The sequence below is a fragment of the Limnohabitans sp. 2KL-51 genome (assembly GCF_003063645.1).
In the GTDB taxonomy this organism is placed as follows: domain Bacteria; phylum Pseudomonadota; class Gammaproteobacteria; order Burkholderiales; family Burkholderiaceae_C; genus Limnohabitans_A.
Window position 1 is genome coordinate 1 of the sequence record NZ_NESJ01000023.1, and the last position, 55556, is coordinate 55556.

Below are 55556 nucleotides of genomic sequence, written 5' to 3' on the forward strand. Positions count from 1 at the left end.
GAGTGCTAGACCTGAATATGTTTGAAACCACACCAATATCAACCCTGCTGGGCAAACTGCAGGATGGGCCTGAAATCGGCCAACACCCTATTCAACAAAACCTCTTCCCAACGTTGGGACACTAGTGGTGCGACATGCCAAATCAGGCTTTTGCCTGCTCTGAAATGAAGTGAACTGGATCTCATGGCGTTGCCTTTTCCAAACCGATCACCTGCACCGGACCTTGCGCAGCGCGCAAATGCACCTCCCGGGCATGAATGCTCTGAACCACATGGCCTTGAGTGCCGATGCGCTGCCCCACTTGGGCACGCACCCAATGCGGTCCAGCCATCAAAATGAGCTGCGCGTCATGCGCATGCTGCCAAATGCCCGCCAGACGAACTTGTTCCAAGGGCCAATCGGCAGGGTCAGGCAAAAGCAGCGCTGTTTGCAGAACCGAAGCCAAGTTCTCTTGCGGTGAGGTCCGCGACTGCACGCGAGCCACGGTTTGCGAGGACACCGGGTCCTTGTCCTTGAAGTTCGGGGCCGCCACCGAAGAGGCCTCCACCGGCGAGGGTGTCGTCACAAAAACAGGGCCACCTGCCCTGGTGCGCAATGCAACAGGGGCATGACTGGGAAACAACGCACCAGGCGCTGGCACTGCGCCCCCAACGGGTGTGCTCGTTGCCGCCGGAGAAAGCCACAGGCGCAACACGGCTTCGATGGCCACCTCGCCGCCCTGGGGGGTGATGCGCAAACGCTCAATGCCCCAAACTGGGCCGCGCGCGTTCATGGCGGCCCAAACGGCCACCCAATCGTCAAAACGAGCCTGCAACCGCAACGCCACGGCCTGGCTGGGCCAAGCGCTCATGGGGCTGACGGGCTCAGGTCGCAAAGACAACAAACGCACGCCGTGTTGCGCGAACAAACGCTCCAGTGGTGGCCAAACTGCGGACTGCGTGCCTTGGACTGGCCACCACGCCATGACCTGTGGCGGGCCCGTTGGCGCGTTCAAGTCTGATTGGGCTCCTGGCCCAATGCTGGCCTGCTTTTGCTGCGCCAGAAGTTGGGCCCGCAGGTCTTTCACCAGAGCCTCACTTTCCCACAAAGCCTCCAAGGCCTGGAGTTGCCCGCTGCCTACCCCAAGCAAACCCAACCCCAATCCGGCCAGTGCAAATGCCCAGCGGCGTGCAAGCCAACGCCAGCGGTCGCGCCAAAGTCTGGGCCAACCCAGTTGCCAAGCAGGGGCCAAGGCACGCCAGGACAATACTCGGGATCGCATCATGGCCGCTCCCTAACGGGCTCGGCCTGTTGCCGGTCTTTGCCAGAGGCCGCGGCAACGCGACTCGCCCCCAACTGCGGCCAATGGGCCTGCCAGACGAACTCCTGCGTCGCCGAGGGGGCTGCGTTGTCAGCACCCGCCGCATTCAGCAGGCTGACCAGCGTCCAGGCTTTATCTCGCGCAGGGTCAGCCAGTGGCACAGACAAGCGCGCTTGTGCCTGCGCCATTCGCTGCAAATTGATCGCCTGGCCGTGCAACTCCAGGGTTTGTGAATCGAACTGAAAGCGCAACAACTGCACCGAATCTGGGCCTACTTCCTGCAACAAGGCCTGATGCAAATCCTCCCAGGCCTGTAACTCCAACTTCAGCGCTTGAACATGTGCGGCTTGCTGCTGCCATGTGGTGTGCTTTGCATGCCGGGCCTTGTCTGTCGCCAACTGGGTTTGCAACTGCTTCATGCGGGACTGCAGCAAGGCAAGTTCTTGCTCAAGGTGCAGCCGTTGTTCGTGTACCCCCGCCATCCACCACAAGGCCATCAGGCCCCCCACCACTAAACCGGCCAAAGAGGTCCACCGGCGGTGAAAACTTCGGCGCTGGCTCACCAAAGCCGGGTATTGCAAAAGATTGAAGGCCATCATCACAACCAGGCTTTGAGCGCCAGACCCGAGGCCACCAGGCGCGGTCCGGCGGCCGATTGCAGGGCCTGTTTTAACAACACATCCCACTCCACAGGGGCCCTGCCCAACCCTTGCCGTTGACCCAGATCCTCATCCACCGTCAAATCGAATTGCCAGTCTTGCGGGGATTGCGTGAGCAGACTGTCCACCCCCCCTTTGAGGTGGCAAACCGCTCGATGAGCTGCGTACCAAGCGGGCTCGACGCTGTCGAGCTGCCAACCGGCCGTGCGCACCTCGTCCCTGAGCGCCAGAATGTGGAGCTGATCGCAACCCACCCAATGCACGCGGGTCAGCAAGCCCTGGCTCACCGGGTCGGCTTCAAAGTCAAAATTAACCTCATCGGGCGCCAAGCCCAGCACCTGCGCCACTTCCAGTTGCACCTCGCTGGCCCAGTCATCGCGAGACAATTCTGCTGGCAACTCCAAGACCCCCGCGATTACCTTGTCTTCAGCCAAAGCCACCGAAACCTGCTGGCGCGCCCGCACGCCCACCCGCCTCAAGCCTTCGCTGAATCCAAAAGCAGCGTGATCCGAGCCCGTGGGTGTGATTTTTTCCATCGCTTGCACCCGAACACCCACCACTTTGTGGAATGACAAGCCCATCAAGGCCCAGTCCTGCCCATCCGAGGCCAAGCCCCAAGCCCGCCGCACCCGACGACTGGCCAGTTGCTGCCAAAACCGCGACCAAGATGGCATGATCCTCCCTGTCCAAGCCTAAGATGGCTTGTGTTGAGAAGTTTTGTAACATGATTTTGCTGGAAGAACAATCCATTTTTATACTTAAAGCATTCATATTCATAGAACTGCTGCTGTGCGGACGCGCAGGATTTTTATAATGAAAGGCGTCCGGTAACCCGCTGGCCGCACCCACCCCAAGCTCTATGCCCCAACAAGACACTGCACCGTACGCCCCTAAAAGAGCCTCAAAAACCAATCCGCCCGCTTCCAGCGCATGGGGCTGGTTGGTCAAGTTGGCCTTGTGGGCCATGGGCTTGCTTGCAGCAGGCTTGTTTTGTTTGCTGATGGTCGTGGGCGTGGCCATGGTGACGGCCTACCCCCACTTGCCGGACATCTCGGACCTGGCCAACTACAAGCCCAAACTGCCCCTGCGCGTGTTCACTGCCGATGGTCAGTTGATGGGTGAATTTGGCGAAGAGCGCCGCAACCTCACGCCCATCAAGGAGATCCCACAAATCATGAAAGATGCGGTACTGTCCATTGAGGACAACCGCTTTTACGACCATGGCGGCGTGGACTACCTGGGCATTTTGCGTGCGGGTATCGCCAACATCGGGCGTTTGAAAAGTCAAGGCGCTTCCACCATCACCATGCAGGTGGCGCGCAATGTCTATTTGTCCTCCGAAAAAACCTACACCCGCAAGATCTACGAAATTTTGCTGACCTACAAACTGGAACACCTGTTGACCAAGGATCAGATTCTTGAGATCTACATGAACCAGATCTTCTTGGGCAACCGGGCCTATGGTTTTGCCTCGGCAGCAGAAACTTACTTCGGCAAATCGCTCAAAAACATCTCCATTGCCGAAGCGGCCATGCTGGCCGGTCTTCCCAAGGCACCCTCGGCCTACAACCCCATTGCCAACCCCAAACGCGCCCGCTCACGCCAGCTTTACATCATTGAGCGCATGGAAGAAAACGGCTACATCACCGCCCGGCAAGCTACTCAAGCCAAAGCCGAGCCATTGGCTTTGAAAACATCGGGCAACAAGAAAACCCTGCACGCCGAATTTGTCGCTGAAACCGTCCGGCAAATGGTCTTCGCTCAATATGGCCAGGACACTTACACCCGTGGGTTGAACGTTTACACCACCATCCAGTCACAGGACCAAATGGCAGCCTACCAGGCGTTGCGCCAGGGCCTGATGGATTTTGAGCGCCGCCAGGTGTACCGAGGGCCTGAAAAATTCATCAACCTGCCCAATGACCCCAAACTGGCCGAAGACCTGATTGACGAGACCCTGGAAGACCACCCGGACAACGGCGATGTGGTGTCAGCGGTCGTGCTGGAGGCATCCCCTAAAAAAGTCGTGGTGGTCCGACAAAACAGCGAACAAATCACCATCACTGGCGACGGCCTATTGCCAGTCCAATCAGGCCTGTCAGACAAAGCCACAGAGGCCAAACGCATTCGCAAAGGTGCTGTGGTTCGCATTGTTCAACTGCCCAAGGGCCAGTGGGAGCTCACCCAATTGCCGGAAGTCGAGGGCGCTTTTGTGGCCTTGACGCCGCAAACAGGCGCCATCCGAGCCCTGGTCGGTGGCTTTGACTTTGCAAAGAACAAATTCAACCATGTCACTCAGGCATGGCGACAGCCAGGCTCCAGTTTCAAACCCTTCATCTATTCCGCCGCCCTGGAAAAAGGCATGTCCCCTGCGACCATGGTCAACGATGCACCCTTGTTTTTTGATGGCGGCGTGACGGGCGGCCAGCCTTGGGAGCCCAAAAACTACGACGGCAAATTTGATGGCCCCATGAGTTTGCGCACTGGCTTGGCCAAGTCCAAGAACATGGTCTCCATTCGGGTGCTGCAATCGGTAGGCACCCGCCCGGCACAAGAGTGGGTCACCCGCTTTGGCTTTGATGCGGACAAACACCCGGCCTACCTGACCATGGCCTTGGGTGCAGGCTCGGTCACGGTCATGCAAATGGCCACGGGCTATTCGGTTTTTGCCAACGGGGGCTACCGGGTCAGCCCTCATTTGATCAACCGCATCACCGACTACAAGGACCGCTTGTTGGTCGACAGCCCTGCCCCTGAAATCGATGAAACATCAAAACGCGCGATTCCCCAGCGCAACGCTTTCATCATGACCAACCTGATGCAGGAAGTGACCCGCTCCGGCACGGCCGCCCGCGCACAAGCGACACTCAAACGGCCAGACATTTACGGCAAAACCGGCACCACCAACGATGCCATGGACGCTTGGTTTGCGGGCTACCACTCGCAACTAGCCGCTGTGGTCTGGATCGGTTACGACACCCCCCGCAAACTCGGAGACCGTGAGACGGGGGGCGGCCTGAGCTTGCCTGTTTGGATCAAGTACATGGAAACCGCATTGCGGACCTTGCCCATCACTGAGCCCAAGCCTGCAGAGGGCTTAGTCCAAATCGGGGGCGAATGGTTTTATTCAGAGTTTTCGGGCAACAACGGTATTTCTTCTCTGGGCGGCAACAACGACACCAGTGGCCAGTCAGACGCAGTGCAACCGCAAGAAGAACGCAAGCGGATCCTGGATCTGTTCAGAAATTGAAGCCCTTAAAGCCCTGACGCACCATGTCACTGGCCCAAGCGCTCATGGACTGAACGTCAAGCTTTGTCCTGATTGCTCCGAGGCATAGCGCGACAGGCTCTGCCAAAATTCACCCTGGCCCTTGGTGTCTTGCCAGTGCGCACCGTCAAATTTGTAATGAAACCCGCCGCAGCGCGCCGCCAGCCACACTTCGTGCAGGGGCTTTTGCAGATTGATCACGATCTGGCTGCGGTTGGGGAAAGTCAAAGTGACCATGCCGCCCACCCGTTGGTTGTCCACGTCGGCATCGGTGTCGTCGTTCAGGCGATCACAGATGATCTCTACGCCCGTCAGCAGGCGTTCAGCTTGGTCCAGAAATTCAAGGTCGGTCATTACAATCGCAGCATGTTGAAGGTGATGAAGATTCTAGTCATGCTGCATGCCCTTGTTGGCGGTGCGGCCGTATTGAGCGCTTGCGGTCAACGGGGCCCGCTGGTCCTGCCCACCTCACCGGCTTCGGCTGAGCGCGCTACGCTGCCCCAAACGCTGGACCCGTTTCGCACACCCCCCAAGGCCTCCAACAGCGCGCCTGCGCCGTCTGCCCCCGCCGCCAACCCCCAAACGCCTCGTGTTGCTGCACCTTGAGATCGCACACAGACCGAGCCCCAAGCCTTGTTGACACCCGCCCATTTGCTGTTCCTGTTTACCCCAAGCCCTCTTAATCCATGACCGCCAACACCGCACTCCCAGGACAACCCCAAATCGCCTATGCAGGCGACCAGCTGCATGTGGAGGGCGTGGCGCTGTCCCAACTGGCCCGCGAACAAGGCACGCCCTTGTTTGTGTACTCCAAAGCAGCCATGCTCTCGGCCCTGGCCGCTTACCAACGCGGCTTTGCTGGCCGCCAGGCGCATATTTGCTACGCCATGAAGGCCAACTCCAGCCTGGCCATCCTGCAGGTGTTTGCCGAGGCCGGTTGCGGCTTTGACATCGTCTCGGGCGGCGAACTGGCCCGCGTGTTGGCTGCCGGCGGTGACCCGGCCAAAGTGATTTTTTCAGGCGTGGGCAAAACCCGCCATGAGATGAAACAAGCCTTGCAAGTGGGCATTGGCTGCTTCAACGTCGAAAGCGAAGCTGAACTCGATGTGCTGAGCGAGGTGGCAGTGAGCATGAGCAAACAAGCCCCGGTCAGCCTGCGCGTCAACCCCAATGTGGACCCCAAAACCCACCCCTACATTTCGACCGGCCTCAAGGGCAACAAATTCGGCATCGCCCATGAAGAAGCCCTGCGCGCCTACCGCCATGCGGCCAGCCTGCCGGGCCTGAAGGTGGTGGGCATCGACTGCCACATCGGCTCGCAAATCACCGACAGCACGCCCTATCTGGACGCCATGGACCGCGTGCTGGACTTGGTGGCCGAGGTCGAGTCAGCGGGCATCCCCATCCACCACATCGACTTTGGGGGCGGTCTGGGCATCAATTACAACGGCGACACACCGCCCGAAGCCGATGCGCTGTGGGCACAACTGCTGGCCAAACTCGATGCCCGTGGCTACGGCCAGCGCCAGCTCATGATTGAACCGGGTCGCTCGCTCGTGGGCAATGCCGGCGTGTGCCTGACCGAAGTGCTGTACCTCAAGCCCGGCGAGCAAAAGAATTTTTGCATCGTTGACGCCGCTATGAACGATCTGCCCCGCCCGGCCATGTACCAGGCCTTTCACCAAATCGTGCCCTTGCAACCCCGCTCAGGCGATGGTGTGGTGTACGACGTGGTCGGTCCGGTGTGCGAAAGCGGCGACTGGATCGGCCGCGACCGCCAGATGCTGGTTCAAGCGGGTGACGTGCTCGCCGTGTTGTCAGCGGGTGCCTACTGCATGAGCATGGCCAGCAACTACAACACCCGGGGTCGCGCCGCCGAAATTCTGGTGGACGGCACAAAGGCCCACCTGATTCGCCAACGCGAATCGGCGTTTGACACCTTTGCGTTGGAACAGCTCGTCTAGAAAGCGCCTGCACCCTGAAGACGCTGCAAAGCGTGTGAGTGGGCGCTCAGTGGCGTCGCGCCGACCGCAGCAAGCGCCAGCCCAGCAAACCCGCCAAGATGCCCGCATACACCAGCACCTCGTCAAAGTCCTGCTTGCCCGCGCGCATCCACCAAAAGTGCAACACGGCCAATACGGCCACCGCATAAACACCCCGGTGCAGCAGTTGCCAGCGCTTGCCGCCCAGCCAGCGCACGGCGCGGTTGAACGAGGTGCCGGCCAATGCCAGCAAAATCACAAAAGCACTGAAACCCAACCAGATGAAGGGGCGCTTGAGGATGTCTTGCAGCGTGTCGGCCAGGTCAAAGCCCATGTCAAACCAGGCGTAGCACAGCAGATGCAGGCTGGCGTAACCAAACACCAGCAAACCGAGCATGCGCCGAAAACGCAACAGTTCGGGCCAACCCAACCAGGTGCGCAACGGGCTCACGGCCAGCACCACGCACAGGCTGCGCAGCGTCCAGTCGCCCGTGGCGCGGATCAGGGCTTCGGCAGGGTTGGGGCCAAGCTGGTCCTGCAGGGTTTGCGCCAGCAACCAGGCCCAGGGCATGCAGCCCAGCACCAAAAGGGCCCACCAAGCGGCGGGATGACGCAGCGCCGCCCTCATGCCCTCAAGACTTTGACCCGCAGCGGCATCAGAAGAACTTTTTCAGATCCATGCCGGCATAAAGCTGGCCGACCTGAGTCTCGTAGCCATTGAACATGAGCGTCTTGCGCTTCTTGGCCAGCAAACCATCTTCGCCGATGCGCCGCTCGGTAGCCTGGCTCCAACGCGGGTGGTCCACATTCGGGTTCACGTTGGAATAAAAACCATACTCCTGAGGGGCAGATTTCTCCCAGGATATGACCGGCTGCTTGTCCGTGAAGCGGATCTTGACCAGGCTCTTGCTGCTCTTAAAGCCATACTTCCAGGGCACCACCAGACGCAGGGGTGCACCGTTTTGCTTGGGCATGACCTCGCCGTACATGCCAAAGGCCAGCAAGGTCAGTGGGTGCATGGCCTCGTCCATGCGCAAGCCTTCGAGATAGGGCCAATCGAGCACACTCGAGCGCAGACCTGGCATGGTCTTGGGGTCAGCCTGGGTCACGAACTCAACAAACTTGGCACCCGGCAGTGGCTCCACGCGCCGGATCAGATCGGCCAGCGAATAACCGATCCAGGGGATCACCATCGACCAGCCTTCCACGCAGCGCAAGCGGTAAATGCGCTCTTCCATGGCACCCCACTTCAGCAGGTCTTCCAAGTTCACGCGGGCGGGCTTGTTCACCAAGCCCTCGATCTCCACGCTCCAGGGATCGGTCACGAGTGTGTGGGCCCGCTTGGCCGGGTCGGACTTGTCGGTGCCGAACTCATAAAAGTTGTTGTAAGTGGCGGCATCTTTGTAGGGCGTGAGTTTGTCCAGGACCATGGCACCCGCCATCTTGGTGGGCATCGAGGCCAGGGGTGGCAGCTGACCGGGCCGAGTCATTTGAGCCTGGGCGTCGCGCAGCCCCCAGCCCGCTAAAGCCACGCCCGCGGAACCCGCGGCGAGCTGTCGCATGAGGTCGCGGCGGGATTGGTACGCCGCCTGAGGGGTGATGTCGCTGGGCACAGGGTGCAAAAAACCCGATGAAGAAGAGCGGATGATCATGTGATTGGCCTGGTTGAAAATTGCCTAAGATTCATTGTGAACGCTCCCAATCACTTTTGCACAAAGGGGGCAAAAGTCCCGCAACAAGAGGTAAGCCATGCCCAACTGTCGACCGACAGGCATCGGCGTTTGACGTCACATGCGGCCAGTTCTAGGCTTTGGCCACACGCCAAGGCCTTTGAGCTGTCGTTAAAATAAACTAAATCGTGTTTTTTAAAACCCCATGTCCAATCCAGCCCTGATCGAAGTGGTCGATGACGATCCAGACATCCGGCGCATGCTGCAGCTGGTGTTGGAGGCACGTGGCTTCAAAGTCCGCATCCACGATGGCGCCCATGCTTATCTGGCTGCCGAGCCTGTGACCGAGCGGCGTGTCATGTTGCTCGATGTGCGCATGCCCAAAATGACGGGCGTGGAACTCCAAGCCCAAATGGTCAAAGCAGGCAACCGCATTCCCGTGATTTTCATGAGCGGCGAGAGCCTGCCCCATGAAACACTGGCAGCGCAGCAATCGAACGCGGTTACCTTTTTATGGAAGCCCTTCAGAACCGAGGCCCTGCTCAATGCGGTGACCCATGGTCTGACGCTTTACGACCAGTTGTGAAAGGGATGCCCCCAGGCTATTTCTGACTTCAGGGATATCGCCCCTGAAATCACAGGGTGCCGTAGCTGTGCAAGCCGCTCAGAAACATGTTGACCCCGAGGAAGGCAAAAGTCGTGATGCCCAGACCCGCCAAAGCCCACCAAGCGGCTACGGTGCCGCGCAGGCCCTTCATTAGGCGCATGTGCAGCCAGGCGGCGTAGTTCAACCAGACAATCAGGGCCCAGGTTTCTTTCGGGTCCCAGCTCCAGTAACCGCCCCAGGCCTCTGCCGCCCACAAAGCGCCCAACACGGTGGCGATGGTGAAGAAGGCAAAGCCCACGGCGATGGATTTGTACATCACATCGTCGAGTATTTCAAAAGACGGCAGACGCTCGGCAATGCGTCGGCGGCCCAACAAAATGCCGGCCACGATGAAGGCGGACACCCCGAAGTAAACCATCCAGTAGCTGCTGGTCTGGTCGTTGGCAGATTGGCGGAACACCACAGGCTCAAAACACAACACGATGCCCAACAACCACAGGGGGGCGAGTTTGTACCAGCGTGTCTCGCCCGCAGTTTGCTTGATCAAGTAGGCAAAGGCCACCATCGCGGCCAGGGCAAAAGTGCCATACCCAATGAAATTGGCGGGCACATGGATCTTCATCCACCAGCTCTTGAGAGCAGGCACCAAGGGTTGAATGGCATGCGCCTCGCGCACCAGCGTGTACCACAGCAAAAAGCCCACCGCCGCGCTCACCACCAGCATGACAAACGCACCCAAAGCACGGGTCTTGTACTGCGCTTCATAGTACAGATAGAACGCCGCCGTCATCCAGCAAAACATGATGAAAACTTCATACAAGTTGCTGACCGGGATGTGCCCGATATCGGGGCCTAACTGGTGACTTTCGTACCAGCGCACCAGCGTGCCGATCAGGGCCAAACCCACCGCCACCCAAGCCATGCGCGAGCCCAAAGATTCCATCGCATCGCCTTGCCCGCGGATGAACATGCCCGCCCAGTAAAAAATAGTGCTGATGAAAAACAGCAGGCTCATCCACAAAATGGCGGACTGGCTGGACAGGAAATACTTGAGCAAAAACACCTGCTCAGACCGCGCCAAATCGCCTTGGTAAAGGTAGATGGCCAAAAGGGACAAGCCCGTGACCACCAGCACCAGGGTGCGCAGCGGCCGCCAGAACCAGGCCAGCCAGATCACCGCGGGCAAGGTGCCGATCAAAATACCTTGTTCGTACACATCCATGGCGTGCTGGTAGCGGGTGAAGGCGAACACCGTGCCCAACAGCGCCAACAGGGCAAAGCCCCAATCCAGGGCGGAGCGGCTCGAAAAATAGCCCGGGTTCAAAGTCACAGTCGTCATGGTGTTTTCTCGGAGCGGCCCAACAAACGGGCGGTCAATTGTTCAAATTCACGGTCTACGTCCATGGTCTTGCGGTTGGACGACAAGGCCAAGCTTGCTTGAGCACCCGCGCCCTGAGGCGACAGCCAGACCCACAAGCGACGGTCACGAACGTACAGCATTGCAAAAATACCCATGATCAAAAAGGCACAGCCCAGGTAAACGATGGACTGGCCCGGCGCTCTGGCCACCTGGAACACGCTGGCTTGCACCTGCTTGAAATCCTTGAGCAAAAACGTCATGGGCGCGGGGTAAAACGACGCGTCAGACAGGGCCAGCACCGCTTGTGACATGAAGCCCTGCACTTTATCGGCGGGCAAAGGCTTGACTGCGGCTTGCTCACGCGCCACGGCGTCCAACTCGAGCAAGGTACCGTTCAGGATGCGCACAAACATCTCTCCAGCGCGGGCGCGTTCGGCCTCGGGCACATTGGCCTCCAGAAAATCTGCCAAGGCCTGGAGGCCCGCCACTTTTTGGCCCTTGACCTCTTCTCTGCCTGCAAACAAGCCCAAAGCACGCTCAGCCGAATCGGCCAGTTGCTTTGTCAATTCGGGGCGTTGGGGGTCGACCGCCTTGCGGGCATAACGCTGCACCGCACGCGCACGCAGCTCAGGCGTTTCCAGGGCGGCACGCAATCGGATGAAACCGGTCAACTCGCTGTTTTCGTCTGCGGGGGGGCGCAGGTAGCGATAAGGCTCGCTGGGCGTCTCGCGCATGCCCAGCAAGAACACCGGCACGCCGTCCCCTGCATCCACCGGCAACATGTAGTTGTTGTACTCACGCGCCTGCCCCGCCGCATCGCGCAGCTTGTAGCTGACGCTGGGGCCCACATTGCGCAGGTCTTTGGTTTGCGTGGTTTTGTTGCCCGCGCCCAAGCGCTCATCGATGGCGCTGCGCAAATCCACTTTGCGCACATCCACTGCCGTGCCTTGGGGGCCTTCGCCACCCGACATGTTCTCGACATTGATGACGCGCAGCCCGGTGAACTCCAGACTCAATTTTTCATTGCCATTGGTCAGGTCGGTGCTGCCGCCGATGGTGCCTTCCACCTCAAAGGACTTGGTGGCTGCCGCCATGGGCACGGCTTGCAAAGTGACCTGAGAGCCGCCGTCGTCAAAGCTAGACTGGTAAATATTGATGCCCTTGAAGCTGGCCGGGTGGTTGACCTCGACACGCGCTTCCTTTTTCTCACCCGTGGCCTTATCGTGGATGACGATGTCGCTGGCAAACAGCTTGGGCATGCCAGTCGAGTAGTACTCAACGATGAACTTTTTCAGCTCAATGACAAACGGCAGTTCCTGCAGCAAGATGCCGTTGGACTGGTTCAGGATGGCAGTGCCTGAAGCGGTGTCTTCAGCCACCAGCAAATTGGCGCGAAACGCTGGGTTGCGCTCGGACAGGCGGTGCTGCGCGGGCACATCGGCGATCAGACCACCGCCGTTGTAAATTTCCTTACCGCCAAACCACATCTGGGCGCGCACCGCCAGGTCGCCATCGAGCAAGCCCCCCACACAGACCAACACGATGGCCGAATGCGCCGCGATGTAACCGATCTTGTTGGCCGAACCCGCCTTGGCCGCCAACATCCAGCCCTTGCCCGCTGGGGTGTCGCGCTCTTGCAGCTTGACCTTCCAGCCACCCGTGGCCAGCAGGGCCCCCAGTCGCTTGGCCGCCGCCCCGGGTGTCTCGTTCAAATGGCCTTCGGCCTTGTGATGAAAAGCCTTGAGGCTTTGCTCGCGGATGTTTTCCTTGTAGTTCTTCAGGTCCACCAGGATCTTGGGCGCGTTGCGGGCAATGCACAGGCTGGTGCTGAGCACCAGGAAAGCCAAAATCAACAAAAACCACCAGGCGCTGTAAACACTGTTGAGCTTGAGCGTGGCAAACAACTCGGCCCAAAACGGCCCGAACTGGTTGATGTAATTGACGCTGGGTTCGTTTTGCTTGAGCACCGTGCCGATCACCGAGGCGATGCAAATGATCGTCAACAAGGAAATGGCAAACCGCATGGACGACAGCACTTCGATCACAGCTTGCCCTCGGGGCGAGCTGCGCTCGGATTCAGGGCTGGATACGACAGTCGTCATGGGGCGTTCAAAAAAGAAGCAAGCAAAGAAATGGCGGGACAGGGCCCGCCAGAAACGTTCAAGGCAGGGAAACCGGCCTTGGTGTGTGTCATATCAGCCGATTTTTAATTGTGCCCCGGAGCCGTGCCCTTGGTCTTGAAACCCCCTGAGTTTCACAGGGCAAAACGGACACGCACCCGGGTCATCACCCGGCCAAACAATCAGCGCAGACCCGCGATGTAGTCCGACACCGCCTTGATTTCGCGGTCGTTCATTTTGGCGGCGACCTGCGTCATTTGCAGGTTGTTCTTGCGCACGCCCTCACGGAACATCACCAATTGGCCAGAGGTGTAGTCAGCGTGCTGACCCGACAACCGAGGGTACTGCGAAGGCATGCCCGCCCCGTTGGGCGAATGGCAGCTCGCGCAAGCGGCGATTTGGCGGTCAGGGATGCCACCGCGGTAAATGCGCTCACCCCAGGCCACCGTCTCTTTGGCGTTGGCAAAACCGGGTTTGGCTTGCTTGGAGGCCAACCAGAAAGCGATGTTGCGCATGTCTTCAGGGCTCAGAGCAGCGACCATGCCGCTCATGACGGCGTTGGCACGTTTGCCCGATTTGTACTCTTGCAGTTGCTTGAGCAAATACTCTGGGTGTTGCTGGGCCAACTTGGGGTTGGCTGGTGTGCTGGAGTTGCCGTCTGCGGCATGGCAAGCCACACAAGCTTGGCTGAAAATGGCTTCGCCTTTGGCCAGGTCGGGTTTGGCGGCTTGCGGCGCAGGGCCGGCAGCCAAGGCAGAACCAGCCACCAAAGCGGCTGACAGAGCAGTGATCAAGAGAGAGGAAATCGACTTCATGGCGTGATCCAAGAGTTGGCGCAAAACCCAAGGATTCTACAATGAGGTCTGCGTCAGTTTCCTGACGACCCAAGGTATCCCTGATTTATGAGCTCCCGCCCCCATGTTCGCGTTCCTGCAAGCACCCCCAAAGCCGCCAAAGCCAGTCCGGCCTTGGTTTCGGCGGCGCGCAATAACCCCGCAGCTGTCACGCCCATGGGCTGGATGCACACAGCCCGTTTTTTGACCACCGCCGCACAACTGCACCACCTGCCCGCGATGGACACGCCCGAAATCGCCTTTGTGGGCCGCTCCAACGCGGGCAAGTCCACCTGCATCAATACCCTGACGCAAAAAAAGCAGCTCGCCTTTGCCTCCAAAAAACCGGGACGCACCCAGCACATCAACCTGTTTGCTTTAGGCAAACAAGGCATCACCGACACCGTTCTGGCCGATTTGCCCGGTTACGGTTACGCCGCTGTGGCCAAGATGGACAAGCTGCGTTGGCAGCAAGTCATGGCCAACTATTTGGTCAGCCGCGAAAACCTCAAAGGCATCGTCATGATGTGCGACCCGCGCCATGGCCTGACGGAACTCGACGACATTCTGCTGGAAGTGATCCGTCCGCGGGTCGAGGAAGGCCTGAAGTTCCTGATCATTTTGACCAAGGCCGACAAGCTCACCCGCGCCGAACAAGCGAAGGCCTTGTCGATTGCGCGACTGCAGGCTGGTGGCGGTGAAGTCAAACTTTTTTCAGCCCTGAAAAAACAAGGCGTGGACGAAGTGGCTCAACTGCTTTGGGACTGGACCCACTCGGCCGAAGGCGCAGCCCCGGCACTGGTGTCCGACCAGCCGCCTGAAGAAGAACCCGAAGCCCTGGACGAGTGAACCGCAGCCTTTGACAGATCAGGATCGCCGCCACGCAAGGAGCGCCCCCGTGTTCACATCCCCTACCGATATTCAGACCTGGCAGCAGGACCTGCCCCACGGCATCACCCTGAGCTGCCGAGCCTGCGGCGAACGGGGCCGTCCCGTGCTGATGTTCCTGCATGGCTTTCCGGAAGCCGCCTGGGTTTGGGACCCTTTGCTGGTCCACTTTTCAAAAGTCGAAAACGGCGGCTACCGCTGCGTGGCGCCAAACCTGCGCGGCTATGAACGCTCCAGTGCCCCGGACGATGTCAAGGCCTACCGGGCAAAGCACCTGGTGCAGGACATCGTGGCCTTGATCGGCCTGGAATCGGGCCTTGCCCCTTTGGCCGCTTTGGTGGCCCATGACTGGGGCGGCGCTGTGGCCTGGAGTTTGGCCAACCAGCATCCCGACCGCCTGCGGCAGTTGGTCATCGTCAACTCGCCCCACCCCGGTCCTTTCCTCAAAGCACTGCAAAGCCACTCGGCGCAACAAGCGGCCAGCGCTTACATGAACTTTCTGGTTCAGCCCGATGCGGCTGTGCAACTTGCGGCCAACGACTTTGAACGCTTGCTGGGTTTTCTGGACGGAAACGACCGTTCATTGCCCTCGCTCACGCACCCCCCAAGCGACCACGCCAGCGCTGCCGCCAGTTGGCTCACCCCTGAAGTCAAAGAACGCTACCGACAGACTTGGCGACATGGCCTGCAAGGCGGGCTCAACTATTACCGAGCCTCACCCCTGCGCCCCGCCACTGAGCAAGAACCGGGCGCATCGGCGGTACAGATCCCGCCCGAAGCCCTGCACATCGGTGTGCCCACGTTGGTGCTGTGGGCACAAGACGACGTGGCCTTGTTGCCCTGCCTGAGCGAAGGCCTGGCGCAGCATGTGCCCGATCTGAAACTGGTGCCCATCGCCAAAGCCACCCACTGGGTGGTGCATGAAAAACCCGAGCGTGTGATCCAGGAAATCACCAGTTTCCTCACGCCTTCGTCTCAATAAAAGCCTGGCTCGCCCTCGGGCCGCGTTTTAAATCGCTTGTGCACCCAGTAATACTGCTCGGGCATGGTGCGCACCCAGTCGGCCAGCGAGCCGTTCATGCGAAGGGTGTCTTGCGCCAGATCGGCGGTCGGGAAGTCGGACAGCGGCGCATGGACTTCAATGTCATACCCCTGCGGCGTCATGCGCGTAACCACCGGTACCACGCGCGCACCAACCACCTTGGACAAACGCGACAGCGAAGGCACAGTGGCGGCTTGCTCGACCCCCATGAAGGGCACAAAAATCGACTCACTGCGGCCAAAATCCATATCAGGGGACAAGTGCAAGGGTTCGCCTTTTTTGATGCGCACCAAAATCTGCCGCATGCCCTCGTGCCGATAGTACGGCCGCACATTGCCCGAGCGCTCGCGCCCTTGGCGCACCAAGGCCTCGACCGCCGGATTGGACTGCCCGACAAAAATGAACGCGACAGGCCCGGGGACATCCAAGGAAACCGCTATGCCACCGGCTTCCAGCCCCACAAAATGCGGGGCAAACATCACCAAAGGCCCCGGCTGCTTTAAGGCCTGCAGATCCCCCACCCAGCGCAGGCGTTGCCGCACCAGCGCCTCAGGCGCATGCCAGAGCCAAGCGCGGTCCAGCACCGATTGGCCAAACACCACAAAGTGGCGGTAAGCCAGCGCCTCACGCTCAGATTCGGACAACTCGGGCATGCACTTTTTCAAGTTAACGGTCACAACGCGGCGGCGCTTGCGGGCCAGGTGCCACAACGACCAACCCAAACCATGGCCCACCGCACGCAACCACGGCAACGGCATGCGCGCCAACAAGCGCATAACAAAGATCAACAAATTCAGCATGGTGGATGGGGTCTGCTCAGGCCTGCCTGGGTTTTTTGTAGCGGGCATAACCCCAGGCGTATTGCGATGGGCACTGCAGGATCAGCGACTCCATGGCCTGGTTGATCTGCACCACGGCGGTGTCCAGGTCAACCGACAATTCGTGGCTCAGCGCCTGAGTGTGCAAGCGGTAACCACGCCCCCAAGACAAGCGCTCGCCCCAGATGAGCACCACACGGGCGCTGGTTTGCAAGGCCAAACGCGCCGCCAAAGTCATGGTGTAAGCCGGTTGGCCAAAAAACGGCGCCCACTGGCCCATGCCCTCGGGCGGCACCTGATCGGGCAATAAACCCACGGCACGGCCTGAGCGCAAGGCCTTGATCATCTGGCGCACCCCCGCCAAGGTGGTGGGCACCGCCTCCAGACCGGGTCTTTGACGGGCCAAGGTCATGACCTCTCCCAAACCTGCATGGCGCGCAGGACGGTAGAGCACCGTCAAAGGGCCGTGCCGCTCAGAAAAGCGCAACGCCAGTGCCTGCGCCGTGATTTCAAAACATCCCATGTGCGGGGTCAAAAAAAGCACCCCTTTTCCGCTGGCGTAGGCGTCTACTGCGGCGCGGTCATCGGACCAAACCAGCGGCGGCGTGCGGCCCAACCACAAGCGCGGCAACTCGGCAGACATGCGCCCAGCCTGCCCCACGGCCCGCCACACCGTGCCCCACTCCAGGCCCGCTTGGCGGGCATTGTCCAGAAAACGGCTTCTGTAACGCCCCGAAAAGCACCAAGCCAGCCAACCCCCCAAGCTGCCCAGCAGATGCAGGGTCCACAAAGGCCATTGGGAAAAGAAACGAAACCAAGCAAGCATAGGAAGTGATTTTGCCTTGAACCGGAGACGGTGCGGCCGGTGCGCCGTGTGGGCCGTTCAGTCGGCATTGCCTGCACCCCAGCGGCTGCGGCTCGCCATTGCCTGTTTTTGATGATGCGTCCACCCCGTTCACGCCCTCCCCGCAGCAGCCGAAGGGCCCTTACTTGAGCACAACGCCTGAAACCAGACCCAACCGTCCATTTCATTGTTTTCAGCGTGAACAAAGCATTGGTCATGAAAAGCGACAAAAATTGCCCTGGGCTTGAAATGCTCGCAAAAGCCCTTATCATTAGCACTCGAAGGAGTTGAGTGCTAACAACACCCCTCCTCAGATTTCAACAGCACCCTTTTTCAGGTGTTTTTGTTTTTTTAACCCTTGTTTCAAATCTAGGAGATTCCATGAAACTGCGTCCTTTGGGCGATCGCGTGATCGTCAAGCGTATCGAAAGCGAAACCAAAACAGCTTCGGGCATCGTGATCCCCGATTCCGCTGCAGAAAAGCCCGATCAAGGTGAAGTCTTGGCCGTCGGCCCTGGCAAAGCCAACGACAAAGGCGACATCAAAGCCCTGAGCGTGAAAGTCGGCGACCGCGTGTTGTTCGGCAAGTACAGCGGCCAGACCGTCAAGGTAGACGGCGACGAGCTGCTGGTCATGAAAGAAGAAGACCTGTTTGCGGTGGTGGAATAACTTGCGGGACAGACCGAACGACGCGCGAAGCGCCCGTTCGCTCTGTCCTCAACCGATTAAATCAATTTTGGAGTTAGAAAAATGGCAGCAAAAGACGTAATTTTCGGCGGCGAAGCCCGCGCACGCATGGTTGAAGGCGTGAACATTTTGGCCAACGCGGTCAAAGTGACTCTGGGCCCTAAGGGTCGTAACGTGGTTCTGGAGCGCTCGTTCGGCGCCCCCACCGTGACCAAGGACGGTGTGTCCGTGGCCAAGGAAATCGAACTCAAAGACAAGCTGCAAAACATGGGCGCGCAGATGGTCAAGGAAGTCGCTTCCAAGACTTCTGACAACGCTGGCGACGGCACAACGACCGCCACCGTGTTGGCCCAAGCCATCGTGCACGAAGGCATGAAGTACGTGGCCGCCGGCATGAACCCGATGGATCTGAAGCGCGGCATCGACAAAGCAGTGACTGCTTTGATCGAAGAGTTGAAGAAAGCCACCAAGGCCACCACAACGACCAAAGAAATCGCCCAAGTCGGTTCGATCTCTGCCAACAGCGACCACAGCATCGGCGAGATCATCGCCAAGGCCATGGACAAAGTGGGCAAAGAAGGCGTGATCACCGTGGAAGACGGCAAGTCTTTGGACAACGAACTCGACATCGTCGAAGGCATGCAGTTTGACCGCGGCTACTTGTCGCCTTACTTCATCAACAACCCCGAAAAGCAAGCCGCTTTGCTGGACAACCCTTTTGTGTTGTTGTTCGACAAGAAGATCAGCAACATCCGCGATCTGCTGCCTACCCTGGAAGCCGTTGCAAAAGCTGGTCGTCCTTTGTTGATCGTGGCTGAAGAAGTTGAAGGCGAAGCCTTGGCGACTCTGGTGGTGAACACCATCCGTGGCATTTTGAAGGTTGTCGCCGTGAAAGCCCCTGGCTTTGGTGACCGTCGCAAAGCCATGTTGGAAGACATCGCCATCTTGACCGGCGGCAAAGTGATCGCTGAAGAAGTTGGCCTGACCCTCGAAAAAGTGACTTTGGCTGACCTCGGCCAAGCCAAGCGCATCGAAGTGGGCAAGGAAAACACCATCATCATCGACGGCGCTGGCGCTGCGATCGACATCGAAGCCCGCGTCAAACAAGTGCGCATGCAAATCGAAGAAGCTACTTCTGACTACGACCGCGAAAAGCTGCAAGAGCGCGTGGCCAAGTTGGCTGGCGGTGTGGCCGTGATCAAGGTCGGCGCTGCCACCGAAGTCGAGATGAAAGAAAAGAAAGCCCGCGTCGAAGACGCTCTGCACGCTACCCGCGCTGCAGTGGAAGAAGGCATCGTGGCTGGTGGTGGCGTGGCTTTGCTGCGCGCACGTCAAGCCGCTGGCACCATCAAAGGTGACAACGCTGACCAAGACGCCGGTATCAAGCTGGTATTGAAAGCTATCGAAGCGCCTCTGCGCGAGATCGTGTACAACGCAGGCGGCGAGCCTTCGGTGGTGGTGAACGCTGTGTTGGCCGGCAAAGGCAACTACGGCTTCAACGCTGCGAACGACACCTACGGCGACATGATCGAAATGGGCATCTTGGACCCCACCAAAGTGACACGCACTGCCTTGCAAAACGCAGCGTCTGTGGCCTCTTTGATGTTGACCACCGAGTGCATGATCTCCGAAGCCCCGAAGGACGAGTCCGGCGCTGGCGGCGGCATGCCTGACATGGGCGGCATGGGTGGTATGGGCGGCATGGGCATGTAATGGCCAAGCTGGTCAACTGACCAAGGTCTGTCACCCCGGGCTTGACCCGGGGTCCATGACCTCAAAGCCCCGCAAGGTTCACGCCTTGCGGGGCTTTTTTTCGATGTTCATCAAATGCTCCACAATCCTTGTATGAATTTTCAAGCACTTGTTGGCCTGCTGCAAAAGCGGCTCCCCAAGCTGATGGCGGTGTACGCCTTTGGCAGCCGCGTGCGCGAACAAGGCCGCCATGCCAACGCAGACAGCGATCTGGATCTGGCCGTGCTGGTCGAAGGCTACGCCGATCCCGTTGCGCTTTTTGAACTCTCCGGGGAAATGGCCGATTTGGTCACTTGTCCAGTCGATCTGCTTGACCTGCGTGCAGCCTCCACCGTCATGCAAAACGAAATACTGATGGAAGGCGAACGGCTTTGGGCCAGGGATGTGGCCGCAGGCTTGTTTGAAGCCGCCATGCTGACTGAAAAACTGCATTTGGACGCAGCCAGGCAGCCATTGATCCAAGACGTGATGCTAAGAGGTGCTGTGTATGGCCGATGATGTGCTGATCAACATAGCAGCCACCATTGAGCGCCGCGTGGCGCGTGCCCGTGAGGAATACGCAGCAGACCCCGATGGTTTTGCGAAGAACTTCAGCCGTCAGGACGCGGCCATCCTCAATATTCAACGCGCCTGCGAAGCTGCCCTGGACATGGGCCTGCACATCATCCGACGCGAACGACTGGGCGTCACACAAAGCGCCAGAGACTGCTTCACTTTGTTGGCGCAAGCTCACTGGCTCACGCCTGCCGTAGCGGAGCAAATGAAACGCATGGTGGGCTTTCGCAATGTGGCAGTCCACGACTATCAAACCCTGCAACTGCCCATCACCCTCAACATCTTGACCCACCATTTGGACGACTTTCTGGTGTTCAGCCCTCAGATGTTGTTGCACGACGACGGTGGTTTTTGAGGCCTCTTCCCTTGCAGGTGAGCGCCGCTGTGAATCACCCCAAAGCCCCGCAGGCGCAAGCCTTGCGGGGCTTTTTTCATGGCGTCAGTTCAAGGCCTGCGCTGGACGGGAGCGCTAAAACACTGTGCCGATCGCTCTCGCCTGAACAGGCTCACAGGGCCGCTGCCTCGATCTTCAGCACCCAGTAAGCGCCTTTGTCCTGCACCGCCTGAAAACGCACTTTTTGCCCGACTTGCAGGGCGTCGAGTTGGGCGGGCTCCCGGACCTGGAACACCATGCTCATGGGCGGCATGTCCAGATTCTTGATCTCGCCGTGCTTGAGCGCCACTTTGCCTGCGGCCTTGTCGATGCGCCGCACCTCGGCCGTGGCCCAAGGCAGCGCGGCGGTGTCACCGCTCACGCGTTGCAGGCCATCACGCTGGGCCATGCGGCGCAGCCCGGGGTAGTTCTGAAAGCTTTTGCTGCTGCCGTCTTTTTGCACCAGCAGCACGTCATAGGCGTCTTTGCGGCCTTTGTACTCAGGGCCGTCCATGCCGGGGCTGCCAATGGGCATACCGGGCACCGACAGGCCCAAAGCCACAGGCCGCTCCTTGAGCAGGCGGCGGATGTCTGCAGCGGGCACATGACCCTCGATCACGTAGCCGCCCACGGTAGCGGTGTGGCAAGAGCCGAGTGACTCGGGCATGCCCAGACGCTTGCGGGCGGCGGTGTTGCCCACGTCGCGCACCTCGACCTTGAAACCGCTGGCCTGCAGGTGTTCCACCCACAAGTGGCAGCAGCCGCAGTTGGGGTCTTTCCAGACCTGAACGTTGGTGACTTGCGCCAGCGCGGTGCGCTCAAAACCGGTGAGGGCCAACACGGCGGCCGCGGCCAGCCAATGCCGTCGATGCAGGGTGGGGGATTGGGCATTTTTCATGGCATGGCTCTCTTACTTGACAGTGATGCGGCCGATCATGCCCGCTTCAAAATGGCCGGGGATCAGGCAGGCAAATTCAAAGCTGCCTGCGCGGTTGAAGGTCCAGACGATGGTGCCTTTTTGACCGGATTCCACATGCGCCATGTAGGGCTCATCGTGTTCCATGCCAGGGTGTTTTTTCATCATCTCGGCATGGGCCTTGAGCTCTTGCGGCGTGCCGATCACGATCTCGTGCAGCACCTTGCCCGCATTCAGGGCCACCAAGCGCACGGTCTCGCCCAGCTTGACTGAAATCGCCTTGGGCGCAAAGCGCATGTCGTCGGTCATGCGGATTTCGATGGTGCGTGTGGCTTTTTTCGGTTCGCCTGCAATGCCCCAGTCTTTTTGTTCAGCGGGTGCAGTGGATTGGGCGTGGTGGTTTTTGTGTGCAGCCGGCGAATGGGCCTGCACATCAGGCAGGGTCAGCAGGCCAATGGTCAGCAGAGTGGCTTGAATTGCGATGTTCATAAAAAGTCCTTGAGCGTGATTTAAAACGGTAGCAGCCCCGCATGCAATGAGGGCTGCGCAGCGCCGTCAATGGTGTTTGTGGTTCTCCGGCTTGCGCACGTTGCCAGCAGGTGCAACAGCATTCTTGGGCGCAACGTCCTGTGCCTGCGGCGCACGCGGCGTGGTCACCACTGGGTCGGTGTATTCATAGGACTGCGTGCCGGGTGGTTGCTTGTAATCGCCCGGGTCGCTGTAGTCGTCGGGCTTTTGCTCGGCCCGCACCTTGAGCGTGGTGAACATACCCCCCATCTCGATGGGGCCGTAAGGCCCGGTACCGGTCATCATCGGGAAGGTGTTCTCGGGCAGTTCCATTTCCATCTCACCCATGTCGGCCATGCCGCGTTCACCCATGACCATGTAGTCGGGGATGAGTTTCTGGATTTTTTGCACCAGACCCCGATGGTCCACCCCGATCATGGTGGGCACGTCGTGGCCCATGGCGCCCATGGTGTGGTGACTTTTGTGGCAGTGCATGGCCCAGTCGCCGGGCTCATCGGCCATGAACTCCAACTGCCGCATCTGGCCCACGGCCACGTCGGTGGTGACCTCGGGCCAGCGCGCTGTGGGGGGCACGGGGCCACCGTCGGTGCCAGTCACCTCGAATTCGATGCCGTGGATGTGGATCGGGTGGTTGGTCATGGTCAAGTTGCCCACACGCACCCGCACCCGGTCGTTCAGGCGCGCCACCAGCGGGCTGATGCCCGGAAACACCCGGCTGTTCCAACTCCAGATGTTCTGGTCCAGCATGGTGTTCACATTGGGGGTTTTGGCCCCCGGGGTGACGTCGTACGCACTCAACAAAAAGGCGTAGTCGCGGTCCACCTCGGCAATCATCGGGTGCTGGCCCTTAGGGTGGGTGATCCACAGGCCCATCATGCCCATGGCCATTTGTGTCATCTCGTCGGCGTGTGGGTGGTACATGAAGGTGCCGGGGCGACGGGCCACAAACTCGTACACAAAGGTCTTGCCCACCGGGATCTGTTTTTGGTTCAGGCCACCCACGCCGTCCATGCCATTGGGCAGGCGCTGGCCGTGCCAGTGGATGGTGGTGTGCTCGGGCAGTTGGTTGGTCACAAAAATGCGCACCTTGTCGCCCTCGACCACCTCGATGGTCGGGCCGGGGCTTTGGCCGTTGTAGCCCCACATGTTGACGACAAAGCCCGGCGCCATCTCGCGCACCACCGGCTCGGCCAGCAAGTGGAACTCTTTCACACCTTCCTTCATGCGAAAGGGCAAAGTCCAGCCGTTCAAGGTGACCACCGGCTTGTAGGGCCTGCCAGCGCCGGTCACGCCCGGAGGTGTCCAGGGCGGGGCGGTGTCAGGGCGGTTCTGGAAGACGGGCTCGGGCAAGCCGGCCAACGCGCTGCGGCTGACGGCGGAGGTGGCCACAGCGGCCCCCGCCACGGTGCTTGCGACTGTGCCCACAGCGGCAACAGCTCTTTGGAAAAAATCTCGGCGTTGCATGGTCAGTGTCCTGCGGTGCGGGTGTTGGAGGGGTTGGTGGTGTCGGAGGCGCTGGCGCTGTCCGCATAGGGCAAGCCTGCCAGCACAGCCATCAGGTCGGCATGGGCCAACCAGTGCTGGCGCTGCGCCTGCAAAGCGGCGTCCACGCTGTCGATCCGCGTGCGCACGCTGGCCAGCAGATCCCAAGTGCTTTTGAGCATGCCGTTGTATCGCAGCAGGGTCTCTTGCGCGAGTTCGGTGTGCAGGCGCAGCACCTGGGCCTGCGTGTGCCGCGCCGTCTGGCTTGCCAGCCGAAATGCGGCCAGGGCGTTCTGCACATCGGCACGCACCTGCCGAGCCAGCCGGTCCGCTCGCAGCCGTGCTTGCAAGGCGTTTTCAAAGGCATGACCCCATCGCATGGTGCGGGGGTCCCACATGGGCAGCTCCTGCCCAGCCAACGCTTGCAGGGCTTGTTGTGCCGCCTGCAGCTCTTGTGCAGTCAAGCCCTGGCCTGCCGACAGGCGACGGGCCTGCAGCTCATCCACTGGCCAACGCAAATGGGCCTGCAAAGCCTGCGTTTGCAGAGAAGCCACCGCCTCCAGACTCAGCTCGGCCTGCACGTCGACTGGCGAATGCGCGGGCAAATCCACAGGCAGGTGCGGGGGCAACTGCTGCGCCAGCGCTTGGGGGGTCATGCCCGCACCGATGCGTTGCCACAAAGCCTGCAGTGCGCGATCGGCCTGCAGCTGCGCTTTGTCAGCGCGTGCGCGCGCATCCCAGAGCGTCAGCTCTTGCTCCATTTGACGGGCACGGCTCCAATTGCCCACTTGTGCCATGCGCTGACCCAGCTCGGCTCCGGCTTGGGCCACGGCCAGAACATCCCCACTGTGCGCCACAGACTGACGTGCCACCACCGCGTTGACCCAAAGCCTTTGCACATCCAGGCGCGCAGCCGTCACTTGCTGACCCACGGCCGCCGATTCTGCTGCACTCATGCCAGGCATGAGCCACAGGGCCTCGTCTTGCAGGGCCAGACGCATGGCCAAGGCCAGCGTCAGTTTCCCTCCATCCGGGTGCGCCGGTGTGTCCGGGATAGGCGGCATGTTATTTTGCTCCCAGCGCAGCAGGTCCACATGGCCACGCGGAAACTGACCGACAGCCCGGTTGGCGTCCTGCCAAGTGGGGCTTGACGGGACCGGCTTTGCCGATGGTGCAGCGTTGGACGGAGTGCCTGGCCGAAGGCCGTGCACATGCGCCGATGAGGGTGCGTTTGCACCTTGGGTTTGCGACCAGGCAGCAGGCCAAGTGCAGGCCAGCAGCACAATGCCAACGGCACCCAGCCGGCCAGCGCGATTCAAAAGAGGGATCATGTCAATTTCCTGAAACAGACGAACATGGCATCAGCCCGCCTTGGCAGCGAGCAGACGCACCTGTGGCGTGTGGTTCAGAAAATGGGCGGCTTGGTCAGTGGCGCAGACATGCGGGCCACATGCGCCCAAGTCGCGCTGACAGGCAGCGGATGGGCCTGAAAAACAGGCATCACCAAGGGCCACGCTGTCAGGCTCAAGCCTTGGTGACACGCGCCGCACAACTGGCAATGTTCATCGTGGCAATCGGCTGCTTGAACAGCAACATCGTGCAGAGCAAGCTGGGCGTGGGTTTCCGGCACGGGCTCTGACATGGCCTCATGGCAGTCATGCGCAGCAAGCACTTCGGTGTGCTGAGCCGGGCTGGCCGTCGTCATGACGGCAAGGTGGGGCGAACCGCTTTCCGAGATAGGCATCCATGCGCCCGCCCACAGCCGCAAGGGCATCAAGCACAACAGGAAGCAAAGGAACAATCGGCGCATCTTCAAATCATAAGCGAAGGCCCGTCACGCAAGGCCCCACCGATAGATGAAAACCTCATCGAATCCGGTCAAGCAAGGCCGCCGTTGATGAATCTAGGCTCGCCCTATCGCCCGAAGCCATGCGCGCATGAATGTCTTTGGCCAACACCTTGCCCAGCTCCACGCCCCATTGGTCAAAGCTGTTGATGCCCCAAACCGAACCACTCACGAATACACGGTGTTCTTGCAGCGCGATCAGTGCGCCCAAACTGGCCGGCGTGAGTTCATCGAGCAGCAAGAAGGTGCTGGGTCGGTTGCCGGGGAAGTGTTGGTGACCGCCCTCGTCAGCTTGGCCCTGCATCAGCGCCTGCGCCTGTGCGATCGCATTGGCCAGCAGCAATTCGTGGTGGTCGGCCAAGTTGTGAGTGGGCTTTTTCACAGCGATGAATTCCACGGGCACCACATCCGTGCCTTGGTGCAGCATCTGGAAGTAGGCGTGCTGCCCATTGGTGCCCGGCTCGCCCCAGAGCACGGGTGAGGTGCCATAGGACAGCGCATGCCCGTTGCGGTCCACGCGTTTGCCGTTGCTCTCCATCTCCAGCTGCTGCAGATAGGCAGGCAAGCGGCGCAAGGCGCTGTGGTACGGCGCAATGCTTCGGCTGGTGTAGTTCAAAAAATTGCGGTACCAAACGTCCAGCAAACCCAGACGCACAGGCAAGTTGGCCTCCAGCGGCGCGGTCTGGAAATGCTGGTCCATCGCGTGCGCTCCGGCCAGCAGATCCCGAAAACCCTGAGCACCAACGGCGATGGCCAGCGGTAAGCCAATGGCCGACCACAACGAATAGCGTCCGCCCACCCAGTCCCAAAAACCGAAGGTGGTGGTGATGCCCATCTGGGCCGCAGCCGCCACATTGGTGGTCAACGCCGCAAAGTGGCGCGACACGTCTTGACAACCGTCCGCCTGAAACCAAGCCAGCGCCGAGCGGGCGTTGGTCATGGTCTCAAGGGTGGTGAAGGTTTTGGAGGCGATCAGAAACAGCGTGTTCTGAGCCTTCAGGCCCTTGAGCACGGCAGCCAATTCATGCCCGTCCACATTCGACACAAAGTGAAATCGCTTGCCCGGTGTCACGAAGTCTTGCAGCGCCAGCACGGCCATTTGCGGTCCCAGGTCCGAGCCGCCAATGCCGATGTTCACCACGTCGGTGATCTGCGCATCGGCGCGGATCTGCTCGGCATAGGCCAGCATGGGCTTGAGAGTGTTGTGCACCAACTTCAGAGGCGCGGCCAAATCACCGCCCAAGGAGCCTTCGGGCTGGCGCAGCAGCCAATGCATCACGGCGCGGCCCTCGGTGTTGTTGATCGGCTCGCCCCGGAACATGGCATCGCGGTGCGAGGCCAAGCCAGTTTGGCGGGCCAATTCGATCAACAAGGCTTCAGTGGCGACGTCGGTATGGTTTTTGGACAGGTCGGCAAACACATGGGGGGCGGTCTGGCTCAGGGCCGATGCCCGCTCGGCATCCTGCGCAAACGCGGTGCGCAAATCAAAACCCGAGGCCTGTGCCGCATGGGTCGTCAAAGCCTTCCAGGCCGGTGTTTGGTCACAACGCATGAGGACTTTCAAGCAGACAAGCGGTTATCGAAATCGAGGTCATTTTTTGTCGGAGCCCGCCCCTGTGGGCGATTCAGGTGAACGTTGTTCACGGGTCATCGCGCACGGGGTGCGCTCCTACGTGGAGAGATGTCAGGCTTTCTTCATCAATTCTTCAAGTTTTACGGCGTCGGCGCAAAAGGCGCGAATGCCTTCGGCCAGCTTTTCGGTGGCCATGGCGTCTTCGTTCAGGGCCAGTCGGAATGAGGCTTCGTCATAGCGCAGGGCAGGCAAGTCCAAGGCATGCGCGGCAGCGGCGTTGAGCACCTGACCCAACGGCGCTTCGGTCGCGGCCAACTGCGCCAGCAACTCGGGGCTGATGGTCAACAAATCACAACCGGCCAAGGCCACGATCTGACCGACATTGCGAAACGATGCGCCCATGACTTCGGTTTTGATGCCGTGCTTTTTGTAGTGGTTATAAATGGCCCGCACCGACTGCACACCGGGGTCGTTCGCGCCCGACATGGCCGTTTCGTCCCAAGTAGCACCTGCGCTTTTTTTATACCAATCGTAAATACGGCCTACAAAAGGCGAGATGAGTTGCACTTTGGCCTGGCCACACGCCACGGCTTGGCAAAACGCAAACAGCAGCGTCAGGTTGCAGCGGATGCCTTCGCGCTGCAGCTCGGCTGCGGCCTGGATGCCTTCCCAGGTTGAGGCAATCTTAATCAGCACGCGCTCACGCGGAATGCCTTGCGCCTCATACAGCGCCATGATGCGGCGTGCCCGCGCCACGGTGGCAGCTGTGTCAAAGCTCAGGCGGGCATCGACTTCGGTCGACACGCGGCCGGGAATGGTCTTCAAAATCTCGCAGCCAAAACGCACCAACAGGTGGTCCATCACCACGTCCAGTGGCTGGCCCCGGTGCGCGGCCACGGCCTCGGCCAGCAGGGGCGCGTATTCGGGCTTTTGCACGGACTTCAAGATCAAGGACGGGTTGGTCGTCGCATCTTGTGGCTGGAACTGGGCCAATTGTTTGAAGTCGCCGGTATCGGCCACCACGGTGGTGAATTGTTTGAGGGCGTCGAGTTGGTTCATGGGGGCTTTGTCAAAACAGACTTGAATTATCGATGAAACAAAGTTACATTACAAATCAATTTTTCATGTAACTCAAGAACAATATGGCTTTTGATCTGGTTTTCTTCGGCGGCACAGGCGATCTGGTGTGGCGCAAACTCATGCCCGCACTGTTTCAAGCCTTTCGCCACGACACCTTGCCTGAGGGTGGGCGCATCATCGGCGTGGGCCGCGACGACCTGAGCGACGAGCAATACCGGCAGCGAATCCAGTCACGCTTTGAGCAAGTCGAAGGCGACAAACGGCCCAACCCTGAAGAATTTGCACGCTTTGCCAGCCTGCTGTGCTACGTGCGCGTGGACCTGTCCAAGCCTGAGTCCTACGCGGCCTTGGCCAGTCGCCTTGCCGAGCGCGACACCGATCATGTGGTGATGTACCTGTCCACCGCACCCAGCCTGTTCACCACCGTTTGTGAACAACTCGCCGCCAATGGTCTGAACACGCCCAAGACCCGCATCGTGCTGGAAAAACCGCTGGGCCACGACCTGGCCTCCAACCGCGCCATCAACGAAGCCGTGGGCAAGGTCTTCAAAGAGCAACAAATCTTCCGCATCGACCACTACTTGGGCAAACCTGCGGTGCAAAACCTGTTTGCCATGCGCTTTGGCAACGCCTTGTTCGAACCCCTGTGGCGGCGCGAACACATCGCCAACATCCAGATCACCATGGCCGAAGAGCTGGGCGTGGAAAAGCGCGGCGGCTTTTATGAGACCACAGGCGCCCTGCGCGACATGGTGCAAAACCATGCGCTGCAACTGCTGTGCGCCATTGCGATGGAGCCGCCCATCAACGCGCATGCCGATGCCATTCGCGACGAAAAACTCAAGGTGCTTCGCGCACTAAAGCGCTGGACACCCGAGACCCTGAGCCAGCACGTCATTCGCGGCCAGTACAGCGGGGGCAACACCGAAGGCAAAGCCGCACCCGGTTACCGCGACGAACCTGGCGTCAGCCCCACGAGCAACACCGAAACTTTCGTCGCACTGCGCACCGAAATCGCCAACTGGCGCTGGGCGGGCGTGCCGTTCTACATCCGCACCGGCAAACGCATGGCCTCGCGTGAGGCGCACATCGAAATCAACTTTCGCCCCACACCGCACGAAATTTTCAAAAGCCCGGTGGGCCAGGTCAACAAACTCGTCATTCACCTGCAACCCAAAGACGGGCTGGAGCTGCACCTGTTTGCCCAAGGCCAAAGCAAACGCGGCCAAGGCAGCGGCGGCGCAACCTTGAGCCCGGTGCACCTGGACCTGGACTTTGACAAACGCTTTGGCAGCCAACGCGTGGGCGCTTACGAGCGCTTGCTGCTGGATGTGCTCGATGGTCGCCTGAACCTGTTTGTGCGCAGCGACGAACAAGAAGAAGCCTGGCGCTGGGTTGAGCCCATCTTGCAACACTGGCAGGGTGACAACAACGGTCCGCGCCCGTATGCCGCAGGCACCTGGGGGCCCAGCGCATCGAGTGCCATGATCGCGCGCGACGGCTTTTGCTGGTCTGAAGAAAGCTAAAAGGAATTTCGCCATGCTCGACCGAATCAAAGCCTCCCTGCCCTCGCTGGCGCCAGCCGAGCAACGCGTGGGCAAACTGGTGCTGGCCGACCCGCGCGCCTTTGCCAAGCTGCCCGTCACCGAGCTGGCCGACCGCGCCCATGTGAGCAAACCCACCGTGGTGCGCTTTTGCCGCAGCGTGGGTTACGACGGCCTGTCCGACTTCAAGCTCAAGCTGGCCGGCAGCGTCAGCGAAGGCGTGCCCTTCATCCACCGCAGCGTGGACGCCGACGACAAAACCAGCGACATCGCCGTCAAGGTCATCGACAACACCGTCGCCGCGTTTTTGAAGTACCGCAACGACGCCAGTTTCTTTGCGCTGGAGCACGCCGCGCAAGCCCTGGCATCCACCCAGAAAACCAACCGCCGCATCGAGTTTTATGGTGTGGGCAACTCCGGCATCGTGGCGCAAGACGCACAGCACAAATTTTTTCGCCTCGGTGTCAACGCCATCGCGTACAGCGACGGCCACATGCAAGTGATGAGCGCCTCCATGCTCAAACCCGGTGACTGCGCCGTCATCATCTCCAACTCGGGTCGCACCCGCGACCTGATGGACGCCTGCGACATCGCCAAAAAACAAGGGGCCACGACCATCGTCATCACCGCCAGCGGCTCACCGCTGGCCAGCGCTGGGCACATCCACCTCACGGCCGACCACCCTGAGGGCTACGACAAATACAGCCCCATGGTGTCACGCCTGCTGCACCTGCTCATCATCGACATCCTTGCCACCACCGTGGCCCTGAGGATTGGTGAAGCCCTGCAACCTGCGCTGCGCGACATGAAGAAAAACCTGAGCAGCAAGCGTTACACCTGAAGCGGTTGGCCTGCAAGGGTTCATCGCGCCGAATCTAAAAAAAGTCAATCAACACAAATGGGCCGACTCAGGCACCAGGCCAACTCAGGCGAATGGCGGTGCCGCGCCCAACGGCCAAGGGGCTGCGCACACCGACTTGCACCCCGTGCTGGCTCGCAATTTCTTTCACAATGGCCAGGCCCAAACCACTGCCCGCAACACCCGAGGGCGCGGCGCGGTAAAAGCGCTCGAACACATGGGCCTGGTGCTCAGGTGTGATGCCCGGGCCATCGTCCTCCACTTCCAGCCAACGGTCCCCGACCCGCACCGTGATGTGCGTGCCCGCTGGGCCGTGGTGAATGGCGTTGTCGATCAGGTTGCTCAAGGCCTCGTGCAGCAACAGGTCCACGCCTTGCACCTCGCAATGCACCACTTGCACCTCCAGGCCCAGGTCATCGCCCAGCTGGTGGGCACGCATCAGGTGCTCTTGCGTCACGCGCCTGGCCAGCGCCACCAGGTCGACCGTCTGTGGGCTGTGCATTTCGCGGGCATGCTCGACCCGCGTCATGGCCAGCAGTTGCTCGGTCAGGCGCACGGCGTCGTCAGTGGTTTGCCGGGCCGCAGACAGCAAGGCCTGCGCCTGATTGGGTTCGGCATTGCGCTGGGCCAGCGCCAGCTGCGTTTTCAAGGCGGTCAAGGGCGTTCGCAACTGGTGCGCGGCGTTGTCCAAAAAGCGTTTGCGGATGTCGATCAATCGGCCCAATCGGTCCAGATAGCTGTTCAGCGTCTCGATCAGGGGCCGCAACTCGCGTGGCAAATCCGGCGGCTGAATGGGTGAAAAGTCGTCGTCGGCCTTGCTCGCCAGCTGTTGGCGAAAGGCCTCCAGCGGCCGAATACCGCGCTGCACGCCCCAGATCACCAAAATTGCAGCCGCCAAAAGCAACAAGCCCTGGCTGCCCAAGGTGTCCCACAAAATGTTCTGAATCAATTGCTGACGCGCCTCCATGGTTTCGGCCACGGTGATCTTGATCAGCGGCTCGCTCAGGCCCGCGTCCTCCATGACGTGTGTGAGCTGCGCCAGACGCACGGGCTGGTTCAGGTACACCCCATCGTCAAACTGCACCAAGGCAAAGTACTTCACGGCCGACTGCGTGCGCACAGGCGCATCGGGCAAAGCCGCCACACCGGCCAAGTACTGACCCGCAGAGGTGGAGACTTTGTAAAACAAACGCGAGCCGGTGTGGTTTTCAAACAAGTAGCCTGCGGCCTTCATCACGTCAAGCTGCAGGCGACCATCGCGCCATGCCAACTCTTCGGCCAAAGTGCGTGCAGCCAAGTACAAGGACCGGTCATACGCCTCGTTGGCCGCCTGCACCGCATTGCCATAGCCCACCCAGGCGTTGACGCCGATCAACGCGGCCAGCGGCAGCAAGATCCAACTGAGCAAGCGCCTGCGCAGCGACGCAACGGCGCGGATCGGATGCGCTGGCGTTGTGGTCATGCGCTGCCCGAAGGTGAAGTCAGCATGTAACCCATGCCGCGAAAGGTGGTGATCACCACTTCGACAGGTCCCCCGTAGGATGCCGCAGAAGATTCGAGCTTTTTGCGCAAACGGTAAATCAGCACCTCCACCGCGTCCAGCCCGGCGGCTTCGTCGGCAAACACCTCGCTGTGCAGTTGCTCTTTGCTCACGGTGCGCTGCGGCGAAGACAACAACACGCGCAGCGCAGCGGCCTCGCGTTGCGTCAAAGCCAACACCTGGCCGTGCAATTGCACGGAGCCGTTTTCCGGCTGCATCTCCAGCGGTCCAAAGCGTAACGCGTTGGTTTTGACACGGCCGTGGCGGCGCAGCAAAACCTGCAGGCGCGCCTCAAGCTCACTCAAATCAAAGGGCTTGGGCAAGTAGTCGTCGGCGCCCATGTTCAGGCCCAGCACCCGGTCGGGCACAGTGGCGCGCGCCGTCAAAATCAGCACTGGCACTGCATCGCCCCGCGCACGCAAGGCCTGCAGCACGCTCAGGCCGTCTGGCCCCGGCAACTGCAAATCGAGCAGCACCGCATCAAAGCCGTGCCCCGGCTGCAGGCAGCGCTCGGCTGCATGGCCATCTGCGGCAAATTCAACCGCCATGCCCCCTTGGCGCAAAGCCGTGCCCAGCCAAAGGGCAATGTCGGGCGTGTCTTCCACCAACAAAATTCGGGGGGTCATCGGGTGATTGAGGGTATTCACTGAATGGTTTTGACAGGTGCTTGACAGCTTGACGCCCGGCTTGGCACCAAAATCGTGCCATCTGCCCATGGCATGTGCTTGGCAGTGACTTTTGATTTTCACACAGGAGACCTGCATGTCCATTTCCAAACGCGACTTCCTGGCCCTCGGCGCTGCCGCTGGTGCTTCCCTGGCCCTGCCCGCTTGGGCACAAGGCAAACCCATGTTTGACACGCTCAACATGTTCGTGCCCGCTGCCCCCGGCGGCGGCTGGGATGGCACCGCCCGCTCGATCGAACGCGCGGCCAAGGCCGCTGGTCTGGTGGGCAACATGCAGTTTGAAAACGTCGGCGGCGCCGGTGGCATGGTGGGCTTGCCCCGCTTTGTGAACCAGCGCAAAGGTCAGGGCAACATCCTGATGGTGGGCGGCTCGGTCATGATCGGTGCGGGCATCGCCAACAAGAGCCCCGTGACCATCAAAAACGTGATCCCCATTGCCCGCCTGACCGAAGAGGCTGGTGTCATCGTCGTGCCTTCAGCGGGCAAGATCAAAACCTGGAAAGAACTGGAAGCCGCCATCAAAGCCAACCCCAAGGCCGTCTCGGTGGCCGGTGGCAGCGCTGGCGGCACAGACCACCTGATCTTGGGCATGTTGATCAAAGCGCTGGGCAAAAACCCGCGTGAAGCCGCTTACGTGGCCTTTGCGGGTGGTGGTCCCGCCAACGCGGCCATTTTGGGCAACCAAGTGGTGGCGGGCATTTCCGGCTACTCCGAGTTTGAAGAGCAAATCAAGGCCGGCAAGATGATTCCTTTGGCCGTCTCGGGCAAAAGCCGCATTCCCGGCGTCAACGTACCGACTTTGACCGAACTGGGCATCAACGTGTCTGAATCCAACTGGCGCGGCGTGTTTGCCGCTCCCGGCATCAGCGACGTACAGTACAACGTCTTGATTGACTTTGTCACCCGCCTGAGCCAATCGGCCGCTTGGAAGCAAGAGCTCGAAACCCGCAAATGGACCAACGCATTCATGACCGAGCGCCCCTTTGAGCGCGATCTGGCCAAAGACATTGCCGACAAGGAAGTGCTGATGAAAGAACTGGGTCTGGCATGACGCCTGTGCGCCTGGCTCTTTTGCTGTTGGCCGTGTGCGGCGTGGCCGCCTGGCAGCTCACGGTCATTCCGCCATCGCTGATGCAGATGACCGTGGGCCCGGTGCTGGCCCCGGTCGCCATCGTGGCAGCGCTCACCGTGGTGGCGCTGCTCTACGGCTTAAGCGCCTGGCGCGGTCGCCAGGTGGACCTGAGCCAGGAGGCAGGACAAGAAGCCCTGCCCGGCGCGACCACCCGGATGCTCAGCTTGCTGGGCGGTGGGGTGGCCTTCATTGTGCTGGTTATTCCCTTGGGCTTTGTGCTGCCGGGCACGCTGTGCGGCATGTGCATTGCGCGCGCGTTTGACGCGCCCTTCAACGGCAAGTCGCTGCTCATTTGCGGCCTGATCGCCGGCGTGTTCTGGTTTGTCTTTGCCCGTTTGCTGGGCGTGGGCCTGGGCCCAGCTTTGCCCTGGTTAGATTGAATCGGATACCCCATGGAAGCTTTTGACGCCCTGATGGGCGGCTTTGCCGTTGCCCTTCAACCCACCACCTTGCTCTGGGGTTTCGTGGGTTGCTTTATCGGCACGCTCGTGGGCGTGTTGCCGGGCATTGGCCCTGCGCTGACCATCGCTTTGCTGTTACCCCTGACCTACCATGTGCCCGCCACCAGCATGTTCGTCATGTTCGCGGGCATTTATTACGGCGCGGCCTATGGCGGCTCCACCACCTCCATCTTGCTCAACACCCCGGGCGAGTCTGCGGCCGTGGTCACCGCGCTCGAGGGCAACAAAATGGCCAGAAACGGCCGAGCCGGACAGGCCCTGGCCACGGCAGCCATTGGCAGTTTCGTGGCGGGCACCATCGGCACTTTGGCGCTCACCTTTTTTGCCCCCCTGGTGGTCGACGCGGCGCTGGCCTTCGGCCCCGCCGAATACTTCAGCCTCATGGTGCTGTCGCTGGTGGCGGTGTCGGCGGTGCTGGGCAACTCCATGCTGCGCGGCTTGGTGGCCCTCAGCCTGGGCTTGCTGTTGGGCATGGTCGGCATCGACTTGCAAACGGGCCAACCCCGCTTCACCTTTGGCCGCCCCGAACTGCTCGACGGCATCGAAGTCACCGTGGCAGCGGTGGGCCTGTTTGCCGTGGGCGAGGCGCTTTACCTGGCTTGGCAAGGCCGAGAAACCAAGACAGGCGAAGTCATGAAACTGTCGGGCAGCCTGTGGATGAGCAAACAAGACTGGGCCCGCTCGTGGAAAGCCTGGATCCGTGGCGCTTTTTATGGCTTCCCCATTGGCGCCATGCCCGCTGGCGGGGCCGAGTTACCCACGCTGCTGTCTTACTACACCGAGAAAAAACTCTCCAAGCACCCGGAAGAATTCGGCCATGGCGCCATTGAAGGCGTGGCCGGGCCTGAAGCCGCCAACAACGCCGCCGCTGCGGGCGTGCTGATGCCACTGCTGACCTTGGGCATCCCCACTTCGGCCACGGCGGCCATCATGCTCTCGGCCTTTGAGGGCTACGGCATCCAGACCGGCCCGCAGCTGTTCAGCCAACAAGGCGGCCTGGTCTGGACCCTGATCGCCAGCCTCTACATTGGCAACGTGATCTTGCTGATCCTGAACCTGCCGCTGGTCAGCCTCTGGGTCAAGTTGCTCAAGATTCCACCGCCTTGGCTTTACGCGGGCATCATCGTCATCTCGACTGCTGGCGTGTACGGCGCAGGCAACTCGGTGTTCAACGTCGGCTTGCTGTTTGTCTTTGGCCTGCTGGGCTACTTGATGCGGCGCTTTGACTTTCCAGCCGCACCCCTGATCGTGGGCCTGATCCTGGCCCCTATGGCCGAACAATCGATGCGCCAGGCCCTGACCATCAGCCAAGGCGAATGGTCGACCTTTTTCACCCGTCCTCTGTCGGGCAGCTTGATGGCCGTGTCGGTTTTGTTGGTGGTAGCACCTGCTCTTTGGAAACACTTTCGACGCCAAACCCAAGCCTGATAGGTAATTGCCCTCTTTTGAATCGCCATTTTTTTTGGTGTCATTGGGGGTCTGCTTTTTAACTCTAGACCTGAAACATGAACCACAACGACGATTCCCTCATCCAAAGACGCGACTACCTCAAGTGGATGGGGGCCGCCGGTTTGGCTGCTACCGGTGTTTCAGGCCATGCCCAATCTGCCTGGCCCAACAAGCCCATCCGCTGGATCATCCCCTTCGCACCCGGCGGCACCTCCAGCATCGTGGCGCGCAGCATTGCGACCCAGCTGACCAAGCAAATGGGGGTGTCTTTTGTCATTGACAACAAAGGCGGCGGGGGCGGCGTTCCCGCGATGCAAGAGATGATGCGTACCCCGGCCGACGGCTACACCATCGTCATGAGCCACATTGGCCTGATGGCGGTCAACCCCCTGATCTACCCCGACAGCGGCTATGACGTGAACAAGGACTTTGTGCCCGTCACTTTGCTGTCGCGCGTGCCCAGCCTGTTTGTGGTGCACAAAGACGTGCCCGTCACCGACATGAAATCCCTGGTCGCTTTTGTTCGCTCTCGCCCCGGCCAGCTCAACTACGCCTCTGCAGGCAATGCCAGCGCCGGCCACTTGGCCATGGAAGCGCTCAAACTGGCTACCGGCATGTTCATCACGCACATACCCTACCGCGGCACAGGCCCCGCCCTGAACGACGTGCTGGCAGGTCGCATCCAATTGATGTCCGCAGGCACCCCGGCGCTCTTGCCGCACATCAAAAGCGGCGTCCTGCGCTGCATCGCCACCGGCACCACCGAGCGCATTGCGGTGCTGCCCGACGTCCCCACGGTCATCGAGAACGGCTACAAAGACTTTGAAACCGTGCAGTGGTACGGCATACACGCTCGCGCAGGCACCCCGCCAGAGATCATCAACAGGCTGCAACAAGAGTGCGCCAAAGCGGTCAAGTCACCTGAAGTCGTTGCTCAAAACGCGTCGGAAAGCGCCATTGCCGGTGGCGGCACATCTGCCGAATACGCTGCGTATGTGGCAAGAGAACAAGCCCGCTGGAAAGAGGTTGTCATCAAAGGCCAGATCAAGCCCGGCTAAGCCAAGTTGCGCAGTTCTGACGCGCAAGCGCTAAAAAACTGGCGCAGGCGCGGTCAAGCCAATCGTGACTGTTGCTTTTGTACCGACTGCAGGATGGCTTGAGCAGTTCGCTGTCGAATGTCGAATCCACTGACCAGTTCGCGCCACTGATCCACCACGTCCAACATGCCATCGAGCCGCTGTAGGGCCCAACGCTGATCCAATCCGCCGTTCTGCGCCAATTGCATCAAGTGGCTGCGTTGGATGTTCAAACCCTCACCACAAACATCCATCTGGTGCTCACCCCCCGGACCCTGGCTGTAGGTCAAGTCAAAACACGGTGCCAGTTTCCAATGGCGTTGCGCGTCCATGCGGAAAGCCAAATTTTTGGGGTGGTCATCCCGGTTGTGGAACAACACATTGAAGACAGCGCGCTCAAACGCCTTTTGTACCTCGCGCTCATCGCGTGTCAGCATGCGCGTGGCGCGTAAAAAGGTCGTGTAGTCCACCGCCGAGGGGATTCTGAAATCGGCGTGCAAGAAACCAGCCAACGAATGAATCGGGACGCGTTGGCCTTGCACCAGATCGAAGCGTTCAATGCCCAATGCTGCCTGTTTGGCACTCAAATCAAACACATGGGTGTCGGGTACATCCAAACCGCAAGCTCTGGACAGTTGGGCATAAAACGCCTCAATGGCACAGACCTCTTTGTGCTCGCCCATGGCCTGAAACTTGACCAACCAGCCTGACCCTGCGTGCATGGGTGTTGTGCTGATGCGTGCTGAAGCCGGATCGTAAAACACGAGTACTTTGGGCCGGGCTCCCTGTGGTGAGCCCCCCAACAAGGCCAGGCGTTGCAGGGTTTCGGTGTCTGCGCCTTGCAAGACCAAAACAGTTTCCTGGGCCAGCGCCACCAGATCCACCGTGTCGGCCAGGACATCACCCTGTGTGTCGGGCTCGTAGGTTAGCGCGCCCATGCCACGATGGCCAATGAAGCTCAATCGGTCGAGTGGTGAAAATTGTTCTAACCGAATCCCTTGCTTTCTGAAGAGCTTGTCCATTAGCAGCATGCCCCAACCATCGGGCAATGAGTCTGCAAACAGGCCCGGCAAGCGCCACTGATGCGGGGGAAAATGCCCTATGGCCTGCTTTTGCAAAGGCAAATACCTCGGGGACAAGGACAAGCCTTCTGCCAAGGCTTGGGGTGAATATTCAAACAGCAGTTGCTGACCATCGTCGGCCAAGGTGCCCAATGGCCAGTTTTCACCCCAACCTTGGTAGAGAACGTGCACTATTTTCACAACTTGGCCTCGGCACCACGGCGCTTTCGGGTAACGCGCTGACGAGCGGGTTGTTGCTGTTTCGCCATATCGGCGATGGACGCGATCACAGGTTTGAACAGCGGCTGCAATTGCGCCTCTTGACCGAGGCACTGAACCAGTTTGATCCAAGAAGTCACTGAACCTTTGCCGGTGTTTTCAAGGGTGTTGAGCGTGCTGCGCGACACGCCCATGCGATGCGCCATGTCGGCTTGGGCGATTTCTTTTTGAACCCTCAGGTTTTTCAAGCGCTGCGCCAAGACCAGCGAAATCTCATCCACTGAGGAAAAATTAAAGTCCAAAAATTCAGTCATTATTGAATTTAATCAAGTTAATGAATGATATTTTAATCTTTAAAGACCTTGTGTCTATCTCTCAATCATCACACCACCGCGTGACAAGCGATCTTGATGCCTTTGAAGTCGCGCAGAGCGGGGCGCTCTGCACGGCAAATGTCGGTGGCCTGCGGGCAGCGGGGGTGGAAGGTGCAACCTGTAGGCGGGTTCAACGGGTTGGGTACTTCGCCTTGCACCGGGGTGCGGGCGCGGCCGGTGTCGTGCATCTTCGGAATCGCGTCCAGCAGCATCTGGGTGTAGGGGTGCTGAGGGTTGCCAAACAGCGTGTGTTTGTCGGCCAGCTCAACCAAACGGCCCAAATACATCACGCCCACCTGGTCGCTCACATGGCGCACCACGGCCAGGTTGTGGCTGATGAACAAATACGTCAAACCGCGCTCGCGCTGCAGGTCTTTCATGATGTTGAGCACCTGCGCCTGCACGCTCACGTCGAGCGCGGAGGTCGGCTCGTCGCACACCAAAAACTCGGGCGCGGTGGCCAGAGCGCGTGCGATTGAAATGCGCTGACGCTGACCGCCCGAAAACTGGTGCGGGTACTTGACCATGTCCAGCGGCGACAAGCCCACCGACTTGAGCAACTCGGCCACGCGGGCTTTGAGCTCTTCGGCGTCGCTGATCAAGCCATGCTCTTTGAGCGGTTCGCCAATGATGTCGTCCACCGTCCAGCGCGGGTTCAGGCTGGCGTAGGGGTCTTGGAAAATCATCTGGATGCGCTGGCGCATCTTTTGCGCATCGCTCGACTTGAAAGCCGCGTGCGCGTCTTGCCCGTCAAAGGTCAGGCCACCGCGTGTGGGCTCGTACAGGCCCACCAGCAAGCGCGCCACCGTGCTTTTGCCGCAACCGGACTCGCCCACCAGGGCCAGGGTTTTACCGCGTTCGATTTCAAAACTCACGCCGTCCACGGCATTGAGCAGTTGGCGCGGTTTGCCCTCGATCACGCGGTTGAGCCAGGGGGCCGACACGTCAAAAGTTTTGGCCAGATCGTGCGCCACGACCAGTGGCTGGGGTTTGGCGTTGGTCATGTTGTCGCTCATGCGGCGCTCCCGTCATGCAACCAGCAAGCGGCCATATTGGCGCCCGCCTGGACCAAATCGGGCCGCTCTTGGCGGCAGCGGTCAAAGGCTTTGGGGCAGCGCGGATTAAAGGCGCAGCCTTGCGGGATGGCGTTCAGGCGCGGCATGGCACCGTCAATTTGGTTCAGGCGTTCGCGGTCACTGTCCATGTCGGGAATCGAGGCCATCAGGCCTGCGGTGTACGGGTGTGCCGGGTGGTTGATGACCTGGTGCACCGGGCCGATTTCGGCCACACGCCCGGCGTACAGCACCGCCACACGGTCGCAGGTTTCGGCGATCACGCCCATGTCGTGCGTGATCAACATCACGGCAGCGCCCCGGTCTTTGCAGACCTTTTTGAGCAGGCTGATGATCTGCGCCTGGATGGACACGTCAAGCGCGGTGGTCGGCTCGTCGGCCACGATGAGTTGCGGCTCGGCCGCCAAGGCCAGGGCAATCACCACGCGTTGGCGCATGCCGCCCGAGAACTGGTGCGGGTAATGGTCGATGCGCTCTTCGGCGGCCGAAATGCCGGTGTCCTTGAGCAGCTGGATGGCGCGCTGGCGTGCCTCCTGGGGCGTTACCGGCAGGTGGGCCAAGATGGTTTCGGTCAGCTGTCTGCCGATGGAGTACAGCGGGTTGAGCGAGGTCAGCGGGTCCTGAAAAATCGCACCGATCTTGCGGCCCCGAATGTGGCGCATCTCGTCGTTGTTCAGGTGATCGATGCGCTGGCCTTCGAGCAGGATTTGCCCCCCGGCCACACGGCCCGGTGGCTCCAACAGGCCAATGATGGCCGCGCCCGTGAGCGATTTGCCCGCACCCGATTCGCCCACCACGCCCAAAATTTCACCGGGGGCGATGTCGAAAGAAATATCGTCGAGCGCACGCAACGTACCGTGGCGGCTGGGGAATTCCACCACCAGGTTTTTAACTTGTAAAAGACTCATCGCAATCTCGGATTCAGCGCATCGCGCAACCAGTCACCCAGCAAGTTGACCGACAAGGCGATCACCACCAGCATCAGGCCCGGGAAAATCGTGATCCACCACTCGCCCGAGAACAGATAGTCGTTGCCCACGCGAATCAGTGTGCCCAGCGAGGGCGAGGTGGGCGGTGCGCCCACGCCCAAAAATGACAGCGTGGCTTCGGTGATGATGGCTGTCGCCACCTGAATGGTCGCCAGCACCATGACGGGGCCCATCACATTGGGCAACACATGCTTGAACATGATGCGCAGCGGCGCCACGCCCGTCACGCGGGCGGCTTGCACGTATTCTTTGTTGCGCTCCACCAAAGTGGTGCCGCGCACCGTGCGGGCGTATTGCACCCAGCCCGTGAGCGAGATCGAGATGATCAGCACACCAAAGGCCAGCGATTCGTGCGCATTGGGAAACAGGGCACGCCCCACGCCCGCGATCAAGAGCGCCACCAAAATGGCCGGAAAGGACAGCATCACATCGCACAGGCGCATGAGCAAAGCGTCGAGCCAGCCGCCCTTGAAACCTGCCAACAAGCCCAGACCCACACCGACCACCACCGACAAGAGGACCGAAGCCAAGCCGACGATCAAAGAAATGCGCGAACCATAGATCAGGGCCGACAAAATGTCGCGCCCCTGATCGTCGGTGCCCAACAAAAACTTGGAAGTGCCGCCTTCCATCCAGGCGGGCGGCAAGCGGGCGTCGCTCAACTCCAGCGTGGCCAGGTCAAACGGGTTGGTGGGCGACACCCAGCCGGCAAAGACTGAACAAAAAAGACAAATGAAGGCGATGGCAGCCGCCACCATCGCCATGGGCGATTGGCGGAAGCTGTAACCGACGTCGCTGTTCAGCCAACGTTTCAAAGCGTTCATGGATTACTTCACCGTGATGAATTTCCAAGCCATGCCGTTGTCAGGAAACTGCACCAACTCGATGTTTTTCTTGGCCGCCCAGTTCAGCGCTTGCTGGTGCAAAGGCAGATGACCCACGTCGTCCTGGTGGATCTTCATGGCTTCGCGGATCATCTCGTTGCGCTTTTTCTGGTCGGTTTCAGACGCCACTTTGTCGGTCAACTCATCCACCTTGGGGTTGCTGTAAGCGCCCAAGTTGAACTGGCCGCGGCCACCGTCACCGGGGGTGGACAAGATGGGGTACATCACGTTGTGCGCGTCCACGGTGCTGGCGGTCCAGCCCAGCATGTAAAAGCTGGTGTTTCGGCTCAAGATCTTCGGAAAGTAAGTGCCCTTGGTCTCGGCTTCCAGGTTGATCTTGACGCCCACCTTGGCCAGATTAGCGGCAACGGCCTGGCAGATTTCTGCGTCGTTGACGTAGCGGTCGTTCGGGCAGTTCATCTTGACTTCAAAACCATTGGGGTAGCCCGCTTCGGCCAGCAATTTCTTGGAGGCTTCAACGTCGAAAGGCAAACGCTTGGCCAAGTCGGCCGGGAAGCCATTGACTTGTGGGGGGTACATCAGCGCCAAAGGCGTGGCGGCACCGCGCATCACGCGACTCTTGATGGTGTCGATATCAATGGCTTGGTAGAAAGCCTTGCGCACACGGACGTCCTTGAAGGGGTTTTTGCCCTTCACGTTGGAGTACAGCAGCTCGTCACGCTTTTGGTCCATGCCCAGAAAAATGGCACGCAACTCGGGGCCTTGCAGCACCTTGAGTTTGTCGTTGGCCTTCAGGCGCTCCACGTCTTGCACGGGCACAGGCTCCATCACATCGAGTTCACCCGACATCATGGCCGCCACGCGGGTGGCGTCGTTGCCAATCACGCTGAAAATGACCTCGTCCACATTGCCAGGAATCGTGCCCCAGTAGTTGCCGCTGCGCGTGAACGTGGTCCGAATGCTGGGCTGACGCTCACGGACACGGAAAGGACCCGTGCCGTTGGCACGGAAAGATGCTGCGTTTTCAATGCCTTTGCGGCGGTCCACCGGCTTGGTGGCCTGGTTGTCTTCACACCACTTCTTGCTCATGATGGCCCAGTGGGTGATCAGCTCGGGCACGATCGGGAAGGGCGCGTTGGTGATGATGTCAATCGTGTGGTCGTTGATCTTTTTGATCTCTTTGAACTGGCCCACATAGCTCTTCATGTCGGAGCCATCGCCCTTGGCGCGCTCGTAGCTGAAGATCACGTCGTCAGCCGTAAAGGGTGTGCCGTCATGGAACTTGACGCCTTTGCGCAACTCAAATCGCCAGACAGTGGGAGAGGTCTGCTTCCAGCTGGTGGCCAGCAGGGGGGTGAGCTTGTAGTTAGCGTCGCGAGAGACCAAAGTCTCATAAACGTTTTCGACCACCGAAATTTGCAATGACTCGTTAAGCGAGTGCGGGTCCATGGACAAAGCGTCGCCTTGGTTGCCCACGCGCAAGGTCACGGCTGAGGCCGATGCCGCCGTCAAGGCCAGCACAGTGGCCAAAGTAGCCACGAGAGGATTGAGTTTGAAAGCCATGGATATCTCCTTGTTGAATGAACTCACTGAACCAAATCAAAAAACATCATGTGTTGAGCAAGGGCAGCGCCTGCTCTACCAAACTGGCGTGCAATGCTGCTCCGAGTGGCAAGATTTCGTCGTTGAAATCGTAGCGGCTGTTGTGCAGCGGGTGCGGCCCCGGGCCGTGCGGCAGGCCTTGGCCAATGCGTATGTAAGCGCCGGGCTTGGCTTGCAGCATGAATGAAAAATCTTCGCCGCCCATGCTGGGCAGCATGTCGCGCCAGACCTTGTCTTCGCCCACCAAAGCCGCAGCCACATCGCAGGCAAACTGCGCTTCGGGCACGGTGTTCACGGTGGCGGGGTAGACGCGTTCGTAAGTCAATTCGGCCGAGGCCCCAAAGCCCTGTGCCACACCATTGCACAAGGCGCGCAAACGGTCTTCGATCTGGTCTTGCACGCGCTCGCTGTAAGTTCGCACCGTGCCCACCAATGTGGCTTCGCCCGGAATCACGCTCATGGCACCGGGGTGGCCTGCTTGCATGGAGCAAATGCTGATGACCGCTTGGTCAAACGCCGACAGGTTGCGCGAGACCACGCTTTGCGCGGCCGTGATGATGTGCCCGGCCACCAGCACCGGGTCAACACTCTGCTGCGGGCGGGCACCGTGCCCGCCTTTGCCGATGATGCGGATCTCGATGCGGTCCACCGCCGCCTGCATGGGACCGGGGGTGATGCCGATCACGCCGAAGGGCATATCGGGGGAGTTGTGTTGGGCATAGACCTGCTCACAGGGAAAGCGCTCAAACAGGCCGTCTTGCATCATGGCGCGGGCACCCGCATAGCCTTCTTCTCCGGGCTGAAAAATCAGCACGGCCGTGCCGTCAAAGCGCCGTGTTTCTGCCAGGTAGCGGGCTGCGCCCATCAGCATGGCGGTGTGGCCGTCGTGGCCGCAACCGTGCATGAGGCCGGGAGTTCCAGATTTCCAGGTGCATTCGTTGTGCTCGGTCAGCGGCAGCGCGTCCATGTCGGCGCGCAGGCCCAACATGCGGCCGGGGTTGCTGGCCGAGCGGCCCTGGCCGTGCACCAAGGCGACCACGCCGGTTTTGCCAATGCCGGTGTGGATGCTGTCCACGCCGCACACCTGCAGCATTTCGGCAACTCGGCGTGCGGTGTACACCTCTTCAAAGCCCAACTCGGGGTGGGCATGCAGGTCGCGCCGAAAGGCCGTGAGCTCGGGATGGAACTGGGCGATGCGCGCAAACGCAGCGCCCCGCGCCAACACCGATTGCAGTGAAGCGCCCACGTTCAATGGCCTCCGGGCTTGCCCACGCGCAGGCGCGGGTCCACCACAAAATACAGCAGGTCAACAATCAGGTTGATGACCACAAAGATCAACGCGATCAGGCACAAATAAGCGGCCATGACCGGGATGTCGGCAAAGGTCACCGCCTGGATGAACAGCAAGCCCATGCCGGGCCATTGGAACACCGTCTCGGTGATGATGGCAAAGGCAATCAGGCCGCCCAACTGCAAGCCGGTGATGGTCATCACCGGCACCAGCGTGTTTTTGAGGGCATGGCCAAAGTGGATGGCGCGGTTGGACAGGCCGCGGGCACGGGCAAACTTGATGTAGTCGGTGCGCAGCACCTCCAGCATCTCGGCGCGCACCAGACGCATGATGAGCGTGAGCTGAAAAATAGCCAGTGTGACGGCCGGCAACACGATGTGGTGCCAGCCCTTGGCCGTCATCAGCCCGCTCGACCACCAACCCATCTGGATCACTTCACCCCGGCCAAAGCTGGGGAACCAGCCCAAGATCACGGCGAACACCAGAATCAACAAAATGCCGATCAAGAAGGTGGGCAGGGACACGCCCAGCAGCGACACCGTCATGATGAACTGGCTGGCCCAAGTGCCCCGGCGCAGCGCCGCATACACCCCCATGGGGATACCGATCACCAGCGCCATGGTGGCGGCCACCAAAGCCAGCTCCAGCGTGGCGGGCAAGCGCTCAGCGATCAGGCGCGAGACCTTGGCGCCTTGCCGCAGGCTGAGACCAAACTCGCCTTGCACCGCGTTGACCAAAAAGTGGCCAAACTGCACAAAGAAAGGCTGGTCCAAACCCAAGTCCGATCGCAGCAAGTCAATCTGCTCTTTGGTGGCGTCTTGCCCCAGCAAAAACACAACCGGATCGCCCACATACTGGAACAGCAAAAACGCGATGAACGCGACCGTGACCATGACGATCACGGCCTGGATCAACCGCTGCAAGATGAAAGCGAGCATCAGTTGACCTTGATCAGTGTCCAGTCAAGGCGGTTGTCAGGGCGGTGCACCACATCAACGTTTTTCTTCATCGCCCAGGGGATCACCTGGTTGTGCAGCGGGATGTGAGAGACCGTGTCGTTGGACAACTGCAGGCCTTCGGTCAGCAGTCGGTTGCGCACAGGCAAATCGGTCTCGGTCTTCACGCGGTCAACGATGTAGTCCATGCGGGTATTGGTGTAGCGGCCCACGTTGTAGTTGCCGTCACCACCAGTGCCCACGCTGCGCGTGAGCGACTGCAAGCTGTAGAGCGCGTCAAAGGTGGGCACGCCCCAGCCCAGCATGTAGATGCTGGCTTCGTAGCGCTGAATCATCGGGAAATAAGTCACCAGGGGCTGCGTGCGCAGCTTGGCTTTGATGCCCACCTTGGCCCACATGGCGGTGATGGCCTGGCAAATTTCTTCGTCGTTGATGTAACGGTTGTTGGGGCAGGCAAAGTCCACCTCAAAGCCTTGTGGGTAACCGGCTTCGGTCAGCAGCTTTTTGGAAGCGTCCAGCGAATACGGGAAACGGGTGTCCACGGCTTTGGTCCAGCCGTTGACTTGCGGCGCCACCAAAGCGCCCGTGTTTTGCGACAGGCCGCGCATGGTCACGCGGTGGATGGTGTCCATGTCGATGGCCTGGTACAGCGCCTTGCGAACCTTCACATCCTTCAGGGGGTTCTTGCCCTTCACGCTGGAGCCGGGCAATTCGTCACGGTGCTGGTCCATGCCCAAGAAAATCGTGCGGTTTTCAATGCCGTCGATCACCTTCAGGTTGGCATTGCTGCGCATGCGGCCCAAGTCTTGCGGGCTGGGGTCGAGCACAAAGTCGATCTCGCCCGACAACAAGGCGGCAGCGCGTGTGGCTTCGTTCTTGATGGGGGTGTAGATGATTTCGGTCACGTTGGTGGCGGCGTCCGACCAGCCCCACCAGCTGGGGTTTTTCACCAGCGTCAACTTTTGGTCAGGCTGCCATTCCTTGACCATGTAGGGGCCGCTGCCCATGGCGTTGCGGTGCGCAAAGTTTTCTTCTTTGGTCTTGGCGTCCTTGGGCTCCATGGACTTGTTCTTTTCGGCCCAGGCTTTGCTCATGATGCGCAGCTCGGTCATCTGGTTCAACACCACCGGATTGGGGCCGCTCATGATGATGTCCACCGTGTTGGCATCGACCTTGACGATGCGGCTCATGCCCTGGGTGTAGACGTTGAAGTTGGAGGTTTTGGCACGGGCGCGGTCCAGTGAAAACACCACGTCGTCGGCCGTCAGGGGCGAGCCATCGCTGAACTTGACGCCCTTGCGCAGGTTGAATCGGTACTGTGTGGGCGACATCTCGCGCCAAGAGGTGGCCAGACGGGGTTCGATTTTGAAGGTCTTGCTGTTGTAGTAGACCAGCGAATCAAAGATGGCGGCGTGCACCCCGTTGCCCAAAGCGTTGTTTTGCGAGTGGATGTCGAGTGTGGGAATGTCGCTGGCGCTGGTCCATTTGAAAGGCTTGGCTTGTACCAAACCAGCGGTCATCACACCCGCCAAAACCAAAGAAGCGGTCAAGAAGCTGGGCAGCACTGCAGTGGGGGTCATCTTGCTCATCAAAACACCTCTGTGACAAAAAAGTTAGTTAGCCGTCGAGTATGCAACATTTGGGCCCGCTGAAAGGGCAGGGAATTCCCCCAAATGTGCTGTCGCACACCGGACTGGGGCGCTCACTGCAGCCGGATCGCGCCATACCAAGCGCGTGTGGTGCTGCGGGTGTTGTCGGTGTCGGTCATGATGGCCAGCCCCAGCAAGGCCCCGGGCGGCTCGCCAAAGGCCTTTTCAAAGTCAGCCCGAATGTCGCGGCGGTAACTCAACCATTGCCCCACTCGCCCCGCACCCGACTCCACCGCCAGCTTGCGGATGCGGTCGGTTCTTGGGTTCACGATCACCGAGCCGGCCGGACAGTCGTTGCACCAAACGTACATCAGCGTCGCGTAGGGCAGTGGCTCGCCGGTCAGGCTGAGGGTCAACTCGCTGAGCAGGTTGTTTTGCGCCGAAAAACGCTGCCGATCGCCCTCGAACACCAGTATCAGGCGCACCGGGGAGTCTTCGGTCTCACGCTGGCGCATGTCAGCCCCCGCTATGAGCTGATCGACTCGCCAGTCAAACTGCAATCCGCCCAATTGCTCTGGGGGAATGTGCAAAGCCTGTCTCAACATGCTGGCCGAGGAGGCGGCCTCGGCCAGCAAGGCGTCGCGCGGGCCTTGCGTGTCCACCCGATAAGCCGTGAGCAACTTGCCCGGCAAGCGCATGGCTTGCCACTGTGACTTGTCCTGCGCACTGAACTGCAAGGGCAACTTTCGCAAGACTTGTGGCGGCTTGTCTTGTGGCGCTTCGTCCGTCCAGAAGGCGCAGCCGGGCAACCACAGACTGATGCACAGACTGGCGAACAGCGCCAAACGAAGCGTTGGGGTGCTTGGTTTTATCATCCTGTCTCAAACTTTTTTTGGAGTGTGCCCATGTTAAGCCGCCGCCTCGTGATGCACGCTGCCCTTTTGACTTCAGGGTTTATTGGCGCCGCCTGGGCACAGGCCGCTTTCCCCTCCAAACCCCTGCGCATCGTTGTGCCTTTTGGTGCGGGGGGCGTGGCCGACCTGACGGCGCGGGCCGTGGCGCAGCAACTTTCCGTCAACCTGGGCCAACCCGTCGTCATTGACAACCGACCCGGCGCAGGCGGTATCGTGGCGGCAGAGCTGGTGGCCAAGGCCGAGCCCGATGGCCACACCCTTTTGCTCATGTCCAACGGCACGGCCGTGAGTGCGGGCCTGTTCAAGGCCCTGCCCTTCAACCCCCGCACAGACTTTGCGCCCGTGTCCCTGCTGGGGCTGTTTGACATCGCCATCGTGGTGCCAGAGTCATCACCGCACAAAAGCCTGGCCGAGCTGATCGGCTTTGGCCGCGCCAACCCAGGCCAGCTCAATATTGGCACCATCAACATCGGCAGCACCCAACACCTGGCCGCCGAGCTGCTGCGCACCCAGGCCAACCTGATCGCGCAAATCATTCCCTACAACGGCACGCCTGCGGTCATCAATGCATTGCGCGGCGGCCAGATCGATGCGGTGGTGGAAATTTTGGGCCCGCTTAAACCCCAGATCAACGCCAAGGCTGTGCGGCTGCTGGGCGTGATGGGCGCCAACCGCCCCAAAGACCAGCCCCAAGTGCCGGTGGTGCGCGAGCTGCCCGGCCTGAGCAACTTCAATGTGTCGTCCTGGAACGCACTGGCCGCGCCCAGCAAAACCCCAAAAAACATGGTCGATCGTCTGAGCGCCGAAGTGGCCAAAGTCCTGGCCGATCCTGCCATGGTGCAACGCCTGGCAGGTTTCAACGTGCAAGCCCAATCCAGCACCCCTGGGCAACTGGCCCAGTTACTCGATTCAGACATCAAACGCTGGACTGAGGTGATTCAAAAGGCGGGAATTGCGCACCAGTGACTCGGCTTGCAGCGGCTTGCGACAGCCGCTGCAAATATCGTCCTCGATCAGCGCGGAGCGATACGGGTGGCCAAAGGCTGTGGGGTGTAGGCCGCTTGATGCCGGCACTCAGAAGCTTGCGCAGGCCGCAAGGGCGCGCAGCGTGCGGCGATGCCCACAGGCGTGGGCTTGGTGCCCTGATTGACCCAAGCCAAACCTGGCGCTGGCTTGCGGGTCCGCTTTGAAGCGCAGCACGGCCGCATTCAGGGCGGCGTCGTTGCTGGAGCCGCGGTACTTGACCGTGTCATCGCCAAAAGGGCTGGCACCGCTTTTGGTGACCACATCGCGCAGCGTGAACGTGCCCCAATTCAGGTGACCTGCAATCGAGTTTTCAGGGATTTTCAACACATCGACGATGGTTTTGATTTTAAATTTGTTCAGGACTGCGTTGGGCTGCCGGTTTGCGCACACCCTAACAGTCGTTGACCCGCGTGTTCAACTCTGCCGCCGTCATGGGGTTGTCGGCAGGCAGCGAAGCACAACCAAAAAAAACCCACCGTGTTGCCACGGTGGGTTTTTTGACTTCGAAAACTCAGCTGGCCTAAGCCAGCCGGGGATCAGAAGGCGTGAGTCATACCGATGTCGAAACCGGTAGAGCCCTTGTTGGCCACGCCAGTTGCACCACCCAAGGCAGCATTTGCGCCATTGGAGTTGTCGACGCTAGCGTAGGTCACGTAAGCACGTGTACGCTTGCTCAGGTTGTGGACATAACCTACAGCCATTTGCTTGGTCTCAGCAGTAGTTGCCTTGTTTTCGTAGGTGGAGTACGAAGCACGAACCAAGCCAGCGCCCATAGGCGCTGTCACGCCCACCAACATGCCGTCACCCTTGACGGTGCCCAGCTGGTCACGGGTGATCTGGCCGATCAGACGGGCCACGCCCATGTCATAAGCGCCACCGAAGTTGGTCATCTTCAAGTTGCCAGCGGCAAACTTGGTTTGACCGGTGCCCACAGCAACAGACAAAGGACCAGCGTTGTAACCCACGCGGATACCGGAGCCGTCACCGTCTTTGTTGGTTGCAGAGTTGGAGAGGTTTTCACCGTAGTACATCTGAACGGCTGCGTGCAGACCTTGGTTGCCAGAAGCATAAGTGGCGTTGGCACCGTGGTTGAACAAATAGGTCACGCTGTTGGAAGCGCGCACAGATGTACCTGTGGTGCCACCGGTGGTGCCGCCCAATGCAACGCTGCTCAGCATGGCGCGGTTTGTGCCCACGCCGTTGGTGCCGAACGGATCGTAAACAGTCCAGTTCCAGAAATGAGGCGTGTAGTCACGGCCCAGACGGATTTCACCGAAACCGCCAGACAAGGAGACTGTAGAACGGCGGTTGAATGTCAGACCTTGCGAACCGAGGGCTGTGCTGGCGGTGCCTGCACCAGATGCCTGGTTGTTGGTGGTTGTACCACCACCAGCACCGTTGTCGTTTTGCAGGCCGGCTTCCAACCAAAAGTTGGCTTTCATGCCGCCGCCGAGGTCTTCAGTACCGCGGAAACCGAGCTGCGAAGAGCTGATGCCGGAACCAACCAAACGGGTAACCGAGTTCACATCGCCATTGCCACGAGATACGGCGGCGTCGACGATACCCCAGACGGTCACGGAAGATTGAGCGAAAGAGGTGCCAGAAGCTGCCAAAACAGCCAGGGCAATCAGAGATTTTTTCATTGCAAGTTTCTCCAAGGTTAAACAAGGGCCCGAATCAGAAGGATGGTGTTCACCCATCGAAACCCTGAGCCAACCTCCACATCAGGAAGTTATCTGTATTCCACCAGACGACTGTGTGTTCGCCAAGACATTCGTCCAAGAAAAGTTCTTTTCGTTGCAAGCATGCAACAACCCCCGTACTTACCCTCGCCAGACCCCCAAAACTGCATTTTCATCAATTACGACAATGACTTTGGACCCATTTCGATACAAAATCGTTACCAGTTACAAATTCAGTAACCTAGATCCAATCACGGGCACGTTGGCGTTTTTCAGCCCGAACGGATCGATTGTTTACACTTGGCCCATGAGCAATGCCTTGATTTTGGCCATGGACAGCGCCCTTCGCACCCTTTGGGCCGAGCCGCGCGCCAGTCGCCCCAACCCGGCGGCCTCTGTGGCCGCGCTTGAGCTCAACCCTGCCGAACAGCGCCAAGCGGGCGCGCTGATGCGAATCAACCATGTGGGCGAGGTCTGTGCCCAGGCGCTATACACCGGCCAGGCCCTGGCCTGCCAAAGCCCTGCACTGCGCGCTCAATTGGCCGAGGCCAGCCGCGAAGAGACCGACCACCTGGCCTGGACGAAGCAGCGCCTGGACGAGTTGAACGACCGGCCTTCACTGCTGAACCCGCTTTGGTATGCCGGTGCGTTTGCCATCGGTTACGCCTCTGGCAAGCTGGGCGGCGACCAGGTGAGTCTGGGCTTTGTGGTGGAGACCGAGCGCCAGGTGGAGGCGCACCTGCAAAGCCACATGGATTTGCTGCCCGCCGCCGACAGCGCTTCTCGCGCCATCGTGGCGCAGATGAAAGCCGATGAAATGGCCCACGCCCAGATGGCCATGAAAGCCGGTGCGGTGGAACTGCCCGCCACAGTCAAGGCCTTGATGCAAGCCGCCGCCAAGGTGATGACCACGGTGGCGCACCGGGTTTGAGCTGACTTGGTACCCGCCCACGGGTACTCAGGGTCTCAGCAGGGCATTTACCCAGCCGGCTCAAAGGTCAACCGTTCACCTCCACCACCTCAAAACTGGTCGTGATCTCCGCCGTTTTGCCCAGCATGATGCTGGCCGAGCAGTATTTGTCGTGGCTCATGGCAATGGCCCGCTCGACAGCGCTGGCGGCAACGCCTTTGGCGGTGACGGTGAAGTGCATGTTGATCTTGGTGAATACTTTGGGGTCCACCTCGGCACGTTCGCTGCTGATCTTGACGCTGCAGCCGCGCACGTCTTGACGGCCGCGCTTCAAGATCAGCACCACGTCATAAGCCGTGCAACCGCCGGTGCCGGCCAACAGCATTTCCATGGGCCTTGGAGCGAGGTTTTGCCCACCGTTTTCGGGCTTGGCCGCGTCAGGCGCGCCGTCCATGTTGACGATGTGGCCCGAGCCGGTTTCGGCCACAAAGCCCATGCCGGAGCGGGTGCCGGCAGCGCCGGTCCAGGTGACTGTGCATTCCATTTTGTTTCCTTGTGTGTCATCCGCGCTGAACGCAGGGATTTTGAGTGGTTTTGGTGGTGATCAACTTTACAAGTTTTTGCACTTCGAGACACTCAACTTGCTGCAACGCAACAAAAACACCCGTACAATTACGAACAGGCGTGCTTTTTTGCATGCACCGGTTGTCTCCTCCACCCTCTGAAAAGGTGGATTTGCCCCAAGTCGCAAGACTTGGGGCATTTTTTTGTTTTGATCGTGCTATTTTTTGGCTTGATCATGCTAAATTCAGAGCATGTCATTGGCCAATGCCCTGTTCACAGATCGCCGATCCCGCCTTTTCCGGTGGCTATTTGGCCTGCCTGAACGGTCTTTTCACTTGAACGAATTGCTTCGCCTTACGCAGCTGGGCAGTGCATCCCTGCAACAAGAGCTTAAGCAATTGACCGAGTCGGGGGTGGTTCGTGCAGAACGGGTTGGTAACTTGAGGATGTTTCAAGCCAACTCCCAAAGCCCAGTCTTCAAAGAGTTGGTGTCACTGACACGCAAAACCGTGGGCCTGCAAGCCCTTCTTAGCCAAGCCCTGGAACCGGTGCAAAAAAAACTGCACAAAGCCTTCATTTATGGCTCGGTTGCTCAACAGACAGACACAGCCACCAGCGACATTGACGTGATGCTGGTCGGTGAAGGGCTGCTGTTGTCCGAGGTCCTCCAATGCGTTCAATTGCTGGAGTCCGAACTGGGACGAAAAATCAATCCAGTTTGCTTCACCCTGCAAGAGTTCACGACACGTCAAGCCGATGCCAGCTCCTTTGTGAGCAAGGTGCTCCAAAAGCACACGCTGGATTTGCTGGAGTCAGCCAATGAGTCATGAGGCCTTGGGCAATTTGCTACGGATCGGGCAACTTAAAAGTGAGCCCTTTGACGCACTGGAATTTGATCGTTTGCTAAAAATGGCGCAGTCGCGTTTGGCCGATGCACAGATTGTTGATTTATCCAATGAAGGCCGTTTCACCAGTGCTTACAGCGCAGCACATGCAGCCGCATTGGCCGCTTTGCGCTGGCACGGTTATCGCAGTGAAAACCGTTTCACGGTTTTTCAATGTTTAGCCCATACATTGGGCTGGCCTCCCCACAAATGGCGCGTTCTGGATGCAGCACACCAAAAGCGTAATTTGGCTGAATACGAAGGCTATTGGGACATCGAAGAAAGCGCCATCGCTGAAATCTCCAGCCTGCTGCCTGAACTGATTGCGACCACACAAAAACTCAAAACCCACACCGGGTGAATGGACTGCTGGGTTCACACCCAACTCTGAACGTAAAAAATGACCTCCCCACACCTCAAACCCGCCGATTACCTGATCAAAATCCTGAATGCCAAGGTCTATGACGTGGCGACCGAGTCCGCCTTGGAAACGGCCAAAAACCTGTCGCGTCGTTTGGGCAACCACGTGCTGTTGAAGCGTGAAGATCAGCAACCAGTGCACAGCTTCAAGCTGCGCGGGGCTTACAACAAGATGGCGCACCTGAGCCCTGAGCAGCTCAAAAAAGGCGTGATCTGCGCCTCGGCTGGCAACCACGCACAAGGCGTGGCGCTGAGCGCCAGCAAGCTGGGCACCCGCGCCGTGATCGTCATGCCCACCACCACGCCTCAGGTCAAGATCGATGCGGTCAAAGGCTTTGGGGGCGAGGTGGTGTTGTTTGGCGACAGCTATTCAGATGCCTACAACCACTCGGTGGCGCTTCAGAAAAAGCAGGGCCTGACCTTTGTGCACCCCTTTGACGACCCGGACGTGATCGCGGGCCAGGGCACGATTGCCATGGAAATGCTGAGCCAACACCAAGGGCCGCTGGATGCGGTGTTTGTGGCCATTGGCGGCGGTGGTCTGATCAGCGGCGTGGCCAACTACATCAAGGCGGTACGTCCAGGCGTCAAGGTGATTGGCGTGCAGATGAACGACTCGGATGCCATGATCCAGTCGGTGGCCGCGCAGCAGCGCGTGACTTTGTCCGATGTGGGCCTGTTCTCGGACGGCACGGCCGTCAAGTTGGTGGGCGAAGAAACCTTCCGCGTGGCCAGCAACTTGGTGGACGCCTACATGACGGTGGACACCGACGCGGTGTGCGCCGCCATCAAGGACGTGTTTGTAGACACCCGCTCCATCGTCGAACCCGCAGGTGCGCTGGCCGTGGCGGCCATCAAGCAATACGTGGCCGCGCACAAATGCAAGGGCCAGACCTTTGCGGCCATCTTGTGCGGCGCCAACATGAACTTTGACCGCCTGCGCTTTGTGGCCGAGCGCGCTGACGTGGGCGAAGAAAAAGAAGCCTTGTTCGCGGTCACCATTCCTGAAGAGCGCGGCAGCTTCAAGCGCTTTTTGGAGCTGATCGGCAGCTTGCCCGGCGGTCCGCGCAACGTGACCGAGTTCAACTACCGCATGAGCGACTCGGACAAAGCCCACGTCTTTCTGGGCCTGAGCACACACGGCAAGGGCGAAAGCAGCAAGATCACCGCCAAGTTCAACAAGCACCAGTTCCAGGCGATTGACCTGTCGCACGACGAACTGGCCAAAGAGCACATCCGGCACATGGTGGGCGGGCACTCTGCGCTGTCGCAGGACGAACGCCTGCTGCGCTTTGAATTCCCCGAGCGTCCCGGTGCCTTGCTCAAATTCTTGAGCCTGATGCGCCCGGGCTGGAACATCTCTTTGTTCCATTACCGCAACCAGGGTGCCGACTACGGTCGCATTTTGGTGGGCTTGCAGGTTCCCGCCAAAGAAGACAAAGCGTTTGACAAGTTTTTGCAGGCGCTGGGTTATCCGTATGCTGAAGAGACCGACAACCCCGTGTACCGTTTGTTTTTGCGCGCCTGACAATGCAGCGCGACAGGGTCTTCAGGGCGCTTTGTCTGCGCCAGGCAAGCTGAGCGAAAAAAGAGCCGCGCCTTGCGCGCTGGCACCCAACTGTGCCTGCTTGGGCCCCAGGCTTTGCAACACCACGCCATCCGTCACGGTCTGCCCCACCCGAAAAGGCCGAGGCGGTTGACCATCCACCGCGATCAGGGCGCTGCCCCGGCCAGAAGCCCCAGACACCACACCCCACAGCACAAAGCGCGAGGATTGGGCGATGCTCACCTCGGGCAAGGCCGCTTGAACACCCCAGGCTCGGGCCAAATGCGAGGCGGATGAATCGGTCACGACTGGGGCTGAGCTTTGCACCGAAGGCAAGCCCTGCACCGCACTGCCGACGGGGAAATTCAGCACCCAAAACACCACGCTGGCGGCGGCCGCACAGCCAACCACAGCGGCCGAAACACCCGGCCAAAGATTGGCACTTCGTGCGATGGGGGAAATTTGTAACATGGCCGGATTATGATTGAAGACATGCAAGACCACGCCCCACTCCCCCACCCTTGCGCTGTCGCGGCTGCGGCTCGCCCTGCGCCTGCCCGCCAACGCGGCTTCACCCTGATCGAGCTGATGGTCGTGTTGGCCATCATTGGCGTGTTAGCCGCCCTCATCGTGCCCAACGTGCTGGGCCGCGCTGACGACGCCCGCATCACCGCCGCCCGC

General features: G+C 60.0%; 56 protein-coding genes (1 of these 56 running past the window's edge). 22 read left to right on the forward strand and 34 right to left on the reverse strand.

Annotated features, from left to right (window positions below; translation table 11 throughout):
* Positions 1 to 181: 181 nt before the first annotated feature.
* The 3 genes from B9Z49_RS18850 to B9Z49_RS18860 are packed head-to-tail and all read right to left on the reverse strand — an operon-like array spanning position 182 to position 2633.
* Entirely contained in the window at positions 182 to 1264 is a 1083-nt protein-coding gene (locus B9Z49_RS18850; protein ID WP_146188563.1) for a hypothetical protein, read from the reverse strand.
* Positions 1261 to 1896, reverse strand: a complete 636-nt coding sequence (locus B9Z49_RS18855; RefSeq protein ID WP_146188564.1) for a PilN domain-containing protein — start codon at positions 1894 to 1896, stop codon at positions 1261 to 1263. The genes B9Z49_RS18850 and B9Z49_RS18855 overlap by 4 nt, the downstream gene beginning before the upstream one ends.
* A 2-nt stretch (positions 1897 to 1898) precedes the next feature.
* The gene (locus B9Z49_RS18860) at positions 1899 to 2633 is read right to left on the reverse strand and encodes a hypothetical protein (protein ID WP_108354991.1); all 735 of its coding nucleotides are present in this window, start codon (positions 2631 to 2633) and stop codon (positions 1899 to 1901) included.
* Between the two features lie 185 nt (positions 2634 to 2818).
* Here B9Z49_RS18860 and B9Z49_RS18865 point away from each other — a divergent pair, with 185 nt between their 5' ends.
* Positions 2819 to 5209: a penicillin-binding protein 1A gene (locus B9Z49_RS18865; protein ID WP_108354992.1), complete on the forward strand. Its 2391-nt coding sequence runs from the start codon at positions 2819 to 2821 to the stop codon at positions 5207 to 5209.
* Between the two features lie 42 nt (positions 5210 to 5251).
* Here B9Z49_RS18865 and cyaY read toward each other — a convergent pair whose 3' ends face one another.
* Positions 5252 to 5581: an iron donor protein CyaY gene (cyaY, locus tag B9Z49_RS18870; RefSeq protein ID WP_108354993.1), complete on the reverse strand. Its 330-nt coding sequence runs from the start codon at positions 5579 to 5581 to the stop codon at positions 5252 to 5254.
* A 39-nt stretch (positions 5582 to 5620) separates the two neighbouring features.
* On the opposite strand from cyaY, the gene B9Z49_RS18875 reads away from it, so the two are divergent.
* Both B9Z49_RS18875 and lysA read left to right on the forward strand, forming a co-directional pair.
* A complete protein-coding gene (locus tag B9Z49_RS18875) occupies positions 5621 to 5833 on the forward strand; it encodes a lipoprotein (protein WP_369913783.1) in 213 nt (70 codons plus the stop codon).
* Positions 5834 to 5913: 80 nt separating this feature from the next.
* Positions 5914 to 7191, forward strand: a complete 1278-nt coding sequence (gene lysA, locus B9Z49_RS18880; protein WP_108354995.1) for a diaminopimelate decarboxylase — start codon at positions 5914 to 5916, stop codon at positions 7189 to 7191.
* A gap of 46 nt (positions 7192 to 7237) precedes the next feature.
* On the opposite strand, the gene B9Z49_RS18885 is transcribed toward lysA, so the two are convergent.
* A complete protein-coding gene (locus tag B9Z49_RS18885) occupies positions 7238 to 7837 on the reverse strand; it encodes a sulfite oxidase heme-binding subunit YedZ (RefSeq protein WP_108354996.1) in 600 nt (199 codons plus the stop codon).
* A gap of 28 nt (positions 7838 to 7865) precedes the next feature.
* Positions 7866 to 8861 carry a protein-methionine-sulfoxide reductase catalytic subunit MsrP gene (msrP, locus tag B9Z49_RS18890; protein ID WP_108354997.1) on the reverse strand — a complete coding sequence of 332 codons (996 nt, stop codon included), beginning with the start codon at positions 8859 to 8861 and terminating at the stop codon, positions 7866 to 7868.
* A gap of 223 nt (positions 8862 to 9084) precedes the next feature.
* Between msrP and B9Z49_RS18895 the strand changes: the two genes are divergently transcribed.
* Positions 9085 to 9465, forward strand: coding sequence for a response regulator transcription factor (locus tag B9Z49_RS18895; RefSeq protein ID WP_108354998.1), 381 nt, complete (start codon positions 9085 to 9087; stop codon positions 9463 to 9465).
* 49 nt (positions 9466 to 9514) lie between these two features.
* On the opposite strand, the gene ccsB is transcribed toward B9Z49_RS18895, so the two are convergent.
* The 3 genes from ccsB to B9Z49_RS18910 all read right to left on the reverse strand — a co-directional run bounded on the left by ccsB (position 9515) and on the right by B9Z49_RS18910 (position 13781).
* The gene (ccsB, locus tag B9Z49_RS18900; protein ID WP_108354999.1) at positions 9515 to 10825 is read right to left on the reverse strand and encodes a c-type cytochrome biogenesis protein CcsB; all 1311 of its coding nucleotides are present in this window, start codon (positions 10823 to 10825) and stop codon (positions 9515 to 9517) included.
* Entirely contained in the window at positions 10822 to 12948 is a 2127-nt protein-coding gene (locus B9Z49_RS18905) for a cytochrome c biogenesis protein ResB (protein ID WP_108355000.1), read from the reverse strand. Before B9Z49_RS18905 ends, ccsB begins: the two co-directional genes overlap by 4 nt.
* Before the next feature lie 200 nt (positions 12949 to 13148).
* Complete coding sequence (locus B9Z49_RS18910) at positions 13149 to 13781, reverse strand: cytochrome c (protein ID WP_108355001.1); 633 nt, start codon at positions 13779 to 13781, stop codon at positions 13149 to 13151.
* Positions 13782 to 13868: 87 nt separating this feature from the next.
* Between B9Z49_RS18910 and yihA the strand changes: the two genes are divergently transcribed.
* Both yihA and B9Z49_RS18920 read left to right on the forward strand, forming a co-directional pair.
* A complete protein-coding gene (yihA, locus tag B9Z49_RS18915) occupies positions 13869 to 14648 on the forward strand; it encodes a ribosome biogenesis GTP-binding protein YihA/YsxC (protein WP_108355002.1) in 780 nt (259 codons plus the stop codon).
* Positions 14649 to 14697: 49 nt separating this feature from the next.
* Entirely contained in the window at positions 14698 to 15669 is a 972-nt protein-coding gene (locus B9Z49_RS18920) for an alpha/beta hydrolase (RefSeq protein ID WP_369913784.1), read from the forward strand.
* Here the strand turns inward: B9Z49_RS18920 and B9Z49_RS18925 are convergent.
* A complete protein-coding gene (locus tag B9Z49_RS18925) occupies positions 15663 to 16529 on the reverse strand; it encodes a lysophospholipid acyltransferase family protein (RefSeq protein WP_108355003.1) in 867 nt (288 codons plus the stop codon). The two genes, B9Z49_RS18920 and B9Z49_RS18925, sit on opposite strands and share 7 nt — an antisense overlap.
* A gap of 16 nt (positions 16530 to 16545) precedes the next feature.
* Positions 16546 to 17373, reverse strand: coding sequence for a lysophospholipid acyltransferase family protein (locus B9Z49_RS18930; RefSeq protein ID WP_108355004.1), 828 nt, complete (start codon positions 17371 to 17373; stop codon positions 16546 to 16548).
* Positions 17374 to 17772: 399 nt separating this feature from the next.
* On the opposite strand from B9Z49_RS18930, the gene groES reads away from it, so the two are divergent.
* The 4 genes from groES to B9Z49_RS18950 all read left to right on the forward strand — a co-directional run bounded on the left by groES (position 17773) and on the right by B9Z49_RS18950 (position 20740).
* A complete protein-coding gene (groES, locus tag B9Z49_RS18935; RefSeq protein WP_108355005.1) occupies positions 17773 to 18060 on the forward strand; it encodes a co-chaperone GroES in 288 nt (95 codons plus the stop codon).
* Between the two features lie 81 nt (positions 18061 to 18141).
* A complete protein-coding gene (groL, locus tag B9Z49_RS18940) occupies positions 18142 to 19791 on the forward strand; it encodes a chaperonin GroEL (RefSeq protein WP_108355006.1) in 1650 nt (549 codons plus the stop codon).
* 132 nt (positions 19792 to 19923) lie between these two features.
* Complete coding sequence (locus tag B9Z49_RS18945; protein WP_108355007.1) at positions 19924 to 20328, forward strand: nucleotidyltransferase domain-containing protein; 405 nt, start codon at positions 19924 to 19926, stop codon at positions 20326 to 20328.
* Positions 20318 to 20740: a DUF86 domain-containing protein gene (locus tag B9Z49_RS18950; protein ID WP_108355008.1), complete on the forward strand. Its 423-nt coding sequence runs from the start codon at positions 20318 to 20320 to the stop codon at positions 20738 to 20740. The genes B9Z49_RS18945 and B9Z49_RS18950 overlap by 11 nt, the downstream gene beginning before the upstream one ends.
* A 151-nt stretch (positions 20741 to 20891) precedes the next feature.
* On the opposite strand, the gene B9Z49_RS22580 is transcribed toward B9Z49_RS18950, so the two are convergent.
* The 7 genes from B9Z49_RS22580 to tal all read right to left on the reverse strand — a co-directional run bounded on the left by B9Z49_RS22580 (position 20892) and on the right by tal (position 28162).
* The gene (locus tag B9Z49_RS22580) at positions 20892 to 21656 is read right to left on the reverse strand and encodes a DUF411 domain-containing protein (protein WP_108355009.1); all 765 of its coding nucleotides are present in this window, start codon (positions 21654 to 21656) and stop codon (positions 20892 to 20894) included.
* 12 nt (positions 21657 to 21668) lie between these two features.
* Complete coding sequence (locus tag B9Z49_RS18960; protein ID WP_108355010.1) at positions 21669 to 22163, reverse strand: plastocyanin/azurin family copper-binding protein; 495 nt, start codon at positions 22161 to 22163, stop codon at positions 21669 to 21671.
* Positions 22164 to 22229: 66 nt separating this feature from the next.
* Entirely contained in the window at positions 22230 to 23666 is a 1437-nt protein-coding gene (locus B9Z49_RS18965; RefSeq protein WP_108355011.1) for a multicopper oxidase family protein, read from the reverse strand.
* A gap of 2 nt (positions 23667 to 23668) precedes the next feature.
* Positions 23669 to 25015, reverse strand: coding sequence for a TolC family protein (locus B9Z49_RS18970; RefSeq protein WP_108355012.1), 1347 nt, complete (start codon positions 25013 to 25015; stop codon positions 23669 to 23671).
* Positions 25016 to 25089: 74 nt separating this feature from the next.
* On the reverse strand, positions 25090 to 25458 hold the full coding sequence (locus B9Z49_RS21860) for a hypothetical protein (protein ID WP_158273545.1): 369 nt from the start codon (positions 25456 to 25458) through the stop codon (positions 25090 to 25092).
* Between the two features lie 91 nt (positions 25459 to 25549).
* Positions 25550 to 27082, reverse strand: coding sequence for a glucose-6-phosphate isomerase (gene pgi, locus B9Z49_RS18980; protein WP_108355014.1), 1533 nt, complete (start codon positions 27080 to 27082; stop codon positions 25550 to 25552).
* Positions 27083 to 27214: 132 nt separating this feature from the next.
* A complete protein-coding gene (gene tal, locus B9Z49_RS18985) occupies positions 27215 to 28162 on the reverse strand; it encodes a transaldolase (RefSeq protein ID WP_108355015.1) in 948 nt (315 codons plus the stop codon).
* A gap of 83 nt (positions 28163 to 28245) precedes the next feature.
* On the opposite strand from tal, the gene zwf reads away from it, so the two are divergent.
* On the forward strand, positions 28246 to 29709 hold the full coding sequence (gene zwf, locus B9Z49_RS18990) for a glucose-6-phosphate dehydrogenase (RefSeq protein WP_108355016.1): 1464 nt from the start codon (positions 28246 to 28248) through the stop codon (positions 29707 to 29709).
* 13 nt (positions 29710 to 29722) lie between these two features.
* Complete coding sequence (locus tag B9Z49_RS18995; protein WP_108355017.1) at positions 29723 to 30568, forward strand: MurR/RpiR family transcriptional regulator; 846 nt, start codon at positions 29723 to 29725, stop codon at positions 30566 to 30568.
* A gap of 67 nt (positions 30569 to 30635) precedes the next feature.
* Here B9Z49_RS18995 and B9Z49_RS19000 read toward each other — a convergent pair whose 3' ends face one another.
* Entirely contained in the window at positions 30636 to 32048 is a 1413-nt protein-coding gene (locus tag B9Z49_RS19000) for a sensor histidine kinase (RefSeq protein ID WP_108355018.1), read from the reverse strand.
* A complete protein-coding gene (locus B9Z49_RS19005) occupies positions 32045 to 32752 on the reverse strand; it encodes a response regulator transcription factor (protein ID WP_233254715.1) in 708 nt (235 codons plus the stop codon). The genes B9Z49_RS19000 and B9Z49_RS19005 overlap by 4 nt, the downstream gene beginning before the upstream one ends.
* 136 nt (positions 32753 to 32888) lie before the next feature.
* Here B9Z49_RS19005 and B9Z49_RS19010 point away from each other — a divergent pair, with 136 nt between their 5' ends.
* The 4 genes from B9Z49_RS19010 to B9Z49_RS19025 all read left to right on the forward strand — a co-directional run bounded on the left by B9Z49_RS19010 (position 32889) and on the right by B9Z49_RS19025 (position 36912).
* Complete coding sequence (locus B9Z49_RS19010; RefSeq protein ID WP_108355020.1) at positions 32889 to 33863, forward strand: tripartite tricarboxylate transporter substrate binding protein; 975 nt, start codon at positions 32889 to 32891, stop codon at positions 33861 to 33863.
* On the forward strand, positions 33860 to 34324 hold the full coding sequence (locus B9Z49_RS19015) for a tripartite tricarboxylate transporter TctB family protein (protein ID WP_108355021.1): 465 nt from the start codon (positions 33860 to 33862) through the stop codon (positions 34322 to 34324). The genes B9Z49_RS19010 and B9Z49_RS19015 overlap by 4 nt, the downstream gene beginning before the upstream one ends.
* A 12-nt stretch (positions 34325 to 34336) precedes the next feature.
* The gene (locus B9Z49_RS19020) at positions 34337 to 35833 is read left to right on the forward strand and encodes a tripartite tricarboxylate transporter permease (protein WP_108355022.1); all 1497 of its coding nucleotides are present in this window, start codon (positions 34337 to 34339) and stop codon (positions 35831 to 35833) included.
* A gap of 77 nt (positions 35834 to 35910) precedes the next feature.
* Positions 35911 to 36912, forward strand: coding sequence for a tripartite tricarboxylate transporter substrate binding protein (locus B9Z49_RS19025; protein ID WP_108355023.1), 1002 nt, complete (start codon positions 35911 to 35913; stop codon positions 36910 to 36912).
* A gap of 53 nt (positions 36913 to 36965) precedes the next feature.
* On the opposite strand, the gene B9Z49_RS19030 is transcribed toward B9Z49_RS19025, so the two are convergent.
* The 10 genes from B9Z49_RS19030 to B9Z49_RS19075 form a co-directional block, all read right to left on the reverse strand.
* Entirely contained in the window at positions 36966 to 38192 is a 1227-nt protein-coding gene (locus B9Z49_RS19030; RefSeq protein ID WP_108355024.1) for a type II toxin-antitoxin system HipA family toxin, read from the reverse strand.
* Positions 38189 to 38524, reverse strand: coding sequence for a helix-turn-helix transcriptional regulator (locus B9Z49_RS19035; RefSeq protein WP_108355025.1), 336 nt, complete (start codon positions 38522 to 38524; stop codon positions 38189 to 38191). The genes B9Z49_RS19030 and B9Z49_RS19035 overlap by 4 nt, the downstream gene beginning before the upstream one ends.
* A gap of 68 nt (positions 38525 to 38592) precedes the next feature.
* A complete protein-coding gene (locus B9Z49_RS19040; RefSeq protein ID WP_233254716.1) occupies positions 38593 to 39600 on the reverse strand; it encodes an ABC transporter ATP-binding protein in 1008 nt (335 codons plus the stop codon).
* Entirely contained in the window at positions 39597 to 40565 is a 969-nt protein-coding gene (locus B9Z49_RS19045) for an ABC transporter ATP-binding protein (protein ID WP_108355026.1), read from the reverse strand. Before B9Z49_RS19045 ends, B9Z49_RS19040 begins: the two co-directional genes overlap by 4 nt.
* Positions 40562 to 41470: an ABC transporter permease gene (locus B9Z49_RS19050; protein WP_108355027.1), complete on the reverse strand. Its 909-nt coding sequence runs from the start codon at positions 41468 to 41470 to the stop codon at positions 40562 to 40564. The genes B9Z49_RS19045 and B9Z49_RS19050 overlap by 4 nt, the downstream gene beginning before the upstream one ends.
* Before the next feature lie 3 nt (positions 41471 to 41473).
* Positions 41474 to 43054: an ABC transporter substrate-binding protein gene (locus B9Z49_RS19055; protein ID WP_108355028.1), complete on the reverse strand. Its 1581-nt coding sequence runs from the start codon at positions 43052 to 43054 to the stop codon at positions 41474 to 41476.
* Between the two features lie 46 nt (positions 43055 to 43100).
* The gene (locus B9Z49_RS19060; protein WP_108355029.1) at positions 43101 to 44339 is read right to left on the reverse strand and encodes a M20 aminoacylase family protein; all 1239 of its coding nucleotides are present in this window, start codon (positions 44337 to 44339) and stop codon (positions 43101 to 43103) included.
* A 2-nt stretch (positions 44340 to 44341) separates the two neighbouring features.
* Positions 44342 to 45322 (reverse strand): ABC transporter permease, encoded by a 981-nt coding sequence (locus B9Z49_RS19065; RefSeq protein WP_108355030.1) that lies wholly within the window; start codon positions 45320 to 45322, stop codon positions 44342 to 44344.
* Entirely contained in the window at positions 45322 to 46920 is a 1599-nt protein-coding gene (locus tag B9Z49_RS19070) for an ABC transporter substrate-binding protein (protein ID WP_108355043.1), read from the reverse strand. Before B9Z49_RS19070 ends, B9Z49_RS19065 begins: the two co-directional genes overlap by 1 nt.
* Positions 46921 to 47042: 122 nt before the next feature.
* On the reverse strand, positions 47043 to 47804 hold the full coding sequence (locus tag B9Z49_RS19075) for a DUF3047 domain-containing protein (RefSeq protein ID WP_199225110.1): 762 nt from the start codon (positions 47802 to 47804) through the stop codon (positions 47043 to 47045).
* Between the two features lie 30 nt (positions 47805 to 47834).
* Here B9Z49_RS19075 and B9Z49_RS19080 point away from each other — a divergent pair, with 30 nt between their 5' ends.
* The gene (locus B9Z49_RS19080; RefSeq protein ID WP_108355031.1) at positions 47835 to 48809 is read left to right on the forward strand and encodes a tripartite tricarboxylate transporter substrate binding protein; all 975 of its coding nucleotides are present in this window, start codon (positions 47835 to 47837) and stop codon (positions 48807 to 48809) included.
* A 108-nt stretch (positions 48810 to 48917) separates the two neighbouring features.
* Here B9Z49_RS19080 and B9Z49_RS22085 read toward each other — a convergent pair whose 3' ends face one another.
* Together B9Z49_RS22085 and B9Z49_RS19090 are read right to left on the reverse strand one after the other, a co-directional pair.
* Positions 48918 to 49193 carry a hypothetical protein gene (locus B9Z49_RS22085; RefSeq protein WP_199225111.1) on the reverse strand — a complete coding sequence of 92 codons (276 nt, stop codon included), beginning with the start codon at positions 49191 to 49193 and terminating at the stop codon, positions 48918 to 48920.
* Positions 49194 to 49405: 212 nt separating this feature from the next.
* Positions 49406 to 50512, reverse strand: a complete 1107-nt coding sequence (locus B9Z49_RS19090; protein ID WP_108355032.1) for a porin — start codon at positions 50510 to 50512, stop codon at positions 49406 to 49408.
* 346 nt (positions 50513 to 50858) lie between these two features.
* On the opposite strand from B9Z49_RS19090, the gene coq7 reads away from it, so the two are divergent.
* The gene (gene coq7 / locus B9Z49_RS19095) at positions 50859 to 51482 is read left to right on the forward strand and encodes a 2-polyprenyl-3-methyl-6-methoxy-1,4-benzoquinone monooxygenase (RefSeq protein WP_108355033.1); all 624 of its coding nucleotides are present in this window, start codon (positions 50859 to 50861) and stop codon (positions 51480 to 51482) included.
* A gap of 67 nt (positions 51483 to 51549) precedes the next feature.
* Here the strand turns inward: coq7 and B9Z49_RS19100 are convergent, their stop codons facing one another.
* On the reverse strand, positions 51550 to 52005 hold the full coding sequence (locus B9Z49_RS19100; RefSeq protein ID WP_108355034.1) for an OsmC family protein: 456 nt from the start codon (positions 52003 to 52005) through the stop codon (positions 51550 to 51552).
* 355 nt (positions 52006 to 52360) lie between these two features.
* On the opposite strand from B9Z49_RS19100, the gene B9Z49_RS19105 reads away from it, so the two are divergent.
* The 3 genes from B9Z49_RS19105 to ilvA are packed head-to-tail and all read left to right on the forward strand — an operon-like array spanning position 52361 to position 54857.
* On the forward strand, positions 52361 to 52855 hold the full coding sequence (locus tag B9Z49_RS19105; RefSeq protein WP_146188565.1) for a transcriptional regulator: 495 nt from the start codon (positions 52361 to 52363) through the stop codon (positions 52853 to 52855).
* On the forward strand, positions 52845 to 53270 hold the full coding sequence (locus B9Z49_RS19110; protein WP_108355036.1) for a hypothetical protein: 426 nt from the start codon (positions 52845 to 52847) through the stop codon (positions 53268 to 53270). The genes B9Z49_RS19105 and B9Z49_RS19110 overlap by 11 nt, the downstream gene beginning before the upstream one ends.
* A gap of 39 nt (positions 53271 to 53309) precedes the next feature.
* Positions 53310 to 54857, forward strand: coding sequence for a threonine ammonia-lyase, biosynthetic (ilvA, locus tag B9Z49_RS19115; protein WP_108355037.1), 1548 nt, complete (start codon positions 53310 to 53312; stop codon positions 54855 to 54857).
* A 21-nt stretch (positions 54858 to 54878) separates the two neighbouring features.
* Here ilvA and B9Z49_RS19120 read toward each other — a convergent pair whose 3' ends face one another.
* A complete protein-coding gene (locus B9Z49_RS19120; RefSeq protein WP_108355038.1) occupies positions 54879 to 55346 on the reverse strand; it encodes a general secretion pathway protein C in 468 nt (155 codons plus the stop codon).
* 21 nt (positions 55347 to 55367) lie between these two features.
* Between B9Z49_RS19120 and gspG the strand changes: the two genes are divergently transcribed.
* Positions 55368 to 55556: the 5' portion of a type II secretion system major pseudopilin GspG gene (gene gspG, locus B9Z49_RS19125; protein ID WP_108355045.1), read on the forward strand. 285 nt of this gene lie beyond the right edge of the window; only the first 189 of its 474 coding nucleotides appear in the window; the start codon lies at positions 55368 to 55370; its stop codon lies off the right edge, out of view.

Excerpts from the sequence above, each read along its gene's own strand:
- B9Z49_RS18850 (WP_146188563.1), bottom strand. The coding sequence starts at position 1,264 with ATGATGCGATCCCGAGTATTGTCCTGGCGTGCCTTGGCCCCTGCTTGG.
- B9Z49_RS18855 (WP_146188564.1), bottom strand. The coding sequence starts at position 1,896 with ATGGCCTTCAATCTTTTGCAATACCCGGCTTTGGTGAGCCAGCGCCGA.
- B9Z49_RS18860 (WP_108354991.1), bottom strand. The coding sequence starts at position 2,633 with ATGCCATCTTGGTCGCGGTTTTGGCAGCAACTGGCCAGTCGTCGGGTG.
- B9Z49_RS18865 (WP_108354992.1), top strand. The coding sequence starts at position 2,819 with ATGCCCCAACAAGACACTGCACCGTACGCCCCTAAAAGAGCCTCAAAA.
- cyaY (WP_108354993.1), bottom strand. The coding sequence starts at position 5,581 with ATGACCGACCTTGAATTTCTGGACCAAGCTGAACGCCTGCTGACGGGC.
- B9Z49_RS18875 (WP_369913783.1), top strand. The coding sequence starts at position 5,621 with ATGCTGCATGCCCTTGTTGGCGGTGCGGCCGTATTGAGCGCTTGCGGT.
- lysA (WP_108354995.1), top strand. The coding sequence starts at position 5,914 with ATGACCGCCAACACCGCACTCCCAGGACAACCCCAAATCGCCTATGCA.
- B9Z49_RS18885 (WP_108354996.1), bottom strand. The coding sequence starts at position 7,837 with ATGAGGGCGGCGCTGCGTCATCCCGCCGCTTGGTGGGCCCTTTTGGTG.
- msrP (WP_108354997.1), bottom strand. The coding sequence starts at position 8,861 with ATGATCATCCGCTCTTCTTCATCGGGTTTTTTGCACCCTGTGCCCAGC.
- B9Z49_RS18895 (WP_108354998.1), top strand. The coding sequence starts at position 9,085 with ATGTCCAATCCAGCCCTGATCGAAGTGGTCGATGACGATCCAGACATC.
- ccsB (WP_108354999.1), bottom strand. The coding sequence starts at position 10,825 with ATGACGACTGTGACTTTGAACCCGGGCTATTTTTCGAGCCGCTCCGCC.
- B9Z49_RS18905 (WP_108355000.1), bottom strand. The coding sequence starts at position 12,948 with ATGACGACTGTCGTATCCAGCCCTGAATCCGAGCGCAGCTCGCCCCGA.
- B9Z49_RS18910 (WP_108355001.1), bottom strand. The coding sequence starts at position 13,781 with ATGAAGTCGATTTCCTCTCTCTTGATCACTGCTCTGTCAGCCGCTTTG.
- yihA (WP_108355002.1), top strand. The coding sequence starts at position 13,869 with ATGAGCTCCCGCCCCCATGTTCGCGTTCCTGCAAGCACCCCCAAAGCC.
- B9Z49_RS18925 (WP_108355003.1), bottom strand. The coding sequence starts at position 16,529 with ATGCTGAATTTGTTGATCTTTGTTATGCGCTTGTTGGCGCGCATGCCG.
- B9Z49_RS18930 (WP_108355004.1), bottom strand. The coding sequence starts at position 17,373 with ATGCTTGCTTGGTTTCGTTTCTTTTCCCAATGGCCTTTGTGGACCCTG.
- groES (WP_108355005.1), top strand. The coding sequence starts at position 17,773 with ATGAAACTGCGTCCTTTGGGCGATCGCGTGATCGTCAAGCGTATCGAA.
- groL (WP_108355006.1), top strand. The coding sequence starts at position 18,142 with ATGGCAGCAAAAGACGTAATTTTCGGCGGCGAAGCCCGCGCACGCATG.
- B9Z49_RS18945 (WP_108355007.1), top strand. The coding sequence starts at position 19,924 with ATGAATTTTCAAGCACTTGTTGGCCTGCTGCAAAAGCGGCTCCCCAAG.
- B9Z49_RS18950 (WP_108355008.1), top strand. The coding sequence starts at position 20,318 with ATGGCCGATGATGTGCTGATCAACATAGCAGCCACCATTGAGCGCCGC.
- B9Z49_RS22580 (WP_108355009.1), bottom strand. The coding sequence starts at position 21,656 with ATGAAAAATGCCCAATCCCCCACCCTGCATCGACGGCATTGGCTGGCC.
- B9Z49_RS18960 (WP_108355010.1), bottom strand. The coding sequence starts at position 22,163 with ATGAACATCGCAATTCAAGCCACTCTGCTGACCATTGGCCTGCTGACC.
- B9Z49_RS18965 (WP_108355011.1), bottom strand. The coding sequence starts at position 23,666 with ATGCAACGCCGAGATTTTTTCCAAAGAGCTGTTGCCGCTGTGGGCACA.
- B9Z49_RS18970 (WP_108355012.1), bottom strand. The coding sequence starts at position 25,015 with ATGATCCCTCTTTTGAATCGCGCTGGCCGGCTGGGTGCCGTTGGCATT.
- B9Z49_RS21860 (WP_158273545.1), bottom strand. The coding sequence starts at position 25,458 with ATGCCCTTGCGGCTGTGGGCGGGCGCATGGATGCCTATCTCGGAAAGC.
- pgi (WP_108355014.1), bottom strand. The coding sequence starts at position 27,082 with ATGCGTTGTGACCAAACACCGGCCTGGAAGGCTTTGACGACCCATGCG.
- tal (WP_108355015.1), bottom strand. The coding sequence starts at position 28,162 with ATGAACCAACTCGACGCCCTCAAACAATTCACCACCGTGGTGGCCGAT.
- zwf (WP_108355016.1), top strand. The coding sequence starts at position 28,246 with ATGGCTTTTGATCTGGTTTTCTTCGGCGGCACAGGCGATCTGGTGTGG.
- B9Z49_RS18995 (WP_108355017.1), top strand. The coding sequence starts at position 29,723 with ATGCTCGACCGAATCAAAGCCTCCCTGCCCTCGCTGGCGCCAGCCGAG.
- B9Z49_RS19000 (WP_108355018.1), bottom strand. The coding sequence starts at position 32,048 with ATGACCACAACGCCAGCGCATCCGATCCGCGCCGTTGCGTCGCTGCGC.
- B9Z49_RS19005 (WP_233254715.1), bottom strand. The coding sequence starts at position 32,752 with ATGACCCCCCGAATTTTGTTGGTGGAAGACACGCCCGACATTGCCCTT.
- B9Z49_RS19010 (WP_108355020.1), top strand. The coding sequence starts at position 32,889 with ATGTCCATTTCCAAACGCGACTTCCTGGCCCTCGGCGCTGCCGCTGGT.
- B9Z49_RS19015 (WP_108355021.1), top strand. The coding sequence starts at position 33,860 with ATGACGCCTGTGCGCCTGGCTCTTTTGCTGTTGGCCGTGTGCGGCGTG.
- B9Z49_RS19020 (WP_108355022.1), top strand. The coding sequence starts at position 34,337 with ATGGAAGCTTTTGACGCCCTGATGGGCGGCTTTGCCGTTGCCCTTCAA.
- B9Z49_RS19025 (WP_108355023.1), top strand. The coding sequence starts at position 35,911 with ATGAACCACAACGACGATTCCCTCATCCAAAGACGCGACTACCTCAAG.
- B9Z49_RS19035 (WP_108355025.1), bottom strand. The coding sequence starts at position 38,524 with ATGACTGAATTTTTGGACTTTAATTTTTCCTCAGTGGATGAGATTTCG.
- B9Z49_RS19040 (WP_233254716.1), bottom strand. The coding sequence starts at position 39,600 with ATGAGCGACAACATGACCAACGCCAAACCCCAGCCACTGGTCGTGGCG.
- B9Z49_RS19045 (WP_108355026.1), bottom strand. The coding sequence starts at position 40,565 with ATGAGTCTTTTACAAGTTAAAAACCTGGTGGTGGAATTCCCCAGCCGC.
- B9Z49_RS19050 (WP_108355027.1), bottom strand. The coding sequence starts at position 41,470 with ATGAACGCTTTGAAACGTTGGCTGAACAGCGACGTCGGTTACAGCTTC.
- B9Z49_RS19055 (WP_108355028.1), bottom strand. The coding sequence starts at position 43,054 with ATGGCTTTCAAACTCAATCCTCTCGTGGCTACTTTGGCCACTGTGCTG.
- B9Z49_RS19065 (WP_108355030.1), bottom strand. The coding sequence starts at position 45,322 with ATGCTCGCTTTCATCTTGCAGCGGTTGATCCAGGCCGTGATCGTCATG.
- B9Z49_RS19070 (WP_108355043.1), bottom strand. The coding sequence starts at position 46,920 with ATGACCCCCACTGCAGTGCTGCCCAGCTTCTTGACCGCTTCTTTGGTT.
- B9Z49_RS19075 (WP_199225110.1), bottom strand. The coding sequence starts at position 47,804 with ATGATAAAACCAAGCACCCCAACGCTTCGTTTGGCGCTGTTCGCCAGT.
- B9Z49_RS19080 (WP_108355031.1), top strand. The coding sequence starts at position 47,835 with ATGTTAAGCCGCCGCCTCGTGATGCACGCTGCCCTTTTGACTTCAGGG.
- B9Z49_RS19090 (WP_108355032.1), bottom strand. The coding sequence starts at position 50,512 with ATGAAAAAATCTCTGATTGCCCTGGCTGTTTTGGCAGCTTCTGGCACC.
- coq7 (WP_108355033.1), top strand. The coding sequence starts at position 50,859 with ATGAGCAATGCCTTGATTTTGGCCATGGACAGCGCCCTTCGCACCCTT.
- B9Z49_RS19100 (WP_108355034.1), bottom strand. The coding sequence starts at position 52,005 with ATGGAATGCACAGTCACCTGGACCGGCGCTGCCGGCACCCGCTCCGGC.
- B9Z49_RS19110 (WP_108355036.1), top strand. The coding sequence starts at position 52,845 with ATGAGTCATGAGGCCTTGGGCAATTTGCTACGGATCGGGCAACTTAAA.
- ilvA (WP_108355037.1), top strand. The coding sequence starts at position 53,310 with ATGACCTCCCCACACCTCAAACCCGCCGATTACCTGATCAAAATCCTG.
- B9Z49_RS19120 (WP_108355038.1), bottom strand. The coding sequence starts at position 55,346 with ATGTTACAAATTTCCCCCATCGCACGAAGTGCCAATCTTTGGCCGGGT.